At 60.9% G+C, this 57,671-nt stretch carries 43 protein-coding genes, 12 pseudogenes and 2 riboswitches; of the genes and pseudogenes, 29 read left to right on the plus strand and 26 right to left on the minus strand.

All coding sequences use genetic code 11. The annotated features are described in order from the left end of the window. Positions 1 to 147: 147 nt before the first annotated feature. Together ACVJGD_RS38350 and ACVJGD_RS38355 are read right to left on the minus strand one after the other, a co-directional pair. Positions 148 to 1,338, minus strand: a complete 1,191-nt coding sequence (locus ACVJGD_RS38350; protein ID WP_456639052.1) for an IS110 family RNA-guided transposase — start codon at positions 1,336 to 1,338, stop codon at positions 148 to 150. 73 nt (positions 1,339 to 1,411) lie between these two features. After that, positions 1,412 to 2,677 carry an IS256 family transposase gene (locus ACVJGD_RS38355; protein WP_456639053.1) on the minus strand — a complete coding sequence of 422 codons (1,266 nt, stop codon included), beginning with the start codon at positions 2,675 to 2,677 and terminating at the stop codon, positions 1,412 to 1,414. Between the two features lie 586 nt (positions 2,678 to 3,263). Between ACVJGD_RS38355 and ltrA (ACVJGD_RS38360) the strand changes: the two genes are divergently transcribed. Then, positions 3,264 to 4,562 (plus strand): group II intron reverse transcriptase/maturase, encoded by a 1,299-nt coding sequence (gene ltrA, locus ACVJGD_RS38360; RefSeq protein WP_456639054.1) that lies wholly within the window; start codon positions 3,264 to 3,266, stop codon positions 4,560 to 4,562. A gap of 115 nt (positions 4,563 to 4,677) precedes the next feature. Here ltrA (ACVJGD_RS38360) and ACVJGD_RS38365 read toward each other — a convergent pair whose 3' ends face one another. The 6 genes and pseudogenes from ACVJGD_RS38365 to ACVJGD_RS38390 form a co-directional block, all read right to left on the minus strand. Beyond that, a complete protein-coding gene (locus ACVJGD_RS38365; protein ID WP_456639055.1) occupies positions 4,678 to 6,444 on the minus strand; it encodes a recombinase family protein in 1,767 nt (588 codons plus the stop codon). A 143-nt stretch (positions 6,445 to 6,587) separates the two neighbouring features. Beyond that, positions 6,588 to 6,926, minus strand: coding sequence for a ribbon-helix-helix protein, CopG family (locus ACVJGD_RS38370; protein WP_456632515.1), 339 nt, complete (start codon positions 6,924 to 6,926; stop codon positions 6,588 to 6,590). Between the two features lie 419 nt (positions 6,927 to 7,345). Next, positions 7,346 to 9,619, minus strand: a complete 2,274-nt coding sequence (locus tag ACVJGD_RS38375; protein WP_456639056.1) for a hypothetical protein — start codon at positions 9,617 to 9,619, stop codon at positions 7,346 to 7,348. A 123-nt stretch (positions 9,620 to 9,742) separates the two neighbouring features. Continuing rightward, positions 9,743 to 9,880: pseudogene (locus ACVJGD_RS38380) on the minus strand (IS630 family transposase); the annotation flags it as partial. A gap of 8 nt (positions 9,881 to 9,888) precedes the next feature. Further along, positions 9,889 to 10,828, minus strand: a protein-coding gene (locus ACVJGD_RS38385; RefSeq protein WP_456639057.1) for an IS630 family transposase whose coding sequence is annotated in 2 segments (ribosomal slippage) — positions 9,889 to 10,483 and positions 10,482 to 10,828 — 942 coding nt in all. Because the reading frame shifts where the segments join, the coding sequence is not laid out codon by codon here. 56 nt (positions 10,829 to 10,884) lie between these two features. Next, positions 10,885 to 11,878 (minus strand): annotated as a pseudogene (locus ACVJGD_RS38390) (IS630 family transposase); the annotation flags it as partial. Between the two features lie 357 nt (positions 11,879 to 12,235). Here ACVJGD_RS38390 and ACVJGD_RS38395 point away from each other — a divergent pair. From ACVJGD_RS38395 to ACVJGD_RS38410, 4 genes are all read left to right on the plus strand, one after another. After that, the gene (locus ACVJGD_RS38395) at positions 12,236 to 12,541 is read left to right on the plus strand and encodes a hypothetical protein (protein WP_456639058.1); all 306 of its coding nucleotides are present in this window, start codon (positions 12,236 to 12,238) and stop codon (positions 12,539 to 12,541) included. Then, positions 12,538 to 13,080 carry a reverse transcriptase domain-containing protein gene (locus ACVJGD_RS38400; protein ID WP_456639059.1) on the plus strand — a complete coding sequence of 181 codons (543 nt, stop codon included), beginning with the start codon at positions 12,538 to 12,540 and terminating at the stop codon, positions 13,078 to 13,080. The genes ACVJGD_RS38395 and ACVJGD_RS38400 overlap by 4 nt, the downstream gene beginning before the upstream one ends. Positions 13,081 to 13,618: 538 nt before the next feature. Further along, the gene (gene ltrA / locus ACVJGD_RS38405; RefSeq protein ID WP_456632677.1) at positions 13,619 to 14,869 is read left to right on the plus strand and encodes a group II intron reverse transcriptase/maturase; all 1,251 of its coding nucleotides are present in this window, start codon (positions 13,619 to 13,621) and stop codon (positions 14,867 to 14,869) included. 52 nt (positions 14,870 to 14,921) lie between these two features. Continuing rightward, a complete protein-coding gene (locus ACVJGD_RS38410) occupies positions 14,922 to 15,650 on the plus strand; it encodes a reverse transcriptase domain-containing protein (protein WP_456640508.1) in 729 nt (242 codons plus the stop codon). Positions 15,651 to 16,227: 577 nt separating this feature from the next. Here ACVJGD_RS38410 and ACVJGD_RS38415 read toward each other — a convergent pair. Then, a complete protein-coding gene (locus tag ACVJGD_RS38415) occupies positions 16,228 to 16,623 on the minus strand; it encodes a hypothetical protein (protein WP_456639060.1) in 396 nt (131 codons plus the stop codon). A gap of 234 nt (positions 16,624 to 16,857) precedes the next feature. Beyond that, complete coding sequence (locus ACVJGD_RS38420; RefSeq protein WP_456639061.1) at positions 16,858 to 18,093, minus strand: cytochrome P450; 1,236 nt, start codon at positions 18,091 to 18,093, stop codon at positions 16,858 to 16,860. A 614-nt stretch (positions 18,094 to 18,707) separates the two neighbouring features. On the opposite strand from ACVJGD_RS38420, the pseudogene ACVJGD_RS38425 reads away from it, so the two are divergent. Next, positions 18,708 to 20,036 (plus strand): annotated as a pseudogene (locus ACVJGD_RS38425) (IS5 family transposase). A gap of 441 nt (positions 20,037 to 20,477) precedes the next feature. Here ACVJGD_RS38425 and ACVJGD_RS38430 read toward each other — a convergent pair. Further along, the gene (locus ACVJGD_RS38430; protein WP_456639062.1) at positions 20,478 to 21,077 is read right to left on the minus strand and encodes an HdeD family acid-resistance protein; all 600 of its coding nucleotides are present in this window, start codon (positions 21,075 to 21,077) and stop codon (positions 20,478 to 20,480) included. 997 nt (positions 21,078 to 22,074) lie between these two features. Further along, positions 22,075 to 22,485 (minus strand): globin domain-containing protein, encoded by a 411-nt coding sequence (locus tag ACVJGD_RS38435; protein WP_456639063.1) that lies wholly within the window; start codon positions 22,483 to 22,485, stop codon positions 22,075 to 22,077. Between the two features lie 742 nt (positions 22,486 to 23,227). On the opposite strand from ACVJGD_RS38435, the pseudogene ACVJGD_RS38440 reads away from it, so the two are divergent. Together ACVJGD_RS38440 and ACVJGD_RS38445 are read left to right on the plus strand one after the other, a co-directional pair. Further along, positions 23,228 to 23,761, plus strand: a pseudogene (locus ACVJGD_RS38440) (tryptophan 7-halogenase). A gap of 205 nt (positions 23,762 to 23,966) precedes the next feature. After that, positions 23,967 to 24,388: pseudogene (locus tag ACVJGD_RS38445) on the plus strand (ATP-binding cassette domain-containing protein); the annotation flags it as partial. 46 nt (positions 24,389 to 24,434) lie between these two features. Here ACVJGD_RS38445 and ACVJGD_RS38450 read toward each other — a convergent pair. The 6 genes from ACVJGD_RS38450 to ACVJGD_RS38475 all read right to left on the minus strand — a co-directional run bounded on the left by ACVJGD_RS38450 (position 24,435) and on the right by ACVJGD_RS38475 (position 28,268). Then, a complete protein-coding gene (locus ACVJGD_RS38450) occupies positions 24,435 to 24,734 on the minus strand; it encodes a hypothetical protein (RefSeq protein WP_456639064.1) in 300 nt (99 codons plus the stop codon). Further along, positions 24,718 to 25,164 (minus strand): hypothetical protein, encoded by a 447-nt coding sequence (locus ACVJGD_RS38455; RefSeq protein ID WP_456639065.1) that lies wholly within the window; start codon positions 25,162 to 25,164, stop codon positions 24,718 to 24,720. The genes ACVJGD_RS38450 and ACVJGD_RS38455 overlap by 17 nt, the downstream gene beginning before the upstream one ends. Next, on the minus strand, positions 25,133 to 25,534 hold the full coding sequence (locus ACVJGD_RS38460; RefSeq protein WP_456639066.1) for a hypothetical protein: 402 nt from the start codon (positions 25,532 to 25,534) through the stop codon (positions 25,133 to 25,135). The genes ACVJGD_RS38455 and ACVJGD_RS38460 overlap by 32 nt, the downstream gene beginning before the upstream one ends. Before the next feature lie 258 nt (positions 25,535 to 25,792). Continuing rightward, positions 25,793 to 26,746 carry a LysR family transcriptional regulator gene (locus ACVJGD_RS38465; RefSeq protein ID WP_456640509.1) on the minus strand — a complete coding sequence of 318 codons (954 nt, stop codon included), beginning with the start codon at positions 26,744 to 26,746 and terminating at the stop codon, positions 25,793 to 25,795. Between the two features lie 72 nt (positions 26,747 to 26,818). Further along, complete coding sequence (locus tag ACVJGD_RS38470) at positions 26,819 to 27,451, minus strand: acyl-homoserine-lactone synthase (protein WP_456639067.1); 633 nt, start codon at positions 27,449 to 27,451, stop codon at positions 26,819 to 26,821. A 94-nt stretch (positions 27,452 to 27,545) separates the two neighbouring features. Beyond that, positions 27,546 to 28,268, minus strand: a complete 723-nt coding sequence (locus ACVJGD_RS38475; protein ID WP_456640510.1) for a helix-turn-helix transcriptional regulator — start codon at positions 28,266 to 28,268, stop codon at positions 27,546 to 27,548. 741 nt (positions 28,269 to 29,009) lie between these two features. Between ACVJGD_RS38475 and ACVJGD_RS38480 the strand changes: the two genes are divergently transcribed. After that, positions 29,010 to 29,357: a hypothetical protein gene (locus ACVJGD_RS38480; protein WP_456639068.1), complete on the plus strand. Its 348-nt coding sequence runs from the start codon at positions 29,010 to 29,012 to the stop codon at positions 29,355 to 29,357. 234 nt (positions 29,358 to 29,591) lie between these two features. Here the strand turns inward: ACVJGD_RS38480 and ACVJGD_RS38485 are convergent, their stop codons facing one another. The 5 genes and pseudogenes from ACVJGD_RS38485 to cobO all read right to left on the minus strand — a co-directional run bounded on the left by ACVJGD_RS38485 (position 29,592) and on the right by cobO (position 34,256). Next, positions 29,592 to 30,473, minus strand: coding sequence for an FkbM family methyltransferase (locus tag ACVJGD_RS38485; RefSeq protein ID WP_456639069.1), 882 nt, complete (start codon positions 30,471 to 30,473; stop codon positions 29,592 to 29,594). Between the two features lie 1,767 nt (positions 30,474 to 32,240). Continuing rightward, on the minus strand, positions 32,241 to 32,873 hold the full coding sequence (gene bluB / locus ACVJGD_RS38490; RefSeq protein ID WP_456639070.1) for a 5,6-dimethylbenzimidazole synthase: 633 nt from the start codon (positions 32,871 to 32,873) through the stop codon (positions 32,241 to 32,243). Next, on the minus strand, positions 32,873 to 33,172 hold the full coding sequence (locus ACVJGD_RS38495) for an adenosylcobinamide-GDP ribazoletransferase (RefSeq protein WP_456640511.1): 300 nt from the start codon (positions 33,170 to 33,172) through the stop codon (positions 32,873 to 32,875). The genes bluB and ACVJGD_RS38495 overlap by 1 nt, the downstream gene beginning before the upstream one ends. 3 nt (positions 33,173 to 33,175) lie before the next feature. Next, positions 33,176 to 33,575: pseudogene (locus tag ACVJGD_RS38500) on the minus strand (nucleotide-binding protein); the annotation flags it as partial. A gap of 39 nt (positions 33,576 to 33,614) precedes the next feature. Continuing rightward, positions 33,615 to 34,256: pseudogene (cobO, locus tag ACVJGD_RS38505) on the minus strand (cob(I)yrinic acid a,c-diamide adenosyltransferase). Positions 34,257 to 34,295: 39 nt separating this feature from the next. Next, a riboswitch (cobalamin riboswitch) is annotated at positions 34,296 to 34,513 on the plus strand. An 89-nt stretch (positions 34,514 to 34,602) separates the two neighbouring features. Between cobO and ACVJGD_RS38510 the strand changes: the two are divergent. Genes ACVJGD_RS38510 through cobJ form a run of 7 tightly spaced genes read left to right on the plus strand, consistent with a single transcriptional unit; the run spans position 34,603 to position 42,504 of the window. Further along, the gene (locus ACVJGD_RS38510; protein ID WP_456639071.1) at positions 34,603 to 34,971 is read left to right on the plus strand and encodes a DUF1636 family protein; all 369 of its coding nucleotides are present in this window, start codon (positions 34,603 to 34,605) and stop codon (positions 34,969 to 34,971) included. Next, complete coding sequence (gene cobW, locus ACVJGD_RS38515) at positions 34,968 to 36,002, plus strand: cobalamin biosynthesis protein CobW (protein WP_456639072.1); 1,035 nt, start codon at positions 34,968 to 34,970, stop codon at positions 36,000 to 36,002. Before ACVJGD_RS38510 ends, cobW begins: the two co-directional genes overlap by 4 nt. Continuing rightward, entirely contained in the window at positions 36,002 to 39,250 is a 3,249-nt protein-coding gene (gene cobN / locus ACVJGD_RS38520) for a cobaltochelatase subunit CobN (protein WP_456639073.1), read from the plus strand. The genes cobW and cobN overlap by 1 nt, the downstream gene beginning before the upstream one ends. After that, positions 39,247 to 40,410 (plus strand): precorrin-3B synthase, encoded by a 1,164-nt coding sequence (gene cobG / locus ACVJGD_RS38525; protein WP_456639074.1) that lies wholly within the window; start codon positions 39,247 to 39,249, stop codon positions 40,408 to 40,410. The genes cobN and cobG overlap by 4 nt, the downstream gene beginning before the upstream one ends. Continuing rightward, entirely contained in the window at positions 40,410 to 41,039 is a 630-nt protein-coding gene (locus ACVJGD_RS38530; protein WP_456639075.1) for a precorrin-8X methylmutase, read from the plus strand. The genes cobG and ACVJGD_RS38530 overlap by 1 nt, the downstream gene beginning before the upstream one ends. Positions 41,040 to 41,041: 2 nt before the next feature. Then, positions 41,042 to 41,773 carry a precorrin-2 C(20)-methyltransferase gene (locus ACVJGD_RS38535; protein WP_456639076.1) on the plus strand — a complete coding sequence of 244 codons (732 nt, stop codon included), beginning with the start codon at positions 41,042 to 41,044 and terminating at the stop codon, positions 41,771 to 41,773. After that, positions 41,770 to 42,504, plus strand: coding sequence for a precorrin-3B C(17)-methyltransferase (gene cobJ / locus ACVJGD_RS38540; protein WP_456639077.1), 735 nt, complete (start codon positions 41,770 to 41,772; stop codon positions 42,502 to 42,504). Before ACVJGD_RS38535 ends, cobJ begins: the two co-directional genes overlap by 4 nt. Here the strand turns inward: cobJ and ACVJGD_RS38545 are convergent. Further along, positions 42,480 to 43,229: a cobalt-precorrin-6A reductase gene (locus ACVJGD_RS38545; RefSeq protein ID WP_456639078.1), complete on the minus strand. Its 750-nt coding sequence runs from the start codon at positions 43,227 to 43,229 to the stop codon at positions 42,480 to 42,482. The two genes, cobJ and ACVJGD_RS38545, sit on opposite strands and share 25 nt — an antisense overlap. Between ACVJGD_RS38545 and cbiE the strand changes: the two genes are divergently transcribed. The 11 genes and pseudogenes from cbiE to ACVJGD_RS38600 all read left to right on the plus strand — a co-directional run bounded on the left by cbiE (position 43,228) and on the right by ACVJGD_RS38600 (position 51,676). Next, positions 43,228 to 44,409 carry a precorrin-6y C5,15-methyltransferase (decarboxylating) subunit CbiE gene (gene cbiE / locus ACVJGD_RS38550; protein ID WP_456639079.1) on the plus strand — a complete coding sequence of 394 codons (1,182 nt, stop codon included), beginning with the start codon at positions 43,228 to 43,230 and terminating at the stop codon, positions 44,407 to 44,409. The genes ACVJGD_RS38545 and cbiE overlap by 2 nt on opposite strands. Continuing rightward, on the plus strand, positions 44,406 to 44,774 hold the full coding sequence (locus tag ACVJGD_RS38555) for a cobalamin biosynthesis protein (RefSeq protein WP_456639080.1): 369 nt from the start codon (positions 44,406 to 44,408) through the stop codon (positions 44,772 to 44,774). The genes cbiE and ACVJGD_RS38555 overlap by 4 nt, the downstream gene beginning before the upstream one ends. Beyond that, the gene (gene cobM / locus ACVJGD_RS38560) at positions 44,771 to 45,553 is read left to right on the plus strand and encodes a precorrin-4 C(11)-methyltransferase (RefSeq protein WP_456639081.1); all 783 of its coding nucleotides are present in this window, start codon (positions 44,771 to 44,773) and stop codon (positions 45,551 to 45,553) included. Before ACVJGD_RS38555 ends, cobM begins: the two co-directional genes overlap by 4 nt. Beyond that, complete coding sequence (locus ACVJGD_RS38565) at positions 45,553 to 46,866, plus strand: cobyrinate a,c-diamide synthase (RefSeq protein WP_456639082.1); 1,314 nt, start codon at positions 45,553 to 45,555, stop codon at positions 46,864 to 46,866. Before cobM ends, ACVJGD_RS38565 begins: the two co-directional genes overlap by 1 nt. A 17-nt stretch (positions 46,867 to 46,883) precedes the next feature. After that, positions 46,884 to 47,319 (plus strand): annotated as a pseudogene (locus tag ACVJGD_RS38570) (Fe2+-dependent dioxygenase); the annotation flags it as partial. Between the two features lie 86 nt (positions 47,320 to 47,405). Then, positions 47,406 to 47,621: riboswitch (cobalamin riboswitch) on the plus strand. A 37-nt stretch (positions 47,622 to 47,658) separates the two neighbouring features. Further along, positions 47,659 to 48,336 carry an energy-coupling factor ABC transporter permease gene (locus ACVJGD_RS38575; protein ID WP_456639083.1) on the plus strand — a complete coding sequence of 226 codons (678 nt, stop codon included), beginning with the start codon at positions 47,659 to 47,661 and terminating at the stop codon, positions 48,334 to 48,336. Between the two features lie 42 nt (positions 48,337 to 48,378). Further along, complete coding sequence (gene cobF, locus ACVJGD_RS38580) at positions 48,379 to 49,128, plus strand: precorrin-6A synthase (deacetylating) (protein ID WP_456639084.1); 750 nt, start codon at positions 48,379 to 48,381, stop codon at positions 49,126 to 49,128. A 1-nt stretch (position 49,129) separates the two neighbouring features. Next, positions 49,130 to 49,400: pseudogene (locus ACVJGD_RS38585) on the plus strand (nicotinate-nucleotide--dimethylbenzimidazole phosphoribosyltransferase); the annotation flags it as partial. A 52-nt stretch (positions 49,401 to 49,452) separates the two neighbouring features. Continuing rightward, a protein-coding gene (locus tag ACVJGD_RS38590) for an IS630 family transposase (protein WP_456640512.1) occupies positions 49,453 to 50,437 on the plus strand; the annotation gives its coding sequence in 2 pieces (ribosomal slippage) (positions 49,453 to 49,847 and positions 49,846 to 50,437; 987 coding nt in all). 12 nt (positions 50,438 to 50,449) lie between these two features. Next, positions 50,450 to 51,057, plus strand: a pseudogene (locus tag ACVJGD_RS38595) (nicotinate-nucleotide--dimethylbenzimidazole phosphoribosyltransferase); the annotation flags it as partial. Between the two features lie 337 nt (positions 51,058 to 51,394). Continuing rightward, positions 51,395 to 51,676 carry a BolA/IbaG family iron-sulfur metabolism protein gene (locus ACVJGD_RS38600; RefSeq protein ID WP_456639085.1) on the plus strand — a complete coding sequence of 94 codons (282 nt, stop codon included), beginning with the start codon at positions 51,395 to 51,397 and terminating at the stop codon, positions 51,674 to 51,676. Positions 51,677 to 51,902: 226 nt separating this feature from the next. On the opposite strand, the gene ACVJGD_RS38605 is transcribed toward ACVJGD_RS38600, so the two are convergent. After that, positions 51,903 to 52,265 (minus strand): helix-turn-helix domain-containing protein, encoded by a 363-nt coding sequence (locus ACVJGD_RS38605; RefSeq protein WP_456639086.1) that lies wholly within the window; start codon positions 52,263 to 52,265, stop codon positions 51,903 to 51,905. A gap of 698 nt (positions 52,266 to 52,963) precedes the next feature. Here ACVJGD_RS38605 and ACVJGD_RS38610 point away from each other — a divergent pair. Then, positions 52,964 to 53,153: pseudogene (locus tag ACVJGD_RS38610) on the plus strand (IS630 family transposase); the annotation flags it as partial. Positions 53,154 to 53,218: 65 nt separating this feature from the next. After that, positions 53,219 to 54,253, plus strand: a pseudogene (locus ACVJGD_RS38615) (IS256 family transposase); the annotation flags it as partial. 603 nt (positions 54,254 to 54,856) lie between these two features. On the opposite strand, the gene ACVJGD_RS38620 reads toward ACVJGD_RS38615, so the two are convergent. Next, positions 54,857 to 55,045 (minus strand): transposase, encoded by a 189-nt coding sequence (locus ACVJGD_RS38620; protein ID WP_456639087.1) that lies wholly within the window; start codon positions 55,043 to 55,045, stop codon positions 54,857 to 54,859. Between the last annotated feature and the right edge of the window lie 2,626 nt (positions 55,046 to 57,671).

Consider the following 57,671-nt stretch of genomic DNA (forward strand, 5'->3'; position numbering starts at 1 on the left):
TTGACCGGCCCGAGCACGGCGGCATGCTGGCGTGGAACGGGACTGCATTCCTGGCTGGCACTTGCCGTCAGCGGCGATTATGGTTGTCGGGCGCGGGCGACCTCGTGGCGAAGCGTGACGCGTCGGCTGCAAGCGTCACCGGACTGCCTATTTTGTCCTGCCGAGCTGAGGCGCCCGCGCGCCGGGTTTTGGCCGCCGCGGTTTCCATTGCGCCACCAATCGTTCGTAGCTTCGCTCCGCCTGGGCGGCAATCAACATCTCACGGTCGCGCAGCGCCTTGATGTTGTAGGCATAGGCTGGTCCACGGCGGCTACCTTTCTGTTGCGGATGTCCGGCTTGAAGCTGCATCGCGCGGGTCTTGTTGGCGACCAGCGCCGGGCGCGCCCACAGGTAGTCCTCGCCCTTGGTCAACAAATGCCAGCAGAGCACCGTGAGCTTGCGAGCCACGGCCACCGCAGCGATCTGATGGCCGCGCCGGGCGCGGATCCGCACGAAAAACGCATGCAGTGGACCGGGCGCCTCGGCCGCGGCCCAGGCCGCCTCGACCAGCATGGCGCGCGCATGACTGCGGCCAATCTTGCTGATACGGCCGTGATGGGCGGCTCCCAGTCCGGACTGCCGCACCCGCGGGTTCAGCCCGAAATAGCTCACCAGCTTCTGCGGGCTGTTGAACCGGCTGATGTCGCCGATCGCGGCCACGATGCCAGCGGCGACCGCCAAGTTGACGCCGGTGATCGTCATCAATCTGCTGACCGCGGAATCGTCGATGGCGTCCTGCGCGATCTCGTGGTCGAGCAGAGCCAGGTCTTCCGCCAGACGGTCAAGCTCACGGACGTGCCGATCGATGGCCGCGCGCTCATCGTCCGGCAACTGTTGAGCGGCCAACCACGCCCGGCCGCGGGCGTTGAAAACATCGGCATGCGGGCACTTCGGGATCAGGTGCGCGTGCAGGATCGAATGCACCTCGTTCTTGAGCCGCGTGCGATGCCGCACGACCTGGTAGCGCCGCGCCACCAGCCGACGCTTGCGTTCGGTCTCCGCGTCAGGCGTCCAGATCTGCGGCAGGTACCCGGCCGCCCGCAGACTGGCGAGCGTACCGGCATCGATCTTGTCGGTCTTGACGTGAGCCTGGGCGATCGCCTTCACCTGCAGCGGATTGGCGATAATCACCCGTGCCACGAACGGCGCCAGAACCCGCGACACCGCCATGCTGTTGGCGGTCGCTTCGACCACCACCTCATCACTGGCCAGCAACGTCTTGCCAAATCCCTCCAGCGCAGTCCGCGTCATATCAATGCGGCCCGCATGTCGGAGCCTGCCGTCTTCCCAAAATACCACCTCCCCGAAAGTTCGGTGGGGATGTCCCGCTCGATGTTGAAGCTGGGAGAGCGAGCGTTGCGTGACATGGAGGTTACGCGACCTTTCGGTTGTGCTCAAGGGTGTGGCGGTTTTGAATGGCTCTCAGCGCAGCCTTCAGGATCGGCAATTGCTTCCACGCCTTCAGCCGCCTGAAGCCCTTTGCTGCTTCGATCATGCCCGCAGCGGTCCAGCGCAGGGCCATGCTTGCGTCGCGCCATCGCTTGACGTTGCCGCAGACGCGGCGGATCGTGCCGTTCATGTTCTCGATGATGTTGGTGCAGGCGAGCGATCGGCGGAGTTGCTGCGGCAGGCCCAGGCGCGTGACCATGAGGATTTCATCGAGCCCCTCGCGAATGCTGGCCGTTACCCCCGGCGCCTCACGCTCCAGGCGGCGCGCCAGGTTCTTCATCAATTGCTCGGCGCGTGCCGTAGCGTCGATCTCCCAGGCTTGACGCAGCGCCTTGCGGACCGTCGCATGCAGATGGCCCGGCAGGCGCTCGACGATGTTGCGGGCCTTGTGGATCTGACACCGTTGGATCGGCGTGTGACGGCCGAAGGTTTGGCGGATCGCCTTCGACAGCGCCTTGGCACCATCGATGATGAAGAGGCGACAGACGGTAGGATCGAGCCCACGGCCGGTCAGGTTGTCCAGCAGCGCCTGCACGGTCGCAGTATTCTCGGTGGCACCTTCGACAACCGCCAGCGGATGCTTGTTGCCTTCGCCGTCGATGCCAACGGCGGCGACCAGTGTCAGCTCATCGCGGATATGCAACCCATCGATCTGGATCGCGAGCAGATCGAGCCGCGACAGATCTGATGACATCCATGCGGCCATCCGTTCTGCCGACAACTCGACGAACCGGCGCGAGACGGCCGACTTGGATCGGCTGTCACCCAATTTTGCGGGAACGCCGCCCTCCGGCAGGCGGACCGCACGACCGAACCGGCGGGTCGAGACGTTCAGCAGCATCAGGTTCATCGCCCATTTGCCGAGCCAATCTTCCGCCCGCGCTACCTCCCAGCTCGGCAAGCTCATCTCACCGCCGTCCCGTCGACGCACACGCGGCCGCTCGACCTCGATTGTCCCGCCGTGGAAGGGAAGCCGCCCCGTGGTCCGTCCCCAGCGGTGGCCGGCTCTCTGGTCCGACCGCCCATGGCGTGGCCCGCAGAGCCGCTCGCTATCCTCTTCCATCATCTGCGTCAGGCTCGCGATCCCCGCCGTCAGGCAGAAACGGTCGAAGCTTTCCCCAACTGTTTGCCAGGCCGCTTCCACCATCGTGGTCGCATCGCTGGCCGTTGTCGTGATAGTCTTCTTCATGGCGTTGCTTTCCTTCTCGTGGATTCGACACCCCGAGCCTAACAGCTCAAGGCGAGCAACGCCGCTCCTCCTATTTCAACAGCACTCGGGAGTACGTCATGAAAGCTGATGCGCGCCTATGAGTGAGAGTCTCATCTGATCAAAGCCGTAGCAGGCAGATCAGGACCGAGTCTTGCGGGCGTCGCGGTAACGCGGCGTCTGAAGTGTAGACAGGGGCCATGTGGGGTGCGGGATTGAGCCACGAAATGCTGAATGTCACGGAGGCCGAGTGTGTTCCCGACCACGAAGGCAGAATGTGCGCCGTCGCTAAGCGAGACGGTGATGCTCCGTCGGGGTCGAAGGCCGGATCACGCATGGAAAGCACGCATCGGAACATGAGAGGCCCGACTGGGTCCACCGGAATGATCCCCGGTGGGGGATGGCGACAAGGCAACGCCGGAGCCGCCATCCGAGCTGAGGTCGGGAGTCGGACTGGTTTATATTACCGATGAAGCCATCGAAGGAAACGAGATGGGCTGAGGGAAGGAACCAGCTCGAGAGGAGCCCCAACGAGAGGGACAAGGACCGGACGCAGAGCCGGGGTGTCTTGCCGCCCAATCTCGCGAGGGTGAACGCGGCGGCCCGCAAGGCCGCCCATACCCAATTTACGGCCTTGCTGCATCATGTGAATGTCGAAGCGCTCGAACGAGCGTTCCGGCGGCAGAAGCGGCGGGCGAGCGCGGGGGTCGATGGGATCACGGTGACGGATTACGAACAGAACCTGGGGAGCAATCTCGAGGAGCTCTGTCAACGAATCCACACCAACCGATACCGGCCGCAGCCGGTCAGGCGTGTACATATCCCGAAGGCAGATGGTGGACGGCGTCCACTCGGCGTGCCGACGCTGGAAGACAAAATCGTTCAAGGCGCGGTTGCCGAGGTGCTGAGCAGCATCTACGAAGTCGACTTCATGGGGTTCTCTTACGGCTTTCGGCCGGGGCGCAACCCACATCAGGCTCTCTCAGCATTGCATACAGCGATCATGAGCCAGCACGTGAACTGGGTGCTCGATGCCGACATTCGCAGCTTCTACGACTCGATTGATCACGAGTGGCTGATGCGGATGGTGGCGCACAGGATTGCCGACCCTCGGATCCTCCGGCTCATTCGGATGTGGCTTGAGGCCGGTGTCCTTGAGAGCGGAGAATGGTACGAAACGGACAAGGGGACACCGCAAGGGGCAGGCATCAGCCCGTGCCTCGCCAACATCGTCTTGCATTACGCCCTCGATCTCTGGGTGCATCAATGGCGCCGTCGGCACGCGCGCGGTCGGGTATCGATCGTGAGGTATGCCGATGACTTCGTGATGGGCTTCGAACGGCTGGCAGATGCCCGACGGATGATGGCTGACCTCAAGGAGCGACTGGCGCGCTTTGGCTTGGCACTCCACGAGGACAAGACGCGTCTCATTGAGTTCGGCCGCTTACCGGCCATGGCTCGACGGCAACGCGGCGCGCGGCGACCAGATACATTCGCCTTCCTCGGCCTCACCCACTACTGTGGATGGACCAGGGACGGCAGATTTATCGTAAAACGCAAAACGCAGAGCAAGCGCATGACGCGAAAGTTGAAGGCGTTGCGGCAGGAAGCGTGGCAGATCATGCATGCCCCGATGGCGACACAGCACCGCTGGTACTCCAGCGTGCTGCGTGGCCACTACGGCTACTATGGTGTCCCACACAACTGGCGCTCTCTCAACGGATTCCTGCAGGAGGTCCGGCGCATCTGGCTCACTTGCCTCAGACGGCGCAGCCAGAAGAACCGGAACAAGGGCCGGGATTGGTTTGAGACTGTGGAAGCGCGTTTTCCCTTGCCCCGGCCACGTATCATTCACTCATGGGCGTAGGAGCAAACCGATGCTGGTGACTCTCGAGAAGAGCCGGGTGCGGGAAATCTGCATGCCCGGATCTGTGAGGGCGAAGCCGAATGGCTTAGCTACTCGACCATTCCCGCGCCGCAGCTCAAACCCGATTGCCCGGCTGCGACCGATCCCAGATACCGACCGCTTCGAGCTCTTTTACTGGTCGAATGTCAAAGGTCGTTGGACGACCTTCGGCAACATGGGGCGCATTACTCCCCTTACGCAAAAGGTAACTTGCGTCGCCTAGCGGTTGGTGACCTTTGGAGCGCGAGGGCGGCCCACTGCCGTCAGTTGATTCGGTTGGAGCTGGAATCGAGTGTCTGATGACAATCGTGTCATCGTCCACCAGGATCTCCTTGACCAGGAGTCGCACAATGCGCTGACGCTCCGCGACCTCCAGCGTTTTTGCCGTTTCGCGTAGTCGTGCAAGGAAGCTTGTCATGGTTTTTGCTAGACGCAGATATCCAGCGCGGTCGGCAAGTTGGGTCTCAAGCGCATTTAGCTCGGCGCTGATTGCCTGATCACGTTTGCGAAGCTCGGGCATGCGACGGCGGAGGTCGTCTAACGATATCAGTTCTTCCTGATACGCGGTCATCAAACGTTCCATGCTCTTTCGTACGCGTGCCAACTCCCGCTGCAAGTGCTCTTCACGGCGTTTGACGGGGCTGGCAGTGCGTGCCGCAGCCAATCGCCGTTCCAGTTCTTCTTGAATGAGGCGTGGATTCTCCAGCAGTTTGAGGATCTCACGCCATACCACCTCGTCAAGAAGATCTTGTCGTATCGGCTTACTATCACACACCGGCCCGCCAAGGCGGCGCCATGCGTCGGAGCCAAGACAACGATAGTAGTGGATCATACGCGCACTTGTCCGCGTCGAAGTGCGATAAAGACCGTAGCTGCATTTGCGGCACGACACCAAGCCTTGCACGACGCTGGGTGTGATCGTGCGGCGAGGCGCACGGTCTTTGTTCGCCTTAAGCCGCTCCGAAGCCAGTGCAAAGGTTTCCTCGGTGACAATCGGTGGTACCGGAATCTCGATCCAGTCCTCTCGTGGCCGCTCGTGGTGGGCGCTGTCACGTGAGGCAAATCCGCCCCGCAGACGGATTGGCCGCGTGATGCGTTGTCGTTTCGCCGTCTTCGTTTTGTTGAAGCATGCCGTTCCCTTGTACGCAGGATTGCGCAGCATCGCCCAAACCACCGAACGCTCCCAACGCGAGATACGCTTGCGCGTAGGAATGCCTTGTTCGTTCAACAGACGCGTGATGGCGCCGATGCTCAAACCCGCAACGGTGTAGTATTCATAGACCTTGCGCACCACGGCCGCCTCAGCGTCTATGATCGCGTAAGACGCGGGTGCGTGCTCAGTCTTACGGATATAGCGGTAGCCAAACGGAGCGCCGCAAAGAACGTTGACAACTCCCTGCAGTGCACGGTGCCTTTTGCCCCGGCGTGACCGCTCCAGAATTTGCGCCCGTTCATACTCGGCGATCATGCCTTGGAACTGCAACAACAGCTGATCTTCCGCTGTAGCTGTCTGGGGCGCTTTGATGAACACCGTCTGGACGTTATGTCGTGCAAATTCTTCAATGAGAAGCACCTGATATGCATACTTTCGGCTCAGTCGATCTGGTGAATAAACGAGGACTGCATCGATCTGCCCCTCCGACGCCAAATCGCGAGCCCTTTCCAGGCCCGGGCGAACGAGCGTAGCTCCGCTGTAACCCTCGTCTTCGATCACCCATTCATCGGGCACGCTGAAGCCCTGCTGTAGGGCGAAGCCGCGCAGAGCTTCCGTTTGGCTCGCAATGGTATGTTCTTCCTTCTGTTTGTCCGACGAGACCCTGGCGTAGATCGCTGCAGGCTTCACGGCCGTCTCCTCTCTTCTCGGAGTCCTGCCCTACGGGACGAACACAGTTCGCAACCAGCAGCCCATAGGCTTGTTGTAACTTGATGGGGAGCAGGCGATCGAAAGCAAATTCCAAACAAACGGCAGGACGCTCTGCAGAGCGCTTAGCCATGTCTTCCGCGCCGACGTGTTGCGGTCAAACGCTTCTCGATCGCCTCGGTGACAATCACGCTCAGCGGCAAACCGCTGCGCCTGGAATACGCACGCAATTGCGCGAGCACGTCGCGGGGAATTTTGAACGTTGCTGGCACCGACGGTTCTCCAACCGGCATCGCACGTCGGAGCGCACGCGCGCGTTGCAGATATCGATACGCTTGCCGCAGCGAGATGCCGCGTTCCTGCGCCAACATGGTCGCCGCTTCTGCCACGCTGCTTCCCCGCGACAACAGGCCGTGCGCCGCGTTCAAGTTCAGGGCCTTCTGCGTCTTCGTTGAACGTGCCATCTGACATAAACGTATTTCTTCTTGACATAACCATAGTTAACAACTCGTTTACTAGCCCCGCACGCATATTACCTTTTAAGACGCAGGTCGAGCACAGCTAGCCCTCTGCGCCAGCCACAAATCACCCGATCGAAGGTGAAGTTGCCTTTTGCGTAAGGGGAGTAATGAAACTCATGTTGACCAGCGCCCACGAGATCGTAGAGAACGATCCCATGTTCCGCGTCGCGCGCGGTCGATAGACCCACGCCAAAATTGGCCAAAGTCAAGCTTAGAGCGTGGTCTCCTCATCAGTGGTCCAGCCTTGCCTGAGTGGACGCCTCGGACATCCTGGAGCGGATCAGCGGTCCGCCTGGAATCCGGAATCGGCGGCATTATTGATGGTGTCGGCGCAAGCGGCACTCTATTGCGAGATACGCGCACTACATCCCGTGTCGAGCGAGCTGCATCGAGCCGAACTCCGCCTCGAGACGGGGATACCATGCCTGGCCGTCAACTGTGCTCAACAAGGACTTGCAGAACGCCGGCGTAAGCTTGCCGCGGTGGATCACGACGTCTTCGTGACCCATTGCAGCTCGAGCATTCTGCCAGAGGCGATTGTAGCCGCGTTGTTCATTGGATTTCACGTGGCAAGCGGCGAATTCGGCGTCGTCCAATGTCGCCAGCTGCCACGCATATACCGGCCGCTTCGTATGGATGTGCACCCACATCGGACTTGGCATTGCACCATTGCCCAGTGCCTTCGGCTGCAGCTTGATCTCGAACAGCCTCCCTGGCTCGCCCTTCAACGCGCGCGGTGGCTCCAAGGGCGCCAACTCCTCGGCCGCCTGCAAGCGTTCAAGGTACTGCTGCGAGGGGAAGGCGTAGGTCTTCATGCAATCCATCTTGATCGTGGCCTTTCGCGCCTTCAAAGCGTTTGCCTGCCCCTGCACCTCGGACAACATCGCCTTGAGGCGGACCATTTTGTCGTGCACTTCGGGCACTTGCACAGGCGTGAGTAGGCCACGCCGACGAGGCTCCTGCAGCGCGGCTACACAGGCCTCAATCTCGGCGGCATGGCTCTGCAGGCGCTCGACGACGGTGTCCACGACGTGATCGGCATCTTCGGGTTTCATGTGGCGCGCTTGCGAGATGGCCCTTTGCTGACCGGCCAGATCGAATTGCAAAAGTTCGTCCAACCGCTGGAGCAGTCGTGTCAGTGCCTCTTTCGATGGCGGGGCCTGCCACATCGCCAAATGTTCCGTCGCCGACGATGGCGCCCTCGCATGTGCCTCCTCTGCAGTCGCGAGTTTCTTGGTGCCCAGATCCGAAAGCACGATAACCTTGGCTGCTGGCGCCGTGTCGGCGTCGGGCCCAGAGGGCTGCAGCTCCGGCCGCCCAACGGCCGAACTCCCCGCGCCAGCGGCCGGCCTGCGCTTGCCTTTCCCCTTCCTGCGCGCCGCAGCGCCTTCGGCCACCGCAGCGCTGCCGGTTGTGTTGACAGGCAACGCAGCTCCAGCCTCGGCTGGAGCTGCAATGATGGCGGGCATGTTCGGCTGTACTTCCAGGAGGCACATGATCTCATGGGCAGTGACCCACGCGGCTTCCTCGATCTGATCCAACAGTTCCAGCGGGAGATTCCCACCTGCTCCGACATTCCTTAGCTCGGCAACCATGTCGTGCAAAGCCGACGCAAATTCCGATAGCCGCTCCATGACCCCTTCCAGAACGGCGCAGTTCTGTGCGTCGAGGGCCCGTCCTTTGCTGTTTAGAACAGCATCGCCCGTCGAGAGAAATGCCGGAACAACGTCCTCGATGAAGGTTCCGAGTAGACGCGCCCGACCGTTCTCACCCAAGAGGATTTGCCTGACGGCTGGCTCGAACGTGCTAGCCTGCGATTCAATCATGACCCGCGCGACAGCGACCTGCGATTGCAGATGCATGTTCTTGGTAAACAGCGCCCAGCCGGTGTGCAGCCGTAGTGCAGCCTGTTCGGCCTGCCGCATCTCGGCCGTTGTGCTTGGCAAGTTGGCAGTGGCCGCGCAGACGGACTGCATCCGTTCCGAGCGCAATGCCTTCTTTCCCCACCACTCCACGCAAGCCAAATAGTGTTTCGCCACACTGGACGCCGCTCGGATCAGCTGGTCGGGTGGAGCGTTGGATTGGCGGATCCGCTCAAGCACCTTTCCCGCATTCTTCCTGCTCTCCTCCAGGGCGTAGGTCGTCGGGGTGCCCAGCGCATTGCATTCGTCCGCTGCCTCGAGCGTCTCGTCACGAAGTCGACGAGCCTGATCGTCAGACAGAATGCTGCGCGCTACATGTGAGGACAGGTTCGCGTAGCAGTCCAGAACTGCTGAACCTGCCTTGACGAACTGATCGATCAGTTCTTGCTCCTCTGACGAATTCTGGGCGTTCACGGCCGCATTGCGGCAAGTATCAAGTTCCACAAGCAGGCTGTCCATTTTTCGCTTCGCTGCGTCGATCCCCTCACCTCCTGAGAAAATGGGGACTGCCACACCCGAACCGGACGGCTGGCTCGTGATCACTGCCGTTTCATCTTCAGGCGCAGAGCGCATCCGCTCCACGACGGAGTCAAAAAATTGGCTGCCTTCCGCAGGGATGAAACCGGACTCCGAGCGCGAACTGCTCGATCCCGACGTGCTGTCGGCTCCTGTAGCCCCAATGTGTGGTTCGCCAGGTCGGCCTATGCCCGTCATGTTCCATCTCCGATACAGTCAACAATGCGCAGCCTAGCTGGATAGACCACCTGGCTGACGACTTGCTGACGAAGGGCGCTCTTCGGATGCACAAGAGAATCCGAGTCGCCCCAGTACCCGGAATCAGAGCTGAGTGATACGGCGGTCTTTGAATCGGCGTTGGCGGACCTTTTTCTTGGTCCAGACGAAGGGCTCGGCTTTGTCGTTGTACGCGTTGACGTAGGCATCGATGTGGTCCTGAAGCTGCTTGAGGCTAAAGCGGATTCCTGTCATTTAGAAGCATAGCCTGCGTGAGCGAAATAGTTGGTGCATTCGCGTGGGCTTAGTTGTGGGATGAACGAACGGATCGCGCGCGTGAGATGCGGAACTGTTCGTGCCGCGACCTTACGCAAGTATGCCTTAAATTTGCTGTAGGGCAGCTCGATCGGATTAAGATCAGGCGAGTATTTCGGGAGATACCGCAGGCTCGCCTTTGCCCTCTCAATCGCGTGCCTAACGGCAGGCGCCATGTGAACTCGGCAGTTGTCCATCACGACGATGTCGTTGCGCCGGAGGGTTGGAACCAGGCAGTGCTCAACATAGGCGAGGAACATTTCTCCGGTCATAGCTCCCTCGATCACCATCGGGGCAGTCATTTTATTGTGGCGCAAGGCCGCCACGAAAGTGATGGTCTCCCATGACCCCAGCGGAACGGCGCCGATCACCCTGACACCCCTTGGCGCACGCCCCCGGAGCCGCGCCAGATTTGTGCTGACCGCAGTCTCGTCGATAAAAACGAGCCGGGCGGGATCAAGAAAACCTTGCTCTCGTATCCAACGTCGGCGAGCTCGCGCAACGTCCTCTCGCTGCCGTTCAGTAGCCTGCAGGCTTTTTTTTAAAGGTGATGTTGTGACGGTCGAGAAAGCGCCAGAGCGCGCTGCGGCTGGTTCGAATTCTCCGCTTGCGCAGCTCTGCAAGCGTCTCCACCAGGGTCAGGTCTGGATGCTCAGCAACCACAGCCAGAATCTCGGTTGCGAACTCTTCGAGCGGCGAAACGCTTCCGCCACGCGGCTTCGCAGCGGCACTGTTATCGTTCCGCCAGCGCTGCACCCACTTGACCGCCGATGCTACACTCACCTCGAAGCGTTCGGCCGCCTCGCGCCGCGACGCGCCCGCAGCCACGGCCTCGATAACGCGCTCCCGCAGGTCACAAGAATAGGCCTTCGGCACCGCCCGCCCCCACCGGCAAGGAGAATCAATGCACACAGTCTCCATCATCGCTAACCGTTTGGGAATCCCTCAGATTCAGATCGGGCGGAAACTGCTTTAGTGAAGGAGGTGCCGCTGAGCGACTGCCCCTGCAAGATCGAAAACCATACCTCGACCTGATTGAGCCAGGACGCACTTGTCGGCGTGAAATGAAATTGCACGTTGGGGTGGGCCTTGAGCCAACGTTCATTTTTCTTGTGGGTGTTGAGGTTGTCGAGGATGACGTAAAGCTTTCGGTCGGAAAGGCCGCGGTGACGCTGTTCATGAAGTCGAGAAACTCGACGCGGCGACGTCGTTTTGAATGAGCCGCGATGATCTTTCCGGTGGCGACTTCGAGCGTCGCAAACAATGGTGTGGTGCCATGGCGCTTGGATCGTGGCTCTGGCCGGTCAAGGCGCGGCCATTGGCCAACTTCAGATAGCCCTGCGCTCGCTCCAAGGCCTGGATCGAGGGCTTCTCGTCCACGCATAGCACAATGGCCTTCGCGGGCGGGGCGACGTAGAGGCCGACACCATCGGCGGCTTTGGCCGTAAAGTTCGGGTCGTTGCTCTCGCACCAGGACTTGCGAGCCGCCAGGTCGATCTTGTGGCTGCGCAGGAACCGCCAGACATATTGGACGTCAACATCGTTCAGCGCCTCGGCCAGCAAAGGGCCGGTCCAGCGCGCAAACCCGTCCGGGGGCGGCTTGTCCAGCAGCTTCAGAATCCGCTTGTCGGTCGTCTTCGTATAAATCGGCTGCTTGCCAGGCCGCGGCTTGTCTTTCAGACCTTCTAGCCCATGGTCGGCATAGCGATGCCGCCAAAGGCTGACAATCCGCGGCTGGACCCCAACTTCCTTGGCGATCGACCGGGTGCTGCGCCCGTCCGCCGCCAAAAGCACTATCCGCGCCCGCTTCAAATCGCGTTGCAACGTCACCGGCGAGCGACAACACGCCTCAAGCACCTTGCGATCTTTCCTTGAAAGGTGGACTTCTCTGCTTCGGTATCGTCCAAATCTTGAATCACGACTCAGTGCGCCAGGAGAAGCTGGTGCGATCCAGCCGATGCAAGGCCGGTCCGGGTAAGGCCGTAGCAGGCCGCCCGGTAGTGAGTGTTGCGTGGCCGTCGGCGACGGCGGGTACGAAGCGTACACAGCAATTGTGTGGGGTGTGGGATTGAGCCACGAAACTGATAACAACGCAGGGGTCGAGGCTGTTGAGTCGGTCGAAGGCAACATGTGCGGCACCGCTATGCGAGGTGCTGTCGCCCTGCCGGGGTCGAAGGCCACATCACGCACAAAAGGATCGCAACGGAACCTGGGAGATTCCGCGTTTGACCGGGGCGGCGTAGCCACCTCGGCCCGCATCGGGAAGGCGAGGAGCCGTAGTCGATGATGCACGAACGTGGGAAGTCTGCCCCCGTCATAGTAGCTGTGAAGCCGACGAACAAGGCCGGGCGACCGGCTGCGGAGCCGGTAGAGCCAAGGGCGGGGACCAAGGGGAATGCGGACCAGCAAAACGCACGCCGGGCACAGGACCGGGAAAGTGTGTCAAATGCGCTGGACCGCATACGACGAGTCGCAAGGGAAAGGAAGAAGGAGAAGTTCACCTCGCTCTTCCACCACATCAGGGTCGAGCTGCTCGAAGAGGCGTCTACGAACTTAAGCAGAATGCCGCACCTGGAGTGGACGGGTTGACGTGGCAGGAGTACGAGACAGCCTTCGAGCGCAATCTCGAGGACTTACATGCTCGGCTCCATCGGGGAGCGTATCGGGCACTGCCGTCGCGGCGAGTATACATACCTAAGCCGGACGGGCGGCAGCGCCCCCTCGCGGTCGCCGCTCTGGAGGACAAAGTCGTCCAACGAGCAGCGCTCGCAGTGCTGAACGCGATCTATGAGGAAGATTTCCTCGGCTTCTCGTATGGGTTTCGGCCTGGGCGCGGCACGCATGATGCGCTGGATGCGCTCATTGTCGGAATCGGCAGCACAAAGGTGAACTGGATATTCGATGCCGACATCCGAAGCTTTTTCGATTCGGTCAGCTGGGAATGGCTGGTCCGTTTCGTGGAGCATCGGATCAAGGACTCGCGGATGATCCGTCTGATTCAGAAATGGCTCAAGGCGCGCGTCCTTGAAGAGGGAGTCGTGACTGTCAGTGATAGGGGAACTGGGCAGGGTTCGGTGATCTCACCGCTCCTCGCTAACGTCTACCTACACTGTGTGCCGCAGTCGTAAGAGAGGAGTTCAGAATGAACTGATCCAATCAAACAAGAAGCTGTACAGAAGATGGAGGCGGGCCCTCCGAAGTCGGCTTTCAGGAGCAGGCTTCAAACCACTCCAGGCGGCCTAGGTAAAGAGCCATGGTCGTGAGCGCGGGAGTAAAGCGTGGGGAGAAGAACCCCAGCAGGTAAGAGTCAGAGAGACGAATGCAAATAAACCCTCGAAGACGCGTCGTTAAAGTCAAACGTCGTCAAAACCGGGCGCGAGTGCAGAGCCCGGGACAAATCTGTCGGAAACCTGATTACTGGGCAGATGGCGGCCGGTGTATAGGGGGCGTGACTCTGACTCAGGCTTCAGTACGGCACTGCGGGAACCAGTCGTTCCGATGTCAAGGGAAAAGCACAAGTGGCCAAAACCACAAGGCGAAACGCCCGATGCGGAGCACTGGGACGGACCGACTCGTACGAGCGATGAAGGCTGGTAATGCGGCTGGAGCAAAGGGGTCGGGTCAGACAGCTGTATTTGGCGTTCAACTCGCAAGAGGAGGAGGCGCGTGAGTGCAGCGAAACCGTTTGATATCTCGAAACAGCAAGTGTGGAAAGCCTACAAGGCCGTCCGAGCCAATGCGGGCGCTGCCGGCGTGGATGAGGAGACAATCACTGAGTTCGAAAAGGACTTGAAGGGCAATCTGTATAAAATCTGGAACAGGCTGACGTCGGGAAGCTATTTTCCGCCGCCGGTCAAAGCGGTCGCCATTCCGAAGAAGAATGGCGGGGAAAGAATTCTCGGCGTGCCTACAGTGGCCGACCGCGTGGCACAGACGGTTGTCAAGCAATACCTTGAACCGATTCTAGAATCTATCTTCCTGCCCGATTCCTTTGGCTATCGTCCGAAGAAATCGGCGCTGGATGCAATCGCTGTCACCCGCGATCGTTGCTGGCGATACGATTGGGTTTTGGAATTTGATATAAAAGGTCTATTCGACAACATCGACCACGCGCTTCTACTGAAGGCGCTCGAGAAACACACGACGTGTAAGTGGGTAACGCTTTACATCAAACGTTGGCTCATCGCGCCGCTTCAACAAGAAGACGGTACTCTGGTTGAACGAACCCGAGGAACGCCTCAAGGCGGTGTGGTCAGCCCCGTTTTGAGTAATTTGTTTATGCATTATGCGTTCGATGTCTGGATGACGCGAATGTTTCCAGACCTTCCTTGGTGCCGTTATGCTGATGACGGGCTCGTGCATTGCAGGACTGGAGCGGAAGCAGACGCCGTTAAGGCGGCACTGCAAGCTCGACTTGCAGCATGTGGCCTGGAAATGCATCCAGATAAAACGCAGACTGTTTACTGCAAGGACTCAAATCGAAGGGATTCGTACCCGAACATGAAGTTTGACTTCTTAGGTTACGAGTTCCGAGCGCGGGGTGCCAGAACGCGTGCAAGGGGCGTACTCTTCACAAGCTTCTCACCTGCGGTCAGTACAAAATCTCTTAAAGCTATGCGGGCACACACGCGGCGGCTCAATCTCCGCAATCAGTCCCATCTCAGCTTGGAAGAATTTGCTCGCATTCTCAATCCAATCCTCCGGGGTTGGATCGCTTACTACGGGCAATTCTATCCCTCGGCGATGTGGCCGATATACAGGCACGCAGACTACACGATACGCGCCTGGATCATGCGGAAATACCGCCGGCTACGTGGACACAAAGTGCGGGCCAGCATGCTCATGCAAAGAATTGCAGAGCAGAACCCGTCTTTGTTCGCCCATTGGCGTTTTGGAGGGATCGGCGCGTTTGTCTGATGGGAGCGGTGTGAGTCGAGAGGCTCATGCACCGTTCTGCGAGAGGCCGAAGGTGCAATTCCTTCGGCCTACTCTCCACATCTTCGATCTCTGGGCCGAGCGCTGGCGACGGCGCGAGGCCACGGGCGACATGATCATAGTGCGATATGCCGACGATCTGGTCGTGGGCTTTGAGCATGAGAGTGACGCCCGCCGCTTCTGGGAAGCAATGCGCGAGCGGTTGCAGGAGTTCTCGCTGTCGCTGCATCCGGACAAGACCCGACTGATTGAGTTTGGCCGCCATGCGGCGACCAAGCGAAAGCAGCGCGGGCTTGGCAAACCGGAGACCTTCAGCTTCTTGGGCTTCACGCTGATCTGCGGCAAGTCGCGCCGAGGAACATTCCTGATCCATCGGAAGACCCAACGCGATCGCATGAAGGCGAAACTCAAGGAGGTCAAAGGAGAATTGCGACGGCGTATGCACAGGCCGATCCCCGAACAGGGGAAGTGGCTCAAGCAGGTCACCACGGGCTTCTTTGCCTACCATGCAGTGCCGACAAATTTTCGAGCTCTGCTGAGGTTCCGCTCCCATATCAGGGACCTTTGGCTGCGAACGCTACGGCGACGCGGTCAGAAGGACCACACGAGCGGGGAGCGGATACTGAAGCTTGCTGACGACTACCTCCCACAACCTCGGATCCTTCACCCCTGGCCCAATCAGCGATTTGCCGTCACTCACCCAAGGTGGACGCCGTATGCGGGAAAGCCGCACGTACGGTGTTGTGCGGGGGGCGCTCAGTAATGAGCGTCCCTACCGCGAACGATCCAAGAAAAGTGGGTACTAGTTCCGATTCCATGGAAGCCGCTGTGGCGCTGGAGACTACGATGCAGCAAAGAACGCGACGCCGCAGGATAGTTAGTGCCGTGCAGGGCCGCAGCCTGGCGTTGCCTCGCCGTGAGCGAAATGGAATGTGCGCTGTCAGCCGCGCAGTATCAGCCGTGCTGGCGATCCTTAAGAACTCCGGCCGATGCCGGCGGCTTTGTCTATGGAACAGCCTTGCCAAGGGCCATCCCGAATACTGAAGAGCCGTCACAAGCATGCCCGCATCGTGGAACGGACTGGAGAAGGGTGGTGAAGGAAAGTACCGCCGGATGTCGATTTGCAAACCTTCGGCAGCCGCAAGCGTCCTGTTTCCAGGCAAGAGATGCTGGTCTTCGATCGAAAATTTCACGGATCCAACGACGCGCGAATCTGGGCTGGATGTGGACAATTCGTCAAAGCAACATCTTCTTCTTGCATGAGCAGAACCGACGTTGCGTAAACTACAAAATAGGATCTCGCTGAAGACCCCGTCCATCTATGCGTACTTATAATACGCTCATAACAATATCGCAGCGAGCGTGCCCAGCGCACCGAACGCCAACCCGATCAGCGAGCCTGCCGTAGGGACGTCTCGAAACAGCAGCAGGGTTAGAACCGGTTCCACCACTAAAATTGCTCCCACCGATATCGCGATGATGATCCAGATGTTCTCAAGATGCATGTAGCCCAGTGCATATCCGAAAACGAGAAGGATGCCAGCGAAGGATATCAGCAGACACATGGGCAGGAGCGTTGTCAGATCTCCGCCGGCCTTTCCAAACTGCTTTGAGGCAATCAACTCTGCGATGATCGAAAGCGCTTCTCCAAAGAAAATCGCTCCAACCGCTACAATCTTCAATGTTAAGCTCATCGCCGGAAGTGTCGTAAACGTTAAGTCAGAAGGAATTTCCAATACTGGAATCCATCTGGACTGCCTTTGACAACTGGAAATGCAAAGACCTTCGGCCAGGCACCACCGTTCATCGCTCCTCGTAGGCAGTCAACGCCTGCTGAATGCTAGCCTAGTTCCCGAGCTGGATATTCCTTCACGCCGATCAATCGCTTTAGGGAGTGTGCAGCGACGAGAGTGGTCAAAGAGGAAGACAAACCGCGGCGCTGGGCGGCTGCCAAGCCGGAGCATCACGGCTTAAACTGCAATCCGCACAGGAAGAGCGGAATAACCGTGCACAAAGTTCGACGGAATTCGCTCGGGTTCGCCGACAACCTTGACTTCCAGTCGCGCCTTTAAGATTTCCTCCCAGAGTATTTTCAGCTGCAGCTCCGCAAGATGTCGACCAACGCAGCGATGGATCCCGAATCCGAACGAAAGATGCTGCCGCTTGCGGTCGATGACGAAGCTGTCGGCGTTCTCGATGACCTCATCGTCGCGGTTTCCTGAGATGTACCACATGACGACCTTGTCGCCCTTCCTGATTTGTTTCCCACCGATGATGGTATCGGCCGCGGCGTTGCGGCGCATATGTGCGATGGGCGTTTGATATCGAATAATCTCGGACACTGCGCTCGACCCCAGCTGGGGATTATCACGTAGCTTTCGCAGTTCGGACGGATGCTGGTTCATGAATAGGAGGCCGCCGGTAATCGAATTGCGCGTGGTGTCATTCCCACCCACGATCAGCAGAATCAGATTGCCAAGAAACTCACTCGGCTCCATGTGTCGAGTTGCAGGCGAGTGTGCCATCATGGAAATCAGGTCGAGACGCGGCTTGGCATTGATGCGCTCGTTCCAAAGCCGCGCGAAACACGCCAAGCACTCGGACAAGATCGCACTTCGCTTGTCCCAGCTGTCGACGGGCTGGCCAGTTCTCGGCATTGCAACAGCTACGTCCGACCAATACGTCAAGAGACGTCGATCCTCAAATGGAAAGTCGAATAGCGTGGCAAGCATCTGCGTCGTCAACTCGATGGAGACCCTATCCACCCAATTGAAGTCATCGTTGCGCGGCAAGCCGTCCAGAATCGTCCTGACGCGACGACGGATCAAGCTCTCGAGCTTCGTCACGTTTTCCGGCGCGACTATCGGACTTACAGTATCACGCTGCTCGCGATGCTTCGGCGGACCCATCTTGATGAAACTCTGCGTCCAGTGCTTGTCAGGCACGTCGACAATAGTGACGCCCTGCTCCGACGAGAATGTTTTGTGATTGGTATCTACCTCCACGATATCGCGGTATTTCGTTACGGACCAATATGGACCATAGGGGCTATCTTGGCAGTAGTGAACGGGATCTTCCCTTCGTAGCCGCTGGAAGTAACCCCATATGCTATCATCTTGAAAGCGCTTGGCTTCGCTTACGTCCAGATTGCTCAGCGGGATATTACACGCGCCGTCGGTTCTATAGTCTGCCAATTGCCTTTTCATGATCGTCTCCCCAGATTTTGCTCTCTCGAGAGCTTGGGGATCCACAGGTCGCGATCCATAGTTTCGAGCTGCCGTGGCGTTTTGGTTGCGAGCGTGCCGTCGTCCCAACAGAGTATCCCAAAGCGCGGGCAGTCCCCCCTACCAGCTCCGGCAGGTAAGGATCGCATTGACTTTCTGACTCGATCTGCCTCAGTGGATCGATGAGAACAATCCTGGCTGCACAGGCGTCGCCCAATGCCGGCTACATCGCTGCTCGCGCCACCAAACAGGACACAATGTGAGCGCAGCTTCCCACTTCCTTAAGATGCGACGTCTTTGGCTCCTCACGGCCGCACTTGGAGTAGTTACTTGTTGGCCATATAATCGTGCGTTGACCGCGAACCACGTGGATCGTCGTGGACGAAATCGGTTAGGGCCGCTCCGCCGAGAAAGGCCTATTTGGTCGCCCGTGAAGAATTCGGAAGCGATTGATCCGTCGCTGTGATTTGACGTGAGCAAGTATTCGATTTTGCAAGAAAGCCGTGGGTAGGTCTTGGTTCTCTTGCGTTTTTGGATTCCGGATTTGGCGGCTTCGTGATTCCTTTGACGGCGAGATTCGCTGTTGGGGAGAACCCATGAGCCAGCCGCGCGACGATCGTCAGGACGATCTGTTTCGTCCATCTCTGGAAAAGATCATCAACCTTCGCCATCCGCTGGTGCGCCTGGCGGCGGAGATCGATTGGGACTTCCTGGCGGGACGCTTCAGCTCGGTCTGTCGCCTCGGGCCGGGGCAGCCACCGTTGCCGACACGATTGGTAGCCGGACTGTTCATCCTCAAGCACATGCACAATCTCTCTGACGAGGCGCTGTGCGACAGGTGGGTCGAGAACCCGTATTTTCAGTATTTCTGCGGCGAGGTGGTGTTCCGGCACGACCTGCCGTTCGATCGCTCGTCGCTGACCCGCTGGCGCCAGCGGCTGGGCGAGGAGCAGATCGCCGCGCTGTTGCAAGAAAGCCTCTCTCTGGCGCATCGAACTGGGGCGATCGAGACCAAAGATCTCGATCGGGTCGTTGTGGACACCACCGTCCAGGAGAAGGCGATCGCGCATCCGAGCGATGCGCAGCTTATGGCGATCGAGAAGCTGGTCGATTTGGCCAAACGCGAGGGCATCGAACTGCGCTAGAGCTATCTGCGCGTGGCCAAGCGCGCCGCCATCATGGTGGGGCGCTACACGCATGCCCACCAGTTCAAGCGCGCCCGGCGAGAGCTCAAATTCCTGCGCACCCGGCTTGGCCGCATCATCCGTGACATCAGACGCAAGATCGAGGGCGACCCTGCGCTTGAGGATCGCTTTAGTCCGCTGCTCGATCTCGCCCACCGGGTTCGCCATCAAGAGCAGCGTCAGCGCGGTCCCAAGGTCTACTCGTTGCACGCCCCCGAGGTGGAGTGCATCGGCAAAGGCAAGGCCCGGGCACCTTACGAGTTTGGCTGCAAAGTCTCGATTGCCACGCCCGCCACCGCGCCCAAAGGCGGGCAGTTCGTGCTGCATGCCAAGGCCCTGCACGGCAATCCCTATGACGGCCACACGCTCGGTCCCGTCATCGCCGATCTCGAAAAGCTCACAGGTGTCGCAGCGCGCCGCATCCACGGCGACAAGGGCTATCGCGGCCACAACTATCCCGACCGGTTCAAGGTCTGGATCAGCGGCCAGGTTCGCCGCGTCACCAAAGCCATCCGCCGCGAGATGCGGCGTCGTGCCGCCGTCGAGCCTGTGATCGGCCATCTCAAGGACGACCACCGAATGCGCCGCAACCATCTCAAGGGCCGCGACGGCGACCGCATCAATGCCGTTCTCGCCGCCGCCGGCTACAACTTCAGCCTGCTCCGCCACTGGTTCGCGGAACTTTTACGCCTCTTGCTATCCATACTCTGTCGCCGCCTATCGCAACCACACCTTGCGTAAAACACCGCTCAGAAACGTTCTTCACGAACGACAGTGTAGTGACGAATCACTTCCCACGGGTATCCAGCGCAAAGCTTAGCAGCAAAGGTACTGCTAAGATAGTTGAGCGGCCCGATTTTAGGATCCGACCGAGCAATGAAGTGCTTCGATCGTCGAGGCAAGGATGATATCCTTCTCCGGTAAGCCGGCCCTATTGCAACGGAGGCCCGATACCAAGAAAGTGCTTCACTTCGTTCGGGTGCCGGGCGGGAACTCCTCCTTCAGTGAGCCGCTCTTCGCGGAGCGTTTTCCAGAAGTCCTCGGGATATGTTTACGGCTGCCGGTGCGCGATCCTATTCAATAGAGCTAGGCATGGGCCAAGCCGCTTGCGACGGCGTTACGCGCCCCAAATTGCTGTGGTCCTGCATGTCTTTCTCCTTCGAAACCAAGGGGGGCCGGCAATTACGCCGGCGATCGTGTCTGTGACACGATGGAACTGCGGCGCAGGCCGAAGCTGATTCCGATCCAGCTCGCACCTGCCATAATGAGATCCAGGCCGAGAAACAGGCCCAGAATATAAACACTGTTGATCGGCCAACGTGCTAAGATCAACAATCCAACCAGCAGGGTAATGACGCCGGATATCGCCAGCCAGAACCGGGGCGTTGCGCGCTTCATGCTGAATGCCAGGATCTGGCGCATGATGCCGGCGGCGACCAGCGATGCGCCGAGCATCAGCGTAAGCAGCACAGCGGCGAGCGCAGGATTCTCAAATGTCACAAGGCCCGCAACGATGTAGAGCGCACCCAAAAGAGCGCACAGCAAGAACTTGCCCCACGTCTTAACCTGGAACGCATTAATCACTTCGGCAACGCCGGCGATGATCATCATCACGCCAACGAGTAGCACACTTGCCACGGTCGCGAGCGCAACCGTACTGAGCGCCACGAAGCCAGTGATCAGATAAACTACGCCGAGGGCGAAAATCCAGCCCCACTTCGGTAGTGAAGCGATGTCCGGACCAGGTCGAAAACGCTGCTGGATATCAGAAGTACTTGTCATGATGGTGCTCCGATACGAAAGCTGCGCCGCCGCATGGCGCGCGTACAATCGCCGTCGCTTGTTGCGACCAGGGCTGAGCTTGCCTCAGCTTGCCCATGCTATGCTCGCCTGTTCGGTGCCATCCGCATCGTGACCTCGTCCCTTAGGGTTTGGGCCGCGCCCCAGAACGGATGGCGGGAGGCCACATCACTGAGCCCCGTGAGACCGGTGGCGTACACTGAGCAATCGGCGTGCCACGCTTGGCGCTCCTGCGCAATCACGCTGCGCTCTTGCAGCTTGAGGGTGGCCTCGGCGAGCTGCGCTTGACACTCTACGGCCTTAACGACACGAAGCTGCTCTTCAGAGTGCACTCCAAACAGCCATTTTCATTGTTGGACCTATGCTTGCTTGGATAGTATCGCCAAAAAAGACCTGCGAGGTACCTACCAGGATTGGTTGGCATCCTAAATCAACGCCGCTCGCTGGGCCTGCTTGCTTTCCGGATCAGATTATTTCCGTCACCTGCAAACTCTTGCAGTTAGCCGGCGCTACGTTCTCCGGGCCGAATCGCGTTCTACCGTTCTACCTACCAGTGACGAGAAGACTGCAAAGGAAAACCAAAGCGATGTCGCCATTACGAGCAATCGCCAGTTGGTTGAAATCAATCACTTTACGGCATCGTTGCTTCTCGGGCGCGATCACTACCGCGTGGCACGGCCACGGTTCTCGTGGCTATGCAAGCTGCCCGCGGGATCGAGAGCGGCCCCTCCGCGCATACGCGCAGCGCGCTCATTTACGCCATCGCGCCCGACGGTCACGCCACGCTACTGCCGGGGCGCTCATTGCATAACGACTTTCCCTCAAGTCGTAAGGTAACCCGAAATGCCCACTTGATCTTATTCCGCCCTGTTCGTCGAATACTGATAAGCGACACAAAAGTGGAGGTTGGCTAACGAACGGATGGGCCATGAGTGACCAACTCCGGCCTCTCGGCGTCGGAGGAAAGCTGGGTGACGCTCTAGCTTTTCGCGACCGACCGCAGCATCTCGGCCTGGGCTTTGGCGTAAAGTGTTCGCCACGATTCCCGCAGCTCCGGGCTGAACGCATCGCCGAACTTGCACTCAAGGCTCCACATCAACGCCTCGCCCATTGCGACATAGTGCGATGGCTGAACGCCAAGTCTGGCGTGGCTGCGACTTGAATTCATGATCAGCGATTGGAACATCGGACTCTCGTCGAGCGAGGCGACCAGCGCCGTGATCATGTCCAGCACCTTCATCCGCTGCCGCTCGATGTCGCCGGCGAACAGGTCTCTTCCGTCGGGAGCTAGTTCGACGAACCGTTTGTAACACAGGTCAGCGATGTCGCGTCGGATCGGCCACATCGCGTCGAACGAGATCCTTATAAGGTCGACCTGCTCGAGTGTCATTGGTCAGACGAGCAGGCTTGTAAAGAATGGCATTGTGATCTCAGTGACTGACGGCGCCTTCTCATCAGAAGTGACGACCGTGACAAATTCGTGTTTGCAGTCCCAGCAGCGCCAAAGATGCTGGATTTCGCGCGCATTGACGCGTTCATGCCACTCGAGGTGGATTAGCGCAGAACCACAGCGAGGACATTTTTCGCGATGTCGTAGTGAGATTGGTGCCATGTGAAACCTCGTTTCCCCTTGTGCGTTTTACATCCTTAAGTAGTTTCTGGAAATGATCTACATCAATGACGCTATTTGGGAGACGAGCAGGGCGCCGAGATTATCCGGCTGTCCGCTCCGGAGCGACATTCCGGATTCAAGCTTCATAGCCAAATTCTCCTGCTGGTCGAGACGATATTTTGTCTCGCACCCAACTGGAAGCAGCGCGGGCGTGACTCGGCGTCGGTGAATGAACAAAGCCGACGCTGTCCCTGCCGCGCCCGCGCTGCCAGAGAAGTTAGCGGCGATGTGACCTCCGCGCTGGCGGCATCCGCAAGCGCTGTCCGTTCACGCGCCGCTAACTTCAACGGCCGGCCAACGTGTCAGCTCGCTGACCTGCCCGCCCCGGGCTTGCCGCCGGATTATATCACCTGACAAGACGCGCGACGCACCTACCAGGATTGGTTGGTCACCATGCCGCCCGCGTCCGGACAGCTGGCGACCTCAAGGGAGGTCCCCCTACCAAGCCGACACATCAGATATCGAGCCCTTTACTTCAGCCACTGCTTTACCGTCCGGTTGGGTCTGGAACATTCCTCTCTATAACCGCGTGGGGACCGGCTACGTCTATTGCAGTCAGTTCGTCCCTTCCGAACAAGCTGAATCTGACCTTCGCGCACATTTAGGTCTGCGCGCGAAAGATTCTTGGGTCAAGAACTGCGTCGCAATCGGTTTGTCCTCCGGTTTCGTGGAGCCACTAGAGTCGACCGGGATTTTCTTCATTCAGCTCGGCATTGAGGAGCTCCTGCGGCATTAGTCAGGTCCCATGATGGACCCGGATGTAGTCGCCGACTACAATAGGATCGTGGCCGATTGCATCGACGGGGTGCGCGACTTTCTTGTCCTTCATTATCGCGCTTCTGACAGGGCCGACACGCCGTTTTGGCGGCGACGAAGGAGATCTCTGTCCCTCCCTCGGTCAACCAACGTCTTCAGCTTTGGAAAAAACGGCTTCCGAACGAAAGGAGTAGGAACCCGTGCAACCACGGCTTCGAATTCTACTCTTATTCTGTGATGCTGCTTGGGTTGCACTATTGGCCCGTCCACAGTCTGCCTACTCTGCGGCACGCTAACGTGAGCGCTGCCGTCGCGGCATTCCAAGCAGTGCGGGATCGCACGGGCGAGTTAGTCCGCACATTGCCCGGCCATTTTGAATATCTTCAGCATCTTCGGCAAACGAGGAACTCTTCTGCAACAGCAGAGCAACGCGATGAGACCCAATCTGCGATCAAATAGGGCTGCGGGAGTTGATCGAGCCTGGCTCGGCGGCTTCCAGGCCTATCTGGGCGAGAGCGGTCTGCGCCTCTCCGGCGGCGAGAAGCAGCGCCTTGCGTGGGCTCGGGCTCTGTACCGGGACCTGGAGATCCTGATCCTCGACGAGGCGACCTCCTCTCTCGGCTCGGCACGATTTGTGGGCCGACAGGATCGTGGTCTTGGACAACGGGCGGGTTGTTGCGGAGGGAAGCACGCTGATTTGCTGACAGCTGAAGGTGTTTACGCTCGCTTGTGGCGGGCGCAAACCGGATCAAGGCTCAGGTGGGGAGCATTGCAGAATTTTCGCGCACCGTCGCCCGATGTGACGACAGCTGAAGCCATGAGCCCTGGGACTAGAGGGAGCGTCGGTTCTGAATGTGGTAGATGAGAACCCGTATCCCGTATGGCAAAAAACTGAACCGACCGGCGGGACTTCACGCCGCCTCTCGATGATAATGGCGAAGAAGCCTACCCAATCGCTCGCGGCACCACACTGGCCCCTCGCGCTGCCAATCCGTCGCCCGAGGAAACAGCAGGACGTTGCCCTTCCCCTGAAGATTCCGCTCGGCATGGAAATGGTCGACATAAGTGCTCAGCGCCTGCCGCAACGAGCGCTCGCCGAACAGGATCACCTTGGACAGGCACTCCTCCTTCGACCTCACCCAGCGTTCGGCGTAGGCATTCAGGTTCGGGCTGCGCGCAGGCAGCGCGAGCGGTTCAACCCGACCTGACATTAGGATGGCGCAACGACCGGGTGAATTTCGTGTCGCGATCATGCAGCAGATAGCGACAATCCCGCAGCGCGCCACAATCGTCCATGGTCGCGTTCCGGGCGATCTGCTTCATCCACGCCTCATCCGGGTGAACGGTGAGCCCGGCGATCTCCACCCGGCGGCTCTCGAGATGGATGAAGAACAGCACGTAGTAGGTCACCAGCCCGCGCAGCGTCAGTACCTCGGCGGTAAAGAAGTCGGTCCCCGCCAACAGCGCCACGTTGGTTCGAATGAAGGCGGCCCACGTGGTCGTGCGCTTGCGCTCCGGTGCCGGCGACAGACCGTGGCGCCGCAAGACATTGCTAACCGTTTGATCGGAAATCTCGTAGCCCAGATTGGCCAGCGCGCCCGCAATCCGGTCATAGCCCCAGTCCCGGTTCTCGCTGGCCATGCGAATGATCAGCTCCTAGACCTCGCGCTTGTTTCGTGGTCTGCCCGGGCCTCGACGCGCCTTCGAGCCATCGAACTTGCGGGCAACAAGCTTGGCGATACCAGCCCAGGATGGTGTCCGGCCGGGCTACGGTGGCGACGTCGGTAAGAACCTTGCGGCCCAGGCGATGACCGATCTCGCCGAGCGCGCCTCGCTCGGCATCCGAGAGCTTCACCCGACCTTTCAACTGCACCTTGATGATGCGGTTCTCGGCAGCCGGATATTCATTCCGGGCCAGTAGCTCCTGGTCCACCGTCCCTGTCACGTAGGCCAGTATGCGCGCCCAATCCATGCCGAGCCCCTGCCCCTCTCGAAGAGCGTCGTTGATCATTTAATTGTAACCGGACTGCCTCCGACACCGCTAAGCCGCTCCCGCATAAAGGAACGGCTTCTCGGCCGTTTTCAGTTTTTTGACCCTACGGCGTCTGGCTGCAGCCCGCCGCTGATAATGCGCTCGTCGATTTGACTTCGCGATGAGCTTCGCAACGTCGCGTTATCGTCGCCGTCGATCATAGATTATGCATCGTGTCCCGATGGCGGCGCGGTTCATGGCAACGGACAGGAGCTTCTTGAGGGCGCGCCGCGCGCGTCATCGCGCGAGGCGCGGCGAGGGGTGGCGCTCCGCAAGCATCGTCAGGAACGCGCTCAAGGCCGGACTTGCGTTGTTGGCCCGCCAATAGGCCGAAAACGCGAACCGGCTTGGGCCGCTGTCATCGCGCAGGTCCCGATAGACCAAGCCGGCAAAATTGGCCCCGAGATCGGATTCGAGCACCAGGCTGACACCCGCCTGCATGCTGATCAGGCTCTTGATGATGCCGCGGCTGACGTCGTGGCGCTCGATCTTGGGACGATCGTCAGGTGCGACGAGCTTCGAAACCAACAACTCTTCGAACTCGCGCCCGGGATCGTAATGGCTGAGCAGCACCGTCTCGCCGCGCAGGTCGGTCCAGCAGATGCTCTCGCGCGCCGCGAGCGGATGGTCCTGGGGTAAGACCACGACCACCCGCTCGCTCCACAGCGCCAAGCTCTTGCAGTCCAGCAGCGGCAGGCTGCCGGTGACGATCAGAATATCCACCACGCCATTGCGCAAGGCCCGTGCCAGACGGGTCCGCGATCGTTCAACCGTCGCCAGTTCGACGCGGGGCCATCGCCGTTTGAACTCGAGCAACGAGGCCTGCAAATTGCCCGCCGAAAGTGATGTACAGAACCCGACGGCGAGCCGGCCGGTCTCGCTGGTCTGAGCTGACCGCGCCGTGGCCACCAGGCCGTCAAATTCTTCCAGAATCGTTCGGGCCAGGCGAAGAATGCTGCGGCCGGCGGGCGTCGGGCTGACGCCGCCGCTTGAGCGCGCGAAGAGCGTCACGCCGAGGCAATGCTCGATCTGGCGAATCGATCGGCTGAGGCTCGACTGTTGCAACCTCAGCACCTCCGCGGCTTGACGAAAGCTGCCACACTCGGCCGCCGTGACGGCCGATCGCAGGTGCTTGAGCTCGAGCGCTCGGCCGCCCGGCCGAGAGGGACTTGGTTGTGGGACATGGCTCATGTTGACGTCAGCGGGGAGGAGCTTGCCGCCCGATGGGCCGCAATGGGCCCGCCGTGTGCTCATTCCAAGGGCCTAGGCGGCCGCGCGCATCACGGGCGCCCAGAGCACCGGACCTGAGATGCGGCCTGCCGTGCGGATGTGCGCCAAGGCATCGGTCGACACCTCCAGATAGCCCGCCACCGCCAGGGTGGTTCCGAGCGGGCGAGGCTGGCCGATCGGGCGGAGCGGCCACCCGGCGCGGCGCAGAATGCGCGCCATGCGCGCGTCGGTGACGGTGACGAGGTCGCTCAGTCGAACGGACAGGCCGAACTCGATCATGCCGGCAAAAAGCTCGTAGGTCGCGGCCGCAAGTCCAGCCCCCGCTTTCGGCGCCTCCGGCGGCACATCGAGCGCAAAGCGGCTGCTCTCCCACACCCGGTCGCGGCGTGGCGCCGGCTGTCCGTTCAGCAGAATGGGGAAGGTGTCTCGAAGCATGGTTGGACCCGTCGTCGGGAGCAGGCGCACGCCACCTTGAATGCGGCCCTCGCTTGAGCGATACAGCAGATGCACCGGCCGAAGCACGTCAAACTCGTCGATCTCCAGATCGCCGCTGACCTGGACCTCCCAGGCCAGACGGCGTTTGAAAACCCGATAGCGCAGTCGATGCATCTCGGCGAGTTCATGGACGAACTCGCCGTAGTCATCGGACGTGATGAACAGCATCATTGCTGCCTCCCTGCTTTGTATCGGCCATCAAAGCAGACGCTGATGCAAACGCATCCTGTGCACATGCACAGGTTGCGTATGCATGATCGGTCAATTACTTTCGAGGTTTTGATTCGGCGAGCCGCACGATGGCTTGACCAAGCGTGCGGACGCCGAGCTTGGCGCGGGCATTGTCCAGATGAAAGGCCGCGGTTCGTCGCGAGATGCCGAGAATGGTCCCGATATCCCAGGCAGATTTCCCGCGCGACGACCATTCGAGACATTCGAGCTCGCGCGGAGACAGCACCACGCCACCGACCAGGCGATCGGACCTCAACGTCCGCCTGGCGTGCGCGTGGAAGTACATCGCCAGGACCTGCAGAACCTGACCGTGCGCCGTGATCGAGCGTTCGAACGCAAGTCGTCGCTGGTCGGTCGCGAAGGTCACGGCGGCGATCGCACCCTGATCATCGTGGATGGGAATCGTGAAGCCACATCGAATGCCGAAGCTGGCGGCTTCTTCAAATAGTTCACGCTCGGCCTCTGACCGAACCCGCGGTCCGAGCCCAAGGCCCCATCGGAAGGGTTTCGTGTGGCGGATCGCCTGGCCGACGACCGGGTCGAGGCGTTCATAGTGGCGCTGGAGATAATATGCCGTCCAGCATTGCGGATAGGTCGAGATGAGCGTTGGGGCAGCGCCTCGGTCGTGAGGGAGAGCAAGATAGGCAAAGCAGGACAGGTTCAGCGCGGCGGCGACATCGGCCATGCTCTGCTGAGCCGCATCCCCGTCTGGGCTTTCGGTCAGCCGATCGACAAATCGTTGAAGAGCGCGATACAGCATGGATGAACGCACGGCCTCCCTGGTCATCGGTACTTGCCACATCGGGATCTATCGCGCGAGCGGTCTTGCGCAACCTTACCGTTCTGGCATGCAGGGAGGCGACGCCGGTCAGTTGCAGGTTCCATCAGCAAGGCCATGCAGGCCCAGTTCTCCGCTGTTGTGCCTTGAGCCTTCTAATAGAAACTTCGCCGTGAATGCGGCGAAAGCAGGAAGAAGACGTCTTCCTAAGGTCTGGTTTATCCTTTTTCAGAGGCGCCTGAGTTGTTCTTGTTGGTGGCTGCGATAGCGCCGAATTGCATCGACATTATCGTTTCTCTGCTTGAGAGCGGTTAGCTTCTCTATCGAGGACGGTGGTGTTGAGGCCAAATCGGTTTAGGTCAAATACCGGCCTGATCCTCTGTGATATATCCGTCGGCCCCTTCGTGCTGCCGGCGCGCGACGCAGTGCTGGGTAGACCCCGTTCGAGCGTGCGGTTCTGACTGATCCGCGTGTTCGTGCTAGGCCCAGCGAGAATTGTCACATCGATGTTGTCGATGCCCATCTCTTTTGAATCCTGCGTTACGGTGCCGAAGTTTGCCGAATTCTGCGCTATCTGGCCGCTTGCGTCGCAGGCTTGCAGGAGACTGCAAGAAGTCAGTGTTCCCCCAAGGAAAGCAATACCACCAATACCGTTGGGCCTCACGCCTGGAGCCGTTTGCAAATATGTGTCCGCCGGCCACCGCGTAGCGGTCGAGACCAATGTCGGCGCTGGCATTGGCGAAGCGCGGCGGCACATTCGAGCCCAAGCAGAGCGACCGCGAGATCGAGGAGCACATCCTTGCTGTACGCGAAGGTCCACACGAGGCGCTGGGACAGCAGGTGTCGGTCGGCCTTTACAAACCGATCCTGGGATCGATGCCGGACCGCTTACCGGCGCCCCGGAATACGACAGCCATGAGATCGTGCGGACAGTATCGCCCCAGGACCTACATCAGCTTCAAACGTCGGTCTTTCCGCGGCGAGCGTCTCGCCATCAAGCTCACTTCAGATGGCACCAAACATGGAGATATTACTTCGCCGCCCACCGAGTCACTACCATCGACCTGACGGGCGGCAAGAGTGTCGGTCATGTCCCCGACTGAATACCAATACAGCCGCTGAAGCCAAAGTCTGCTCTCGAACGTGCGAGCGCGGTTCTCGTTAATTAGCCTTCTACTCTCTGCAATGGCCGCTTCCGCGCGTTCGAGCAGGAGCTTTAGTTCCTCATCCAAGGCGTCGTCTACCTCTAACTTCGAGAGCTTCGACAGATGCTGCTGCTCCACCAAAAGGCTCGATTGTCAATCACGTAAACAGGACATTCTCCTCAAACCCGAGCGCGGCCCTGTCTATCGGCTGCAGGTTTGTAGCATTGACGCAACTATAGCCGTGATTGTCGAGCCGCTGAATGATTGCAGCACCATCGAGCGAATTTGAACGTTTGGAGTCGGTCAGAATCTCACACAAGATCGGTACCTTGCGTCCAGCCTTGCCGAGGAGTTGTGGCATGCCATCGAACACCGCCCCTTCGAATCCCTCGACATCGATCTTAATGAGACCAATTCGGTCGAGGTCAATTGCATGGCTGGCGAGGTATTCATCAAATGGAACGACCTCAACTTCCAAGGCCTCGGTCAGCTGTTGCGCATGGCTGAGAAACCCAGGAAACAGCGAGCTCGATCCGATGTTGGTATTATAGTTGTCGAAGTTATCACTTCGAGGCGGAATAATCGACATGGCGAGCCTCTCTCGGAACGCGCCACAAGCCATGTTGTTGGCTTGGATGGAATATTGGGGGTTCAGGTCAGAAAGCCGCGTGAGATGCCTGAAATATTGCGGGACGGGTTCGAAGCTGTGAACCTCACCTCGTCGTTCGACGCGCGCCAATGCATAGGCCGACCAATAGCCGCAATTGGCGCCGATATCGATAAAGATCATTCCGGGCTTCAGGTATCGATCGAACACTCGCTCTAGAAACATCTCATGCGTATGAAAATAGTACTTCCGCATCAATCGATGCATAGACATATCGATCTCGTATCTGACGTCGCCGAAGCGGGTTGAAGCAATCCCGCTGGGGCAGCTTGAAAGCTGCTCGATCGCCCGCCGCCTAAGCATATCCATAAACTTCAGGGGATCTGATTTTGCATAGTTTAGGAAAAAACGGACTGTCTTCTCGCTTAGCATACCACTCCCAATCTCCGGGCGCGCTGCCCGCGTCGTGTAGCTTTGGTCATGGGTTTTCCGAGCCTACAACCTGACACCACGTGAGATTCAAGCCGTTTCGATGTCTAGCCAAGTTCATTTCACTCTCCGCCAGCGAGGTGCATCTCCTCACCTTACTGAGGCACTTTAGGCAAGGACCAGAGCTGGCGCGCTGTTCGTCGACTCGTCGGCAAAGGCCGCGACCGACACGCCGCGCAACCGGACTGCGATCGTCGACGTGCTCGACTAAGGCTGCGCGCGGCAGCAGCCCGTCGACCGCGAACTGGCATAGCTCGACGTGTATCGGCGGCTGCGTCGAAGAACGGATACGTCATTAAGTCTTGCGCGCCGCGGGGGCCCGGATCGCCAGGAAGCGCACGAAGCAGATCGAGTTGGTCGCGCTCCGAGGGATCTTCGGGGCGAGCGGAGGAGTTGTTGTCCGCTTGTTCCACCGACCACGCGCAGCGCCCTTATCTGATGTCAAGGAAGCGCCACGAGCACCATTCGACGCGGCGACCTGTCTTTCGACGTTCATTTCCTCGATGCAAGGAAGCGGCTGACGCGCGGAATCTGACATCGGCTCAGGGCCTACACAGCCAGCGGCGGCGGTGGGGGAGAGGCGTACATGTTCAGCCTGCGTAGGATGAGGATATCGCCGGGGATGGCGGATCCGATTTCGTGCTTTGGAGCCTTGCGGAAACTGAACTTGCCGCTGGCCTATCGCATAAAGCAGGGCCTCAGCTCTGCCCCCAAGCCGTGGCCTTAACTTCAGGCGAGGGACTTGCACCGTTGCTTCAAGGAGCGTCTGCAGGAGCCATACAGCCTTTCTCATTTGAAACGAGGGAGCGAGGAGGTCGATGGATACCTACCGGGCCCTTATTGAGCGGGGCTGGGGATAGTGTCATTCGTGGGTTTCCACTTCTCGGCATATAGAGGGAGACGTTCGTATTCCTCCGCTACCTTCCAGCCGAGATTTATGAATCTAGCCACTATTGATCCAATGAAGATCGCCTTCGAAAAGCTGCTGTCTAGGGCCAAAAGAACATCGTCCCGATGAGAAGTGCTCAGAACCAAAGGCTTGGCCGCTATTCAGTTAGCCGCGTCGTGCAGGTGACGAAATTGGCGTCCGTGGGCACTGCGATCGGCTCGTCAAATTCACGGCTCCAGCCCGATCTACGTTCTGCCATAAACCTCTGTGGCAATTGGAGAACCTTTGCGCGTATTCGAGATGGTGCTGATAACGTTGGCGCTCGGCATGATGCCGGTCGGACTGATCGTTGTCGTTTTTGAATGGGATACCGCGAGAAAACGGCGCCGTTTGCAGGATTTTGGCGTAGGCGGAAAAGCCCGAGACACCAGACAGGTTAGGATCGAGCTGACACCTCGGCGCTCCAAGTTAACGCCGAGCCCCCCGGCAGTGGTTTGGCGCAAGTTCAGGACAATCGCCCGAACAAACTGGACATGCGTTTAGCGCCTTATTGAGGTAAGTATGGCCCCAGGCGGCAGCCCCGGAGCTGAGGGCCATTTTCTTTTTGGCGGACAGCTGGCGAAGGCCCTGGCTCAATAGGGGTGTTTGAATGGACACTCGCGGAAATGGGGACACCATGCTCTTACGGAACAGGGCTGTGGAAAACTCTAGGATGGCTCTTGCCGGGGCTCCATTTCATTCCGGATCAATTTTCACCGGCAGGGGGTCGCAAAGAGGCGGCCCCTTTCGATTCCAATTGCTCGTTGAAATGTTCGACAGCCTTAACGTCGAGTCGTGAATTCGGTCGACCTTCGTCGATATTCCCACGTGGCCCGTTCAGGCTCAGGTCGGTCAAAGTCCGCCTGGGGGTAGCCGACGCAAAGATAGGCGATCAACTTCCAGGACGCCGGCACGTCGAGAATCTCGCAGATGCGGACCGGATTGAGTATCGACACCCAGCCAATCCCGATGCCTTCTGCACGCGCGGCCAACCATGCCGAGCAAATGGCCGCGACGACGGAATAGTCGATGGTCTCCGGCATCGTCGCACGACCCAGCCCGTGCCCGGTTTCGCATGCTTTTTCCGAGAATACCGCCAGATGCCCAGGCGCCTCTTCGAGGCCGGCGAGCTTCAGCGTCGTGTAGCGCGCCGCCCGCTCACCGGAATAGGCGCTTAACGCGCAGGCATTGCAGGTCTTAAAGTCCTCAATGATCGCGCGCCGTCGCGCTTCACTATCAACGATTACGAAGCGCCAGGGCTGACTCAGGCCGACCGAGGGGGATGGGCAGGCGATCTCAATGAGCCGCTCCATGGCGCCGCTCGGCAGCGGATCGGGGCGAAAGCGCCGCACGTCGCGGCGCCACACGAACAGTTCGCGCAATTGTCGGCGAAAAGCTTCATCGAATGAGATCATCAAAGTCGAAGTTCCGCATGGAGGAGGGCGGTCGCCATCAACAAGATCGCGATCTCGCCAATCTGTTCGAACGCGCCCAATATATCACCTGTCTGTCCTCCGACCTGCCTCGTTGCAAGCCACGCCAGTATCAGCCCCGCCAGTGAGAGCAGAATCGCTCCGATCACCGCCTTGCTCGACCCGAAACCGCACACGAGACAAAGAGCCCCGAGACGAAATGCAATTGCCGCGCTTCGCCCCGGCGGCTGTCCGGCTCCGGCCGAAAGTCCATCCGACCGCGCCGGCGGAATCAGCCACATGAATGCGGGCAAGCCGGCGCCCTCGACCAGAACAAGATCGGCGCGACGCTTCAGGCGTCCGAAACTTTCGAGGACCGGGCTCCATCAGCGATGGCTTCATCGCAGCGTATGCACGGGCGCCCAGCGTCGCCAGGCGGCGTTCCTGCACGATGATCTGGGCACCCAATTCCGTCTCCGGCTTAAGCGGGACGGGATTCATGTTGGTATGGGGCTCGACGCCTGCGACTTGCGCCTGCAATGCCTACGCGCGTCCGATCTCGCCGCCGTCGGCGGTCACGGCCGCATTGTTCGATATGTTCTGCGGCTTGAACGGAAGTACGCGATAGCCGCGGCGGATCGCTGCACGCGCAAGGCCAGCGACGATGAGCGAATTGCCCACGTCGGAGCCTGCCCCCTGGATCATCAATGCGCGCGCCACCGAATCGGATTCCCGGTAGCTTCGTCAGAGCTCGACGCCGGGCTGCGCCTTGGATCGGAAGGGATGCTTCACCAGCGTCACCTCCGTGACGAGGTCGGCGGCGTCGATCAATTCTTTCTTCGCGTTACGTCCGGTGAGGACGACGTGCGTCATCGGTGGCTTTGAATTCTTCACGAACTCGACGACCTCGCCGATCTCCAGATAGTCGTAACGAAGCGCAATGTTAATCTCCTCGAGAACGATCATGCGCAATGCTTGATCGGCGATCAGCTGCATGGGCTTTCCCATGCGGCACGGACGGCGGCGATGTCGCGGGCGCGGTCCTGTGTTTCCCAGGTAAAGCCTTCACCCATCGCATGGAACTGGCACAGATCGCCAAAACGTCCGGTCAGCAGGCGGCGCTCGCCGGTGTCCCACGCACGCTTGATGAATTGTACGACGGCGCAGGGGAAGCCATGCGCTACGCACCGCATGATCATGCCGAAGGCCGAAGAAGATTTTTCTTGCCCCTGGTGTGGACGATGATGAGTCCCTTTCGCGGCTCTTAGTCGCCCTCATCCGGTCGCGCGCGACTTTTTTCTTGGCCATTTTGGTCGTATGGCGGTTGTCCAGCGAGGCTTCCGAGATCACGGTCTCCTCCTCAGCGGTATCAGTCTCGGAAGTCATCTGGACGTTCCTTTGGCTTGACAAGTTGCACGCTTGGGCAAATGGTGGAGCGGCGTTGGTTCCTGTCCTACGACAGGCGAAGAGGGAATGCGATAGGGCTCTAGCCACGAAGCCTGAGCCTGAAACGCAGCCGCCCCCGCGACCGTGACCGGAGAGATCTTCAAGAGCCACTGACCTGTTAAGGGGTTGGGAAGGTGGAGATCGAAGGGAAAACCTGCTCCGCAAGCCGGGAGACCTGCCAGCGCAGAGATTTGAGACCGGCGGACGGGGTGCTCCGCGACGGCAGCGAACCCCTATGTCCACGGTTCGTGCGCCTCATCGCCTCCGCCAAACGTCGAGGAGGGCGATGACCGTCACGCTTCACGTCTACATTACCTGCCGTGCCGGCCAATCGGCAATGGAAGGCGAAGCCACGCCAGGCGCGCATCGGCACAGCGCGATCCTTCAGGCTGGCGTGCCGGAAGGCGTCAATGTTGTTCCAGTCGAGTGCCTGTCGGCTTGCAGCCAGGGGTGCTCGGTTGCACTCAGCGCGCCGGGACGCTGGTCCTACGTCTATGGACCCCTGTCGGAGGCAAACGCGCCTGTTGCCGGAGCTGCGGCCTATGCGGCGGCGCCCGACGGCATCGTGCCATGGCGCAGCCGGCCAGAGATCTTCCGCAAGCAATCGCTTGCCCGCATTCCACCCATCGCTGTCCTGTCGGAGGCCGCAGAATGAACACGCTCGCCAAGGTCCCGGTCACCGTCGTCACGGGCTTTCTCGGTTCGGGCAAGCCGACCCTGATCCAGCACCTGATTGCCAACGCGAACGGCAAGAAGCTTGCGGTGCTCGTCAACGAGTTCGGCAGCGAGGGCGTGGACGGGGAGATTCTGAAATCCTGCGCGGACGCCGACTGTCCCGCCGAGAACATCGTCGAGCTCGCCAATGGTTGCATCTGCTGCACGGTCGCCGACGACTTCATTCCCGCCATCGAGCAGCTGCTCTCGCGCAGGGTAAAGCCCGACCATATTCTGATCGAGACGTCGGGCCTCGCCCTTCCGAAGCCGTTGCTCAAGGCCTTCGATTGGCCGGAGATCCGTTCAAGGATCACGGTCGACGGCGTGATTGCACTGGCCGACGCCGAGGCGGTGGCGGCCGGCCGTTTTGCGCCGGATCTCGCCGCGGTGGAGGCACAGCGCGCGGCCGATGAAAACCTCGATCACGAGACGCCGCTGTCGGAAGTGTTCGAGGATCAGATCGCGTGCGCGGATATCGTGCTGCTCACTAAGGCGGACCTTGCTGGCGCGGACGGAGTTGAAGCGGCCAAGGCGGCGATCCTCGCCGAAATGCCGCGTCGCGTGCCGATGCTGCCGGTCGTCGACGGTGCAGTCGATGCGCGCGTAATCCTTGGTCTCGAAGCAGCTGCAGAAGACGATCTCGCCGCGCGACCTTCTCATCATGACGGCGAAGAAGAACACGAGCACAACGACTTCGCCTCGGTTGTCGTCGATCTCCCGGAAGTTGCTGACGTCGTTGCCTTGGTCGCATCGATCCGGCGGCTTGCGCGTGAACAGAACGTCCTGCGCGCGAAGGGATACATCGCGGTCGCGGGCAAGCCAATGCGATTGCTCCTGCAATCAGTCGGGGAGCGGGTGCAACATCAGTTCGATATACCCTGGGGCACGCGGCCGAGGCAGTCGAAGCTGGTTGTGATCGGTGAACACAACAATATCGATGAGCCTGCCATCAGGGCGGGACTTGGTGTCTGATGCACGTCGTCTTTCGCGAGAGCCGCGGTCTTGAGGAGACCGCGACGCCTAAGGATCTCGGCCAGGATCCGGCCGACCTTGTTGTGCTCTCGTACTCCGATAGCGATCTCGCCGCTTTCGCTTCCGGCTGGCGCCGCGGCCGCGGCGGCCTGCCGTCGCTGAGGCTCGCAAATCTCGCAGAGCTGCGTCATCCGCTTTCGGTCGACACCTATATCGAGCGGACGGCGTCGCATGCGCGCGGCATCTTGGTGCGCTTGATCGGTGGCGAATCCTACTGGTCATATGGGCTGGCTGCCCTGCATCAACTGGCGAAGGAGCGCGACATCGCGCTTGCGGTGCTTCCGGCCGACTGTCGTGATGACCCGCGCCTGGATGCGTTCTCGACATTGCCCGTCTCGACGCTCCGACACCTGAGGGCCTTGTGCGAAGAAGGGGGAACGATAGCGGCGCAGGCTGCGATCGCCCAACTCGCGCTGGCGTCGGGCCTCCATGCTGGGCGTGCCATCGGTGAGATCGAAATTCCTGAGATCGGTTTCTACGATCCGCGCCGCGGCGCAATCGTACTGCAGCCAACTTCCGACCAGCGGGCAGGCGCATTCGTCACCTTCTATCGTTCCTATCTCACCGCGGCAGACACCGCCCCGGTCGACGCGCTGATTGCAGCATTGCGGCAGAAAGGTTTTGATGCTTACGGCGTGTTCGTCAGCTCGCTGAAGGCTGCTGGCGTGGCGGATTGGCTGAGGGGAAAATTCAAGCAATGCCCTCCCGCTGTGATCGTCAATGCGACCGCCTTCTCCGCGGTCGGAGAAGACGGGACGACGCCTTTCGATGCCGCATCCTGCCCGGTATTCCAGGTCGCGCTGTCGACGGTCCGGCGCGATGATTGGTTGGAATCGCTTCGTGGACTAACGCCGGCTGATCTGGCAATGCATGTGGTTTTGCCGGAGGTTGACGGCCGGCTGTTTGCAGGCGTGGTCAGCTTCAAATCGCCGGGCGAGCGCGATCCCGATCTGCAATTCGCACGCCTGTCGCATAGGCCCGACGACGAACGCGTCAATGCTGTCGTGGATCGAATCGTGGCCTGGCACAGGATCGCGAACAAGCCGGCGGTCGAGAAGCGACTGGCGATTGTGCTCTCGAACTATCCTGGCCGCCCGCACCAGATCGCGCATGCGGTCGGACTCGATGCGCTCGCATCAGTTGAAACGCTGCTGTCCGATCTCGCCGGCGCGGGATACGACGTCGAGGCGGCGGGGGTGCTCGGCAAAACTCTCCTATGCGAGAAATTGACCTGGAAAGTTTGCGATTACCGCACCGAGGTGGCCAGGCTTCCGCGAGAGTTACACGATGATCTCGCAGCCGCCTGGGGCGCGCCGGAAGACGACCCCGCCTGCCGTGGCGGCGAATTTCATTTCGCTGCGATCCGGCGCGGCAAGACGATCGTCGCGCTCCAGCCGGACCGCGGCGACCTGAATGATCGCGACACCGATTATCACGATCTCTCGCGCACGCCTCGCCACGCCTATGTCGCGTTCTATCTCTGGCTCAGGCAGCAAGAGGTCGACGCGGTCGTCCACATGGGCGCGCATGGAACGCTGGAGTGGCTGCCCGGCAAGTCCGTCGCGCTGTCGGCTACTTGCTGGCCGGAAGCGCTGATCGGCGACGTGCCCGTGATCTATCCCTTCATCGTCAACGATCCCGGCGAAGCGGCGCAGGCCAAGCGCCGCATCGGCGCGGTGACAATCGGCCATTTGCCGCCGCCGTTAGCGCGGGCGGCGTTGCCGGAAGGACTGCGCCGGCTCGAGCAATTGCTCGATGAATATTCGACGGCCGATGGTCTTAATCCCGCGCGCCGCCAGCGCCTGATCGCAGCGATCCGCGATGAGGCGCGCGCCGCGGGCTTGGAAGATGATCTCGGCCTTACCGCCTCGATCGCGCCGGCCGAGGCCATTCCCCGGATCGATCGCTTCGTCTGCGATCTCAAGGAAAGCCAGTTTGGCGATGGCCTGCATGTGTTCGGCCGCGGAGCTTGCGGCGAGGCGGAGAAGGGCGCGCTGTTCGATGCGCTCTCCGGGAGGTATGTTGCGCCGGGACCTGCCGGCTCCCCCTATCGCGGGCGCCGCGATGTGCTGCCGACCGGGCGCAATCTGTTCGCCGTGGATCCCCGCGCGGTGCCGACGCCCTCGGCGCACGCGCAAGGTATCAAGCTCGCCGAGGAATTGCTGCGCCGTCACCTGCAAGATCACGGTAACTGGCCGAAGGGGGTCGTGGTTGATCTGTGGGGATCATCGACCATGCGCACCGCAGGCGAAGATTTTGCGATGGCTCTGCACCTTGCCGGCACCGCGCCGCGCTGGGATCAGGCTTCGGGGCGGGTGACGGGCTACGACATCATCGCAACGGCGGTGCTCGGCAGGCCGCGCATCGACGTTACTCTTCACGTGTCAGGGCTGTTTCGCGACGTCTTCTCATCTCTTGCGCAACTGTTCGAGGCGGCGACCGAAGCGCTTTCTGAACTTCACGAGGAGGACAACGAAAATCCCTACCGTCATCGTGCGGCGCGCGTGTTCGGCCCGCGGCCCGGGCAGTATGGGATCGGCATGGCGTCATTGCCGGATGTTCTCACACAAGAGTCACGCAGCACGGCCGGTGAAGCCTGGCTTTCCGCTTCATCCTGGGCGTTCGCCCCCAACGGTGCTATGCGGCCTGATCGCGCCGGCATCGAGGCAAGGCTCATCGCCGCAGACGCCTTTGTCCATGTGCAGGACCTGCCGGAAACAGACCCCCTGTTGGCCGCAGACTATGCGGTGCACCAGGCGGGTGCTGCGGCCGCGGCGGCGCGGTTGGGCACGGTCGCCCCAACACTCTATCACCTCGACGCCACGCGTCCGGATCGGCCGCATGCGCGCTCGTTAAGCGAGGAGCTATCTCGCGTGGTGCGTGGGCGCGCCGCCAGTCCGAAATGGATCGCAGGCATGATGCGCCACGGCTTTCGTGGCGCGGCGGAGATCGCCGCGACGCTCGAGCATATGACCGCTTTTGCCTATCTTGCTGACGCGGTGCCCGCGCATTTGTTCGATCTCTATTACGACGCGACGCTTGGCAACGATGATGTTCGCACGTTCATGGCGCGCGAGAATCCGGCTGCGCTCGCGGCGATCGAGACTTGCTTCACCCGTTTGCATGAAGCTTCGCTCTGGAGAACGCGGCGCAATTCGATTGCGATCGCGCTGCAGGAGGCCTCGTGAGCGTGGTTGCGATCAAGGGCTGGTGCCCCGGCGCCTTGCGGCCGATGCGGTCGGGGGATGGGCTCGTGGTTCGGATCCGTCCGCACGGTGGCGGGCTCGATCCGAAGCAGGCAGCAGGAATTGCGGTGCTGGCCGAGCGCTACGGCAATGGGTTGATCGATCTGACCAGCCGCGCCAACCTCCAAATCAGGGGTGTTACAGATGCAAACCACGGTGCTCTGATCGAGGAACTCTCGCGGCTGAACTTGATCGACCCCGATCCGGAGTTGGAAGCGCGGCGCAACATCCTGGTCACGCCGTTCTGGAGCGCAGGCGATGATACCTGTTCACTCGCCGCAGAGCTTGAGCAGGGGCTTGCGATGGGACCGCGCGGCCTGCCGACCAAATTCGGCTTCGCCGTTGATTGCGGGACACAGCGCGCGCTTTCCAGCGCCTCGGCCGATATCCGCATCGAGCGCAGCCTCGCGGGAGAGCTGATCGTGCGCGCCGACGGTGCGGAGCATGGTCGTCCCGTCACGCCGAGGGAAGCCGTGAAGACCGCACTCGCGCTTGCCGAATGGTTCGTCAACTCCGGCGGAGCCCCGGATGGGCGAGGGCGGATGGCAGCGTATATCCGGGCCGGCGCAAAACCGCCGCACGCGCTTTGTGGCCACGTCAAGCCGGCCCGCAGGATCGCGGTGCCGCGTCCGGGCTTTTATCCGGAAGGCGCGATGGTCGGTGCGGCTTTCGGGCAGCTAACCCGCGCCGCGCTCGCGTATCTTGCCGGATGCGCGCAGAGACTGCGGATGACGCCGTGGCGCATGATTCTGGCGGAAGGCGTGCGGGAAATGCCCCACCGCGATGGCCTCATCACCCAAGCCGAGGATCCGATCCTGCGCGTCGTCGCCTGCAGCGGCGCGCCGGCGTGCCGCGAGGCGCATGCCGATACGCGCGCGCTTGCGGCGGCACTTGCACCCCATGTTGCCGCCGATGCCTGGCTTCACATCTCCGGTTGCGCCAAGGCCTGTGCTCATTCCGGGAATGCCTCGTTCACCCTTATCGCGACCCGCGAGGGATTTGACCTCGTCCGCGGCGGCTCGACCCGGGATGCGCCAGCCTTACGTGGACTGAGCGCCGGCCGCATGATCGCGGATCCTTCCGTTCTAACGGGAACGCGCTGATGCCGCACGTCTATGAGACCAATGGTGCAGAGATCTACCGTCAGTCCTACGCCACCATCCGTGCCGAGGCGGACCTTGAGCGCTTTTCCGCCGACGAGGAGCCCGTTGTCGTGCGCATGATCCATGCGGCGGGCATGGTGGGTCTCGAAGCGCATATCCGCTTCACGCCCGGCATGGCGCGGATCGCGCGGTCCGCGCTACAGAACGGCGCACCTATCCTCTGCGATGCACGCATGGTCTCGGAGGGAATTACGCGCGCGCGCCTGCCGGCCGGCAACGCCATCATCTGCGCGCTCGACGATCCCGCAGTTCCCTCGCTCGCCCAATCCATGCGCAATACGCGCTCAGCCGCAGCGCTGGAGCTGTGGCGCCCGCATCTGGACGGTGCGATCGTCGCCATCGGCAATGCACCGACCGCGCTATTTCACCTCCTCAACATGCTGGAGGATCGCAATTGTCCAAGACCCGCGGCCATCATCGGTTGTCCAGTCGGCTTTGTCGGCGCGGCTGAAGCCAAGGCTGCGCTGATGGCCGATCCACCCGCCCCGGCACTGACGGTCGAGGGACGGCTTGGCGGCTCGGCAATCACGGTCGCCGCCGTGAATGCGCTTGCAAGCCGGAGCGAATAGCCATGGGGCGCATCATTTGTTGCGGTCTTGGGCCAGGCAATCCGGACTTGATGAGCGTGCGCGCCGATCGCGTGGTCCGCGCGGCCAAGCATGTCGCCTATTTCCGGAAGAAGGGAAGGCCCGGCCAGGCCCGGCGCATCGTGGACGGGCTGCTGTCAAAGGACGTCTGCGAATATCCGATGGAGTATCCGATCACCACGGAGATCGCCTTCGATAGTCCGGAATATATTCGCGTTCTTGCCAGCTTCTACGATGAGTGGGCAGAGCGCCTTGCGCGGATCGCCCGCGCAGTCGATATCGTCGTGCTCTGCGAGGGCGATCCCTATTTCTACGGTTCCTTCATGCACCTGCACGTGCGTCTGCAGGGGCGGGTCGAAATAGATGTGATCGCGGGCATTCTCGGAATGACCGGTTGTTGGAATTCGGTCGGCCTTCCCATCGCCCTCGGCGACGACGTGATGACGGTGCTGATGGGCACGCTGCCGGAAGACGAGCTCGAACGGCGCGTGCGCAATTCCGACGCGCTCGTCATCATGAAGACCGGACGCAATCTGAAAAAGGTGCGCCGCGCACTTCAAGCCGCCGGCCGACTTGGCGAGGCATGGCTGATCGAACGCGGCACCATGCCGGGCGAGCGCGTTGCGCGGCTGAAGGACGTGGACGAGGCCGAGTGTCCCTATTTCGCGATCGTGCTCGTGCATGGGCAGGGTCGGCGCATGGATGCCGCCGAATGAAGGGCACATTGACCATCGCGGGACTTGGGCCGGGCGACGAGGCGCTGGTCACGCCGGAAGTTTCCGCCGCGCTCGCCACAGCGACCGACATAGTGGGGTATGCGCCCTATGTCGCGCGTGTCCAACCGCGCGAAGGACTCTCGCTGCATCCGTCGGACAATCGCCTGGAGTTGCAGCGCGCTGGTGATGCCTTGCGCCTGGCATCGGAAGGAGGCCGCGTCGTCATGGTTTCCTCCGGCGATCCCGGCATCTTTGCGATGGCTTCCGCAGTGTTCGAAGCGCTAGAAGACGCGCCGCAATGGCAGGGGCTTGCAATCCACGTTCTGCCCGGTGTGACCGCGATGCTGGCGGCAGCCGCGCGCGCCGGCGCGCCGCTCGGACACGATTTTTGCGCGATCAATCTCTCCGACAATCTGAAGCCGTGGTCGATGATCGAGAGACGCCTGCGGCTTGCCGCCGAGGCCGACTTCGCGATCGCGATGTACAATCCGCGCTCGGCAAGCCGGCCAGAGGGCTTTGGGCGCGCGCTCTCGGTTCTGAAGGAGGCGGGCTGCGGCGAACGGCTCGTGATCTTCGCGCACGCTGTCACGACGCCCAAGGAGCGGATTGAAACTGTGATGCTGCACGAAGCACGGCCGGACATGGCCGATATGCGAACGCTGGTTATCGTCGGCAATTCGGCGACACGCCGCGTCGGCCGCTGGGTCTATGCACCAAGGCATGCCCGATGACCGAGCCATTGCATGACTTCGGCGACGCTTTCCACTCGCGGCCTGTCGGGCAATTCGGGCCTCGTAAGCATGAGAACGGGAACGCCGAGTTCGCGCGCGGCGTCGATCTTGGCACGCGCGCCCGTTCCCCCGGAATTGCGGGCAACGATCCGTTCAATGCCGCGCGCGCGCATCATCTCCAGTTCGCCAGCAAGGGTGAATGGCCCACGCGACACGATGACGTCGACGTCCTGGAACGGCAGCAGTCCATCCGGCGGATCGACAAATCTCAATGTGTAGGCGTGCTGCGGCTTGGCGCTGAAGGCTGCGATGTGCTGCCGTCCGATCGCAAGGAACACCCGCGCGCGGTTCTCCGGCAATGCCGCGACAGCGGAGGCGATGTCCGCGACCTCGATCCAGGTGTCGCCGGCCGCCTTTGCCCAAGGCACGCGCTCGAGCGCGATCAGCGGCGTTCCGGTTGCCTCGCAGGCAGCAATTGTGTTGCGGCTTATCTCGGCTGCGAAGGGATGGGTCGCGTCGACGACATGCGTAATTCCTTCCCTGCGAATATAGTCGGCAAGGCCGCTCACGCCGCCGAACCCGCCGATACGGATCGGCAGCAATTGCCTGGCCGGAGCTCGCGTCCGCCCGGCATACGAATAGACTGCGTCGAGCCCGGCGCGAGCGGCGGCGTCCGCAAGCAAATTGGCATCGCTAGTTCCGCCCAGAATGAGCGCGCGCATCATGGATAATCCCTGGTTGACCATTATCGGCATTGGCGAAGATGGCCTTGCCGGCCTCTCGCAAGCAAGCCGAAAGGCACTAGAGGAGGCCGAGACGGTGTTTGGAGGGGAACGGCATCTCGCGCTGGCAGGCATTACCGGCCGCGGCCGTCCGTGGCCCGTGCCCTTTGATGCGGACTGTGTGTTGTCTTGTCGTGGCCGTCCGACGGCCGTCCTCGCCTCGGGCAATCCGTTCTGGTACGGCGTTGGAACCAATCTCGCGGAGCGGCTGAACAAGAGCGAATGGATCGCACATCCCGCGCCCTCGACATTCTCTCTTGCTGCAGCGCGGCTGGGCTGGCGGCTCGAATCGGTCACCTGTTTGGGACTTCACGTCGCCCCGTTCGAACGGCTGGTGTCTCATCTGGCGCGCAAAGCGCGCATAATTTGTCTCCTGGGCGATGGCAAGTCGGCCACCGATCTGGCCGAATGGTTGACAGCGCGCGGCTGGGGCGAGTCGCGGCTCTGGATTCTCACTGCACTTGGCGGCCCGCGCGAATCCGTGACGCAACAACGCGCCGACGCCTATGTGGCCGATCCGGGCGCGGGTCCGGTGGCAGTTGCGCTCGAAGCCAATGGAAGGGACGGCGTTCCGCGCAGCTCCGGGCTTTCGGACGCGCTCTTCATACATGACGGCCAGATCACCAAGCGGCCGATGCGCGCGCTCGCGCTTTCGGCGCTGGCGCCGAGTCGCGACGAAAGATTGTGGGACATTGGTGCCGGTTCAGGCTCGATCTCCGTGGAATGGGTTCTCTGCGGTGGCACAGCGATCGCAATTGAAGCGCGGGCTGATCGCGCAGCGAATATCCGCAGCAATGCCGCGACCTTCGGTCTGATGCATCGGATCGCCATCGCTGAGGGGACAGCACCGGATATCCTCTCAGGCCTTGAGACGCCGCAAGCCGTCTTCATCGGCGGAGGGCTCGACGCCGCGATGTTCGATGGTGTCTGGTCGCGCATTGAGCGGGGAACCAGGGTGGTTGCGCATGCCGTCACACTAGAGACCGAGGCGCTGCTTTCGGACCTCCAGAAACGCCGTGGCGGCGAGTTGATGCGGATCGAGATTGCGCATGCAGGCCACCTCGGCCGCTACCGGTCCTGGGAAGCAGCGCGACCGGTCATGCAATGGAGTACAGCCAAGTGAAGGTCGCAGGTCTGGGATTCAAGCGGGACGTCACGCTGGCTGCGCTGCGCGAAGCGCTCGCCGCCGCGGGCGGTTCTAGTGGCCTCGCGGCGGTTGCAACGGTCGCCGACAAGGCCGAAACGGCCGCGCTCAAATTGCTGGCGCGCGAACTCAACGTGCCGATCAAGGCCATTCCGGCGAAGGTACTGGCCGGTATTGCCACGTCCACACAGTCCGCAATCATCAAGGCGAAGTTCGGCACGGGTTCCCTGGCCGAAGCCGCGGCGCTGGCTGCGGCTGGGCGTGGGGCGCGCCTTATCTCGCTGCGGGCTGTTTCGCGGGATCGGACGGCGACTGCGGCGATCGCGCAACGGGATGGCGAATGACGGTGCACTTCATCGGCGCCGGACCGGGTGCAGCCGATCTGCTCACCTTGCGCGGACGTGATCTCATCGCCGCCTGTCCGGTCTGCCTCTATGCCGGTTCGCTTGTTCCCGAGGGTGTGCTCGCGCATTGCCCGAAGGAAGCGCGCATCATCAACACCGCGCCGCTGTCGCTCGACAAGATCATCTCAGAGATCGTCACGGCACATCGTGAGGGCAAGGACGTCGCACGGCTGCACTCCGGAGATATCTCGATCTGGTCGGCGATGGGCGAGCAGTTGCGCCGCCTGCGCACACTTCAGATTCCCTACTCAGTCACGCCAGGCGTGCCGGCCTTTTCCGCGGCTGCAGCTGCGCTCCAGGTCGAGCTCACGCTGCCGGGCCTGGCGCAATCCGTCGTGCTGACGCGAATCCCGGGCAGGGCGAGCGCGATGCCTGAAGGCGAAAAACTCGCCACGTTCGCCGCGACCGGCGCGGTGCTCGCCGTCCATCTTTCGATCCATCTACTTGCCAAGCTGATTGATGAGCTCACGCCGGTCTACGGGGTAGACTGCCCGGTCGCGATCGTGTGGCGCGCGAGTTGGCCGGACCAGCGCATCATTCGCGCCACGCTGGGTACACTCGATACTGCGGTTGGCACCGAGCTCGAGCGCACGGCCGTTATTCTGGTCGGCCGCACACTGGGTTCGGAAGATTTCGGAGAGAGTCGCCTGTATGCCGCCGACTATGACCGCCGCTATCGGCCGCTCGGGCCGACGCCGCGCTTTCCGGAAGGCTCCTGATGGCGGCAAGCCTCATCATCTCCGCACCGGCATCCGGTGTTGGCAAGACGACCCTGACGCTGGCATTGGCGCGCGCCTATTGCAATCGCGGGCTGAAGGTCCAGTGCTTCAAGAGCGGGCCCGACTATATCGATCCCGCCTTTCATGCGGCCGCCACCGGGCGCGTTTCCATGAACATCGATAGCTGGGCCATGCGTCGCGAGGCCATCGAAGCGCTCGTCTCGCGCGGTGCTGATGCGGACCTCGTTCTGGCCGAAGGCTCGATGGGCCTGTTCGACGGCGTTGCCGCACCGGGCGTCTCGGGGACCGGCGCTACCGCCGATATCGCCGAGATGATGGGCTGGCCGGTCTTGCTGGTGCTCGATCCATCCGGACAGGCGCAAACCGCCGCGGCTGTGGCCGCGGGATTGCGCGATTTCCGCGCAGGCGTGCGCCTCGCCGGCGTTGTCCTCAATCGCGTCTCCAGTGCGCGGCACGAAAACCTCGTGCGCCGCGCCATGGCAGGCGCTGGCATTGCCGTGTTCGGTGCGTTGCCCCGCCATACAGCAATCACCTTGCCGAAGCGGCACCTTGGCCTGGTGCAGGTGGAAGAGCAGGCCGAGGTCGACGGCCTGGTTGCCGAAGCCGCGCGCTTCGTCACGGATCATGTCGATCTGGATAGCGTGCTGGAATCGGCAATATGCACCTGGACCGCGCCGAGCGCCGCACACGACTTAAACGTCACGCCGCCCGGCCAACGCATCGCGCTGGCGCGCGACGCTGCATTCTCGTTCGTCTATCCGCACATGGTGGAGGCTTGGCGCGCGGCCGGAGCCGAGATCACGATCTTCTCGCCGCTTGCCGATGAGGGCCCTGATGATAGTGCCGACATCTGCTGGCTGCCTGGCGGCTATCCTGAGTTACATGCCGGCCGGCTAGCGGCCAACATACGGTTTCGCGGAAGGCTGCGCGCCTTCGCCGAGACGCGACCCGTGCACGGCGAATGCGGGGGCTATATGGTGATGGGCAACGCCCTGACCGACGGTGATGGCGTTCGCCATGAGATGGTTGGTTTGCTCGGTCTTGAGACGAGTTTTGCCGAGCGTCGCATGCATCTGGGCTACCGGTTTGCGGAGCTCGCTGCTTCGATGCCGGGGCACAAACCCGGCGCACGTCTTCGAGGCCACGAGTTTCACTATTCCACGATCATCGCGCAACCAGATAAAGCTCTCGCTGTCGTGCGCGATGCGACCGGCGCCGTGGTTGCCGAAACCGGTTCGCGGCGTGGTCACGCCACAGGCACGTTCTTCCACCTAATTGCGGAGGAGAGGTGACCGTTTCGTCTCCTTTGTCTCGGTACGCGGCCGCCGATGGCCAACTTTTCGGCCTGCATGTCGACAATCCGGTGAGGGAAGGCCAGCTGACGGGCGTGCCGATCCGGACCGACCTGTCGGTTACGCTGTTCCTTTCGGAGCGGGAGGATTATGACGGCGGCGAGCTCGTCATCGAGGACCTCTATGGCTCCCATGAACTGAAGCTGCCGGCCGGCGATCTCGTACTTTATCCTGCTTCAAGTCTGCATCCGGTCACGGACGTGACACGGGGCACGCGTGTTGCGTCTTTCTTGTTGCAGAGCATGGTACGGGATGCGGGGGGCCGCAGCCTGATCTTCGATCTCGACACCGCCATCCAGGCGTTGGTTCAGCGGCTTGGGCGAGACGATCCTGAAACGGGTCGAATTGACCGGCATCTATCCCAACCTGATCCGTTACTGGGCCGAAGCATGAATGCCTCTCTCATCCGCTCGAGGGGGTCACCGTGATGATGCCGTCGTGGATCCGACTTCGCCCCTTGACGCCTGCTCCGCGAAAGGGGCACACAGGGAAGGCATGGTACTCAACGCGGCGCAACGCGCCGGAGCATAATCGGGAATGGCATAGGGGCCGAGTTGCGGTGCCCGAAGCCCCGGCCGGTCCCGCGACTTAAAGCGGTGCAGGGATCCGATCCGCTATTGGGCAATCATGCCGGGGAAGACCGCACTCCCTGTCGAACCGAGAGCCAGGAGACCGGCCCTGCAAGTTTTGACGCCATGGCCGTCGCGTGTGACGGCAGGAAGGACGTGGACCATGCACATTGAACCGGGGATTGTGACGGGAGCCAAGCTCGTGCTGAGCTACGCTACGGGCGCCGCCGCGGCCAGCTGTACCCTGAAGCTCGCGGTCGATACCGTGCGCGAGCAGGGTGTCGCTTCTTTTGTCGTGCGCACGATTGCAACGACGGCGCTGGTATTTTCGTTCTTCGAGCTGTTCCCGCATTTTCGGGTCGGTGTCTCGGAGGTGCATTTCATCCTCGGCTCGACCTTGTTCCTCTTGTTCGGTACGGCACCGGCTGCACTCGGGCTCGCGCTCGGTCTTCTGCTGCAGGGCCTGTTCTTCGTGCCGACCGACCTGCCGCAATACGGCATGAACCTCACCACGCTGCTGGTGCCATTGTTTGCGGTCCACGCGCTCGCTCAGCGGATCATTCCTCGAAATACGGCCTATGTTGACCTACAATATAGCCAGGCGCTGGCGCTCTCGACGGCGTATCAGTCCGGCATTGTGGCATGGGTCGCGTTCTGGGCGCTCTATGGTGCGGGCTTTGGCGCGTCCAACCTCGCCGACATCGCGACTTTTGCCGCTTCCTACACGTTTGTCATCGTGATCGAGCCATTAGCCGATCTGGCCGCGCTTGCTCTGGCAAAGTCGCTGCGAGGCGTCACAGTCGAGGGCTTCGTCACCCAGCGTCTCCACAACGCCCGCTGACGACCTAGAAAGGCGGACCCGACGGCGGCCTTCGTATCAGTGATGCTGACGCTCTCCCTGATAGGTATCGGTTGCGGCGATCCCGAACAGCTCACGCTCGCCGCGATCCGTGCCCTCAATGCAGTCGATCTCATCCTGATCCCTCGCAAGGGAGCTGTTAAGTCCGACCTCGCCGAGTTGCGGCGGACGATTTGCGCAGAGGTACTCACCAACGATCGGACGCGCATCGCGGAATTCGACCTGCCCGTGCGGGACGCCTGCGTGGCAGATTACCGGAAAGCCGTGGACGAATGGCACGACGCCGTCGCTGCAACCTGGTCGCGAGAAATAGCGAGCCACCTTGGAAACACGGGGCGCGTTGCGCTGCTGATCTGGGGGGATCCTTCGCTCTATGACTCGTCCTTGCGGATCGCGCGCAGGCTCAATCCGTTGCCGACCATCGACGTGGTTCCGGGCATCACATCTATCCAGGCGCTGTGCGCGGCGCATGCGCTGCCGCTGAACGATGTCGGCGAACCCTTCTTAGTTACCACCGGGCGGCGGTTGCGTGAGGGCGGCTGGCCTGATAGCGCCGACACTGTTGTCGTGTTACTGGATGGCGGCGCGGCGTTCCAGTCCTTGAAGCCCAAAGGAATCCACATCTGGTGGGGTGCCTATCTCGGGATGACCAATCAGATCACCATGTCGGGTGAGCTTTCCGACGTGGGGCCTCGCATCGTCGCCGCACGGCAACAGGCGCGCGAGCGACATGGCTGGATCATGGACAGCTGTATCCTGAAACGCAGATCCTGACGTGGCCGTCCATTGCGCCGCCGCACTCGCGCGTCGGGCTCAACTTACCAAGCCGACCGGGGGCACTTGGCCGGCTCGAGCAAATCGCGATTGAGCTTGCCGGTCTGCAACAGTTGAGGCAACCTCGTGCAGCCCGCGTGCCGATCACCATATTCGCTAGCGATCACGGCATTGTTGCTCAGGGGGGCGCGTATCCTCAGGAGGTGACGATCGCCATGATGTCGAATTTCGCCTCGGGCGGAGCCGCGATATCGGTGCTGGCGCGCGAACTATAGCGGTTTTCGCCCGATTTGAATCTGGGGGATTCCCAAACGGTTAGCGATGATGGAGACTGTGTGCATTGATTCTCCTTGCCGGCGGGGGCGGGCGGTGCCGAAGGCCTATTCTTGTGACCTGCGGGAACGCGTTATCGAGGCCGTGGCTGCGGGCGCGTCGCGGCGCGAGGCGGCCGAACGCTTCGAGGTGAGTGTAGCATCGGCGGTCAAGTGGGTGCAGCGCTGGCGGGACGATAACAGCGCCGCTGCGAAGCCGCGCGGCGGAAGCGTTTCGCCGCTCGAAGAGTTCGCAACCGAGATTTTGGCTGTGGTTGCTGAGCATCCAGACCTGACCCTGGTGGAGACGCTTGCAGAGCTGCGCAAGCGGAGAATTCGAACCAGCCGCAGCGCGCTCTGGCGCTTTCTCGACCGTCACAACATCACCTTTAAAAAAAAGCCTGCAGGCTACTGAACGGCAGCGAGAGGACGTTGCGCGAGCTCGCCGACGTTGGATACGAGAGCAAGGTTTTCTTGATCCCGCCCGGCTCGTTTTTATCGACGAGACTGCGGTCAGCACAAATCTGGCGCGGCTCCGGGGGCGTGCGCCAAGGGGTGTCAGGGTGATCGGCGCCGTTCCGCTGGGGTCATGGGAGACCATCACTTTCGTGGCGGCCTTGCGCCACAATAAAATGACTGCCCCGATGGTGATCGAGGGAGCTATGACCGGAGAAATGTTCCTCGCCTATGTTGAGCAGTGCTTGGTTCCAACCCTTCGGCGCAACGACATCGTCGTGATGGACAACTGCCGAGTTCACATGGCGCCTGCCGTTAGGCACGCGATTGAGAAGGCAAAGGCGAGCGTGCGGTATCTCCCGAAATACTCGCCTGATCTTAATCCGATCGAGCTGCCCTACAGCAAATTTAAGGCATACTTGCGTAAGGTCGCGGCACGAACAGTTCCGCATCTCACGCGCGCGATCCGTTCGTTCATCCCACAACTAAGCCCACGCGAATGCACCAACTATTTCGCTCACGCAGGCTATGCTTCTAAATGACAGGAATCCGCTTTAGGCTCAAGTCTCGAGGTCATCGACGGCGGCACGCTGACGCAATCGCCGGTGCCTGGCATTCTTACCGACAAGCCGCGGTTCGGTAGCAGCGATTTCAGCGCGGAGGCTGCGCTCGAGCCAAAGGAACTGACCTTTGCCTTTGAATGTGGACAGCGGGCGGTGTTGCGCGCGGAGGCCGGAAGGTCCGATCTCCTGATCCTCGGTGAGATGGGCATCGGCAATATCACGACGTCAGCCGCGATCGCAGCCAGCCCGCTCGGCGTGAGCGCAGAGGAGATCCGCCGGCAGCGGAACGGGTGTTGATGCTGCCGGCCGCGCGCGCAAGGCACGCGTGATCGACGCAGCGCTCGCCCATCATGGTTTTACCACTCCCGGTACGACTCCTGAGCAAATCCTGTGCGCGGTCGGGGTCTCGAGATCGCGACCGCTGCGGCGCGATCATTGCGGCCGCACAGCGTCGCATTCCGGTCCTGATTGACGGCTTTATCGTGTCGGTTGCGGCATTCGCGGCCATGCGCCTCAATCCGTCATGCCAGCCGTTTCTGTTGCCCTCGCATCAATCGGCGGAGCAGGGACACCGTCTGGTCCTTCGCGCCCTGAATGTGGTTCGCCGCAACTCGCCGGAGGGCATTGGCGGCGCTGGGCCTCCTCTTTCTTCGCAATCGGCAGGTCGCGCTTGTTGTTGATGAGCTCAATCAGCGCCGCTTCGCAGGGAGCCTCAGACGGTTAACTCGCCGCACTGCGCACGATTTCGATGCGTGAGGAGATGCAAACATCTTGTTCGGCAATAAGCAGTCTGGGATGTTATATTGGCGACAAACATGGATAGGTTTGTCGGAAGTCGGACATGCGACGTGCAGCGAGCTCGGGAAAAGCCCTTGGAGACGTTTTTTAAGGTTGGTTTGGAGCTTGCATAGAAGCGGGAAAGCAGCAGTACGAGAGATGGCGATTGGCCCCTCCTGCAATCGAAAATTCAATCGAAGCAGCATCCCCAGACTCGCGCGTCATCGTGACCGACCAGGTCGGCGACCCGACTATTACGGCGTGCGCGTTATCTCGCAGGCGGTCGCCCGCAAGAGCCGCGTCCAACGGCATCGGATGGCGTATGCAGCGCTAAACAGAAAAATGGACGAAGCGCTGCTTGCCCCTTCACTCCAGATAGCCGCGCCAACCGACTCGCAGGAGATTAGTGAAATGAGCAATCCAACCGAGCAGCGCATCTAGTGCTGTTCATGAAGGGTTTGCCGGCCGCGCCGCAACGCGTTCTCCCCACCGGTTACCTCGCGTAAGGCAGCCATTCGCGGTGCAAGTTCCCAAGCGGGAGTATGTTCAATGTCGGGTCCATGACGAGAGACCACGAGATCGTGCGCCCCATCGCCAGGCCTTCAGCCTTCGTCTTCGCCTTAACGGTTGCCGCTCGCATACGGCAGATTCAGGAATTTCGGCAGGCTTAGCTGCCTGCCTGACCAACGCGGAGAGCTGCCGCTAAAGCTTCTTCCAGCCTGGTCTTCTCCAGCAGGAGATCAGCGACAATCTTTCGAAACCGTTGGTTCTCGAGCGTAAGCTCCTCCAAAACACGCGGCATGTCATCCATCGTTTGCGCGTTGGGTAACATCATCCTATCCTCGAGCGCAGCACTTTGCGAGAGCGTAGCATCACTCTTATGCAAGGGCAGCTTCCGCCAGCGATGAAGTGTCATCACGCTGACCCCGAGCGCTTTGCAAATCTCCACCTGGGTATTGCCTGCTCGTGCAAGCTCATCTGCTCGGACGAGCTTCAACAGAATCTCGTCCTGAGAGTGCTTCTTCTTCATCTTCCTCAAATCCGCTCTGGCAGCTACATCTGTGGTGATGCTGCCTGGAATCAAAGAAGGCGCGTGGCAAAACTGAGGCCACCAGCTTTCAACACTGACGGAGTGCGGATCGTTCCTGGGCGGGATGCGGGCGAAGACTACTTCTGCAAGCGGGCAATTCGGACATATTCAGCGAGAATCCTCGAAGAAGCTTGAATCGTACCTAGCGTCAAGTTGTACAATCTCAAAGAATGTGTTTTCCGAGCTAGTGTCCTGAGTCACAAGTTCGCAGCATTAGAGTCGTGCCGGAGTCGCGTCGCTGGGCGAAGTCTTTGCTGGTTTAGCAGCGATGGAGCATTCGATGGCGCGGCAATTGGTCCCTTTGGTTCTGACCGAGTGGAGCGCTTGGAGCTGAATGCGTTAGCGGGCCGACGCAAGACCGCCCAGGCCTTGGCACTGCGGGCGCGGATTCTCCTGGCTTGCGCGGAGCGCGCGGAACGAGGAGGTAGCGGCCGAGCGCGGTTTCGTCGCGAACACGGTCGGCAATGGCGTTGACGCTTTGTGCAAAACCGCGTGGATGGCTTGCGCGACGAGCCCAGTCCGGAGCGCCGCGATGCGCGCATCGAAGCGGTGATCGTGGCGACCGTGGAGAGCGTTCCCAAGAATGCCACGCATTGGAGCTCGCGGAGCACGCCGAAGAAGGCAGGCTGTCGGTCTCAAGCGTGCAGCGCATCTGGCGGGCCTTTGGGTTGCAGCTTCATCGGATGGAGACGTTCAAGCTCTCGACCGATCCCGAGTTTGTCGAAGGTCCGCGATGTCGTCGGCCTTTACGTCTCGCCGCCGCAGCACGCCGTCGTGCTGTACGTGGACGAGAAGTCCCAGATTCAGGCGCTCGACCGTAGCCAGCCGATGGAGGGTGTCCGGAACGATGTGTAAGGAGGTTTCTGTGAGTTTACCTTTACGAGGAGTCTCACATGACGACCGATTCGGCGATCACTCCTGAACTGCTGGACGGGCTTCTGGCGAAGTACACCAAGCCTGAGAACCTGACGGCGAAAACGGGCTGTTCCAGCAGCTCAAGAAGCATTGATAGCGCGTGCGCTTGGCGCCGAGCTGACCGAGCATCTCGGCTACGAGAAGGGCGATCCTGTCGGCCGAGGCTCAAGTAAGAGCCGCAACGGAACGAGCCCGAAGACGATCCTGACCGAGGATGGAGAAATCGAGATTGCGGTGCCTCGCGATCGCGCCGGCAGCTTCGAGCCGCAGCTGATCGCCAAAGGGCGGACACCCGGTTCGATGGCTTCGACGACAAGATCCTGAGCCTCTATGCCCGTGGGATAACGGTGCGGGAGATCCAGGGTCACCTGGCAAAACTCTACGGCGCTGAGGTTTCGCCGGACCTCTTCAGCCGGGTCACCGACGCCGTCCTCGAGGAGGTCCGGGAATAGCAGAGCCGGCTTCTCGACGCCGTGTACCCGATCGTTTTTTCGACGCGCTGCGGGTCAAGATGCGCGCCGACGGCCTGGTCAAGAACACGGCCGTCTACGTCGCGCTCGCCTACAATGCCGATGGCGAGAAGGACGTTCTGGGGCTCTGGATCGAGCAGACCGAGGGCGCCAAGTTCTGGCTGCGGGTCGTCAACGAGCTGAAGGCGCGCGGTGTCAACGACATCCTGATTGCCGTCGTCGACAGACTGAAGGGCTTCTCCGAGGCGATCACGTCGGTCTCCCGCAAACGTTGGTGCAGACCTGCATCGTGCACCTGATCAGGAACAGTCTTGCCTTCGTCTCCTGGAAGGACCGCAAGGCGATCCTGCCCTCGATCAAGGCGATCTATCGGGCCGAGAACCTGACGCGGCTCTGGTGCGGCTTGCGGAGTTCGAAGCCGAATGGGGCAAGCGCTATCTCGCGATCGGCCAGATCTGGCGCAATGCGTGGGAGCACGTCGTGCCGTTCTTCGCCTTCGCGCCGGGCATCCGCAAGATGATCTACGCGACGAATGAGATGGACAAGCGATTTCTTCATGACCGAGACGACGATTGCGGAAATCGCTGCAAGTCCATTCTTTTGTTCGGCTGCGCCGCGGGTCATTCTTCCGTCCCGGCCATCGATCTCGCAGCCGCCGCGCGCAGGGGCTGTCAAGGCTGGCCGACCGGCCCGAGCACGGCGGCATGCTGGCAGTGGAACGGGACTGCATTCCTGGCGTGCTGGAATTTGCCGTCAGCCGCGATTATGGTTGTTGGGCTTGGGTAACCTCGTGGCGAAGCGTGACGTGTCGGCTGCAAGCGTCACCGGACTGCCTATTTTGTCCTGCCGCGCTGAGGCGCCCGCGCGCCGGTTTTTAGCCGCCGCGGTTTCCATTGCGACACGAATCGTTCGTAGCTTTGCTCCGCCTGGGCGGCAATCAACATCTCGCGGTCGGGTAGCGACTTGATGTTGTAGGCATAGGCTGGTCCACGCCGGCTACCTTTCTGTTGCGGATGTCCGGCTTGAAGTTGCATCGCGCGGGTCTTGTTGGCGAGCAGCGCCGGGCGCGCCCAGGTAATCCTCGCCCTTCGTCAACAAATGCCAGCAGAGCACAGTGAGCTTCCGAGCCACGGCCACCGCCGCGATCTAATGGCCGCGCCGGGTGCGGATGCGCACGAAAAAAGCATGCAGTGGACCGGTCACCTTGGCCGCTGCCCAGGCCGCCTCGACCAGCATGGCGCGAGCATGACTGCGGCCGATCTTGCTGATGCGACCGTGATGGGCGGCTCCCAGTCCCGACTGCCGCATCCGCGGGTTCAGCCCGAAATAGCTCACCAGCTGCTGCGGGCTGTTGAACCGGCTGATGTCGCCGATCGCCGCCCCCAGGAGTAGTCGAGGACCGCGGCCTCGCCCGCATCGACGGTGGCCCGCATGTCGGCCCGTGCTTTGTCCATCTTAGATAGCCGCAGCGATAACCGGCGGCGCGCAGCCGCAAATTATAAGAAGTGCCGTCAGCGGTGACGAGATATCCCCCAAAATTGGACTTGATCATGTGTCAATGTCGGACGCCTTCCGTCCCAAGCCATTTGCCCCAGAAATTCGATCTTGCATGATGCTAATGCCTCGATCTGCTGTGGGGCAGGAAAAAGCCCGACGCACTTTGCTAAGGGGGAAGTACAGGTGCGTCGGGCCGCAACCTGGAGGTTGCGGGCATCGGCACGGTGACCACCGTGTTCGTGCCCTAGATCATCTCTGCAAATGCCGTGCCGCTCGAAGGTTGCCGATGATATGCGTCCAGTCGGCCGGCGGCGCGGGCCGCGCGATATTTCAGGATTGAGAATAGTGTCGCAATCCTCACATGCTGAGTAAGACTCTGTCGGCCTTCAAACAGTCTGCGCAGTTGTGGGCGGGTTGCCTCGCTGTTTGCGAGCCGTTGCGTAAGAAGGTCCGTCCCGCGAGTCTTGATAGAATAGAATCTCTGCGCGGCCGAGCTTACGCTCGGGTCATCAGAGCGTTCGGCGCGAACGACAGAGTTAGATCAAGGCTGCTCAACGCATGGCTCTATGTATCAATACTGTAGATGCATCCCATTAAAACAATCGATTTCACCAATTTTGCGGAATCCTGCAGAGGAAAAGCGCCGGTTTGGAGAAACAGGATGCGGCTATATCAAGATGCTTATCGATCTTCGCCCTGGCTCGGAGAAACCATCTCCACTGGGGCCACATTCTTCGGCGGTCAACGCAAATTTCATCTCGCTCGCCCAATGCGACGAGCACTCCCCAGGTTGCGCAGGCGCTCACCAGCAGGCGAAGTCCTTGGTATACCGATGCGAATGGCACACACATTCGACGTCGTGGATCACGATCGGTCGGTGAGCGAAGATTGACAGACATCCTCTTTTCGGTCGTTCATCCCATCAGCATGATCCGACGAGTCCTAAGGCTGCGCGAAGGAGAAAAACTGACCACGTTGTCGACTTTGTTGCGCGCGAGCGTTTGGGCCGCATTCCTTGGATCCTGTTGTTAATTGAGAAGGTAGCGAAACCATCTTCGTTCAGAACGGATATCGGCCTCTTCGTGACTAAAGTTAACGGCGAATGCCCTCGCCGTAAATGAACCGTCGGCACCCTCCCTCTGCCGACGGTAGCTGGTGCGATGTGTCGCAGCGTCGCTCCTTCAGGCTGACTTTCGCCCGGCTACCGAAAGGAGCCGGGCTCTTTTTAATGCCGAGTATACGCGCCAGCTTGGAGGTCATGCATCTGATCTCGCTCACACCCGCGAACCCAGGGTGCCAAGAAGGTCCCAAAGACCTCGTCCGCCAACTGCCACGGGCTTCTGGAAAGTTGGAATACCGCCAGAGCCCGGCAACCACGCATCACCCTAGCACTGCCGTGTTTGCGGTCATTTCTTTATCGCTGTCACCCTTGCTTCAAGCTGTCGTGGCCCGAGTTAGGCGGCCCAGGTCGGTTTTGACCGACCGATCGAAGCGGTCGCGAAATCGAGGTACGCTACCATGGTGAAGCCGCCAACTGTGGCCAACGCGTCGACGGGAAAGTTCTTCAATGGCACGAGTCGGCCAGGAACAAACAGCGCTGTACTTTGAGCACTTCAACCATGAAGACGGTTAAGCCCGCGGCCTGCGCGCCGATGCAACGGCCGCGCGGGCGAACAACGACGATCCGGATGTGCCCCGGACGGTGAGTTGAACGTTCGGGCGGCTCAGGGACACGAGAAGAATTCACGCAGTGTAAGCACAAGGCCTCCCCTTTTCTTCTAACTGGGAGAAGCGACCAATGCGGATTGCGCCGGACGGAAGCTGCTCGCGTCGCCGCCACCACGTGTGCGCAGATCGACAGTGCCTGTTCTGCAAAGTTGATGCGGAAAGGCAGATAACGTCGCCGATGGCTCGCGCCGGATAGGCAGGAAATACACGATCGCGGCACCCGCGCCGGCTATCCAGATCGAGCCAGTGTTCAATTCAAGAGCTGGCGTCCGTCCTGATCAATAACTTAGAAGTTATCGCGTACTCATCATAAATTCTCCTGCGTTGACTAGGGCGGCGCCCTTTAGCTTCAGCAATCGGCGTGCCGCACGCGAAAAAGTGCTGCGGCCGTGCTTAAAGAGCGAAAAACGGCGTGCTTGTCGCTGCGGCGGCGGAACGATTGTGCTGCTTGGTCGGGTTCCGCACATCGAGGTTCTAAACCGGACGCGAATGGCACGACAGGATGAACGGTCGATGGCGCAACTTGCCTCTCGTGTCGAACTTGACCTGTCTGTTTGAGGATGATGTGCGGTACTGCGACCGAGCGCTCGTAATCCGTGCATCACGGGCAGTGTGCTTGTGGGTGCTATCCCATCCAGCCGGTGCTCGCGGACGTGGCGTGCATTGACATTCACCTCGTCGGCTGCGCCGTCGAATTACTCGCCAGCTCACGTCGGACTCGCCAATCCGGACCGCA

The organism is Bradyrhizobium sp. USDA 10063 (assembly GCF_054063735.1).

What these genes read in the sequence shown, in the direction of transcription:
- ACVJGD_RS38355 (WP_456639053.1), bottom strand. Translation starts at nt 2,677, where the DNA reads ATGAAGAAGACTATCACGACAACGGCCAGCGATGCGACCACGATGGTG.
- ACVJGD_RS38370 (WP_456632515.1), bottom strand. Translation starts at nt 6,926, where the DNA reads ATGGCACGTTCAACGAAGACGCAGAAGGCCCTGAACTTGAACGCGGCG.
- ACVJGD_RS38375 (WP_456639056.1), bottom strand. Translation starts at nt 9,619, where the DNA reads ATGACGGGCATAGGCCGACCTGGCGAACCACACATTGGGGCTACAGGA.
- ACVJGD_RS38395 (WP_456639058.1), top strand. Translation starts at nt 12,236, where the DNA reads ATGATGCACGAACGTGGGAAGTCTGCCCCCGTCATAGTAGCTGTGAAG.
- ACVJGD_RS38420 (WP_456639061.1), bottom strand. Translation starts at nt 18,093, where the DNA reads ATGAAAAGGCAATTGGCAGACTATAGAACCGACGGCGCGTGTAATATC.
- ACVJGD_RS38430 (WP_456639062.1), bottom strand. Translation starts at nt 21,077, where the DNA reads ATGACAAGTACTTCTGATATCCAGCAGCGTTTTCGACCTGGTCCGGAC.
- ACVJGD_RS38435 (WP_456639063.1), bottom strand. Translation starts at nt 22,485, where the DNA reads ATGACACTCGAGCAGGTCGACCTTATAAGGATCTCGTTCGACGCGATG.
- ACVJGD_RS38450 (WP_456639064.1), bottom strand. Translation starts at nt 24,734, where the DNA reads ATGTCAGGTCGGGTTGAACCGCTCGCGCTGCCTGCGCGCAGCCCGAAC.
- ACVJGD_RS38455 (WP_456639065.1), bottom strand. Translation starts at nt 25,164, where the DNA reads ATGGCCAGCGAGAACCGGGACTGGGGCTATGACCGGATTGCGGGCGCG.
- ACVJGD_RS38460 (WP_456639066.1), bottom strand. Translation starts at nt 25,534, where the DNA reads ATGATCAACGACGCTCTTCGAGAGGGGCAGGGGCTCGGCATGGATTGG.
- ACVJGD_RS38465 (WP_456640509.1), bottom strand. Translation starts at nt 26,746, where the DNA reads ATGAGCCATGTCCCACAACCAAGTCCCTCTCGGCCGGGCGGCCGAGCG.
- ACVJGD_RS38470 (WP_456639067.1), bottom strand. Translation starts at nt 27,451, where the DNA reads ATGATGCTGTTCATCACGTCCGATGACTACGGCGAGTTCGTCCATGAA.
- ACVJGD_RS38480 (WP_456639068.1), top strand. Translation starts at nt 29,010, where the DNA reads ATGTCGGCGCTGGCATTGGCGAAGCGCGGCGGCACATTCGAGCCCAAG.
- ACVJGD_RS38485 (WP_456639069.1), bottom strand. Translation starts at nt 30,473, where the DNA reads ATGCTAAGCGAGAAGACAGTCCGTTTTTTCCTAAACTATGCAAAATCA.
- bluB (WP_456639070.1), bottom strand. Translation starts at nt 32,873, where the DNA reads ATGATCTCATTCGATGAAGCTTTTCGCCGACAATTGCGCGAACTGTTC.
- ACVJGD_RS38495 (WP_456640511.1), bottom strand. Translation starts at nt 33,172, where the DNA reads ATGTGGCTGATTCCGCCGGCGCGGTCGGATGGACTTTCGGCCGGAGCC.
- ACVJGD_RS38510 (WP_456639071.1), top strand. Translation starts at nt 34,603, where the DNA reads ATGACCGTCACGCTTCACGTCTACATTACCTGCCGTGCCGGCCAATCG.
- cobW (WP_456639072.1), top strand. Translation starts at nt 34,968, where the DNA reads ATGAACACGCTCGCCAAGGTCCCGGTCACCGTCGTCACGGGCTTTCTC.
- cobN (WP_456639073.1), top strand. Translation starts at nt 36,002, where the DNA reads ATGCACGTCGTCTTTCGCGAGAGCCGCGGTCTTGAGGAGACCGCGACG.
- ACVJGD_RS38530 (WP_456639075.1), top strand. Translation starts at nt 40,410, where the DNA reads ATGCCGCACGTCTATGAGACCAATGGTGCAGAGATCTACCGTCAGTCC.
- ACVJGD_RS38535 (WP_456639076.1), top strand. Translation starts at nt 41,042, where the DNA reads ATGGGGCGCATCATTTGTTGCGGTCTTGGGCCAGGCAATCCGGACTTG.
- cobJ (WP_456639077.1), top strand. Translation starts at nt 41,770, where the DNA reads ATGAAGGGCACATTGACCATCGCGGGACTTGGGCCGGGCGACGAGGCG.
- cbiE (WP_456639079.1), top strand. Translation starts at nt 43,228, where the DNA reads ATGGATAATCCCTGGTTGACCATTATCGGCATTGGCGAAGATGGCCTT.
- ACVJGD_RS38545 (WP_456639078.1), bottom strand. Translation starts at nt 43,229, where the DNA reads ATGATGCGCGCGCTCATTCTGGGCGGAACTAGCGATGCCAATTTGCTT.
- cobM (WP_456639081.1), top strand. Translation starts at nt 44,771, where the DNA reads ATGACGGTGCACTTCATCGGCGCCGGACCGGGTGCAGCCGATCTGCTC.
- ACVJGD_RS38565 (WP_456639082.1), top strand. Translation starts at nt 45,553, where the DNA reads ATGGCGGCAAGCCTCATCATCTCCGCACCGGCATCCGGTGTTGGCAAG.
- ACVJGD_RS38575 (WP_456639083.1), top strand. Translation starts at nt 47,659, where the DNA reads ATGCACATTGAACCGGGGATTGTGACGGGAGCCAAGCTCGTGCTGAGC.
- cobF (WP_456639084.1), top strand. Translation starts at nt 48,379, where the DNA reads ATGCTGACGCTCTCCCTGATAGGTATCGGTTGCGGCGATCCCGAACAG.
- ACVJGD_RS38600 (WP_456639085.1), top strand. Translation starts at nt 51,395, where the DNA reads ATGGCGATTGGCCCCTCCTGCAATCGAAAATTCAATCGAAGCAGCATC.
- ACVJGD_RS38605 (WP_456639086.1), bottom strand. Translation starts at nt 52,265, where the DNA reads ATGAAGAAGAAGCACTCTCAGGACGAGATTCTGTTGAAGCTCGTCCGA.